At 62.0% G+C, this 55,842-nt stretch carries 55 protein-coding genes and 1 tRNA gene (1 of these 56 only partly in view); 24 read left to right on the top strand and 32 right to left on the bottom strand.

All coding sequences use genetic code 11. The features are described from left to right. From G502_RS20400 to G502_RS20385, 13 genes are all read right to left on the bottom strand, one after another. A protein-coding gene (locus tag G502_RS20400) for an NAD(P)/FAD-dependent oxidoreductase (protein WP_022729358.1) crosses the window boundary here: on the bottom strand, nucleotides 1-1,184 show its 5' portion. The gene continues 139 nt to the left of window position 1, outside the view; only the first 1,184 of its 1,323 coding nucleotides appear in the window; it begins with the start codon at nucleotides 1,182-1,184; its stop codon lies beyond the left edge, outside the window. Continuing rightward, the gene (locus G502_RS20395) at nucleotides 1,184-2,551 is read right to left on the bottom strand and encodes an NAD(P)/FAD-dependent oxidoreductase (RefSeq protein WP_022729357.1); all 1,368 of its coding nucleotides are present in this window, start codon (nucleotides 2,549-2,551) and stop codon (nucleotides 1,184-1,186) included. Before G502_RS20395 ends, G502_RS20400 begins: the two co-directional genes overlap by 1 nt. Then, nucleotides 2,548-4,329, bottom strand: a complete 1,782-nt coding sequence (locus G502_RS0114265; RefSeq protein ID WP_211217844.1) for an ABC transporter permease subunit — start codon at nucleotides 4,327-4,329, stop codon at nucleotides 2,548-2,550. Before G502_RS0114265 ends, G502_RS20395 begins: the two co-directional genes overlap by 4 nt. Before the next feature lie 14 nt (nucleotides 4,330-4,343). Then, on the bottom strand, nucleotides 4,344-5,435 hold the full coding sequence (locus G502_RS20390; RefSeq protein WP_022729355.1) for an ABC transporter ATP-binding protein: 1,092 nt from the start codon (nucleotides 5,433-5,435) through the stop codon (nucleotides 4,344-4,346). A 122-nt stretch (nucleotides 5,436-5,557) separates the two neighbouring features. Next, the gene (locus tag G502_RS0114255; protein ID WP_022729354.1) at nucleotides 5,558-6,634 is read right to left on the bottom strand and encodes an ABC transporter substrate-binding protein; all 1,077 of its coding nucleotides are present in this window, start codon (nucleotides 6,632-6,634) and stop codon (nucleotides 5,558-5,560) included. A gap of 42 nt (nucleotides 6,635-6,676) precedes the next feature. Then, nucleotides 6,677-7,558, bottom strand: coding sequence for a succinate--CoA ligase subunit alpha (locus tag G502_RS0114250; RefSeq protein ID WP_022729353.1), 882 nt, complete (start codon nucleotides 7,556-7,558; stop codon nucleotides 6,677-6,679). Next, nucleotides 7,558-8,679 carry an ATP-grasp domain-containing protein gene (locus G502_RS0114245; RefSeq protein WP_022729352.1) on the bottom strand — a complete coding sequence of 374 codons (1,122 nt, stop codon included), beginning with the start codon at nucleotides 8,677-8,679 and terminating at the stop codon, nucleotides 7,558-7,560. Before G502_RS0114245 ends, G502_RS0114250 begins: the two co-directional genes overlap by 1 nt. 16 nt (nucleotides 8,680-8,695) lie before the next feature. After that, nucleotides 8,696-9,472: an enoyl-CoA hydratase/isomerase family protein gene (locus G502_RS0114240; protein ID WP_022729351.1), complete on the bottom strand. Its 777-nt coding sequence runs from the start codon at nucleotides 9,470-9,472 to the stop codon at nucleotides 8,696-8,698. Nucleotides 9,473-9,509: 37 nt separating this feature from the next. Beyond that, nucleotides 9,510-10,262 (bottom strand): enoyl-CoA hydratase/isomerase family protein, encoded by a 753-nt coding sequence (locus G502_RS0114235; RefSeq protein WP_022729350.1) that lies wholly within the window; start codon nucleotides 10,260-10,262, stop codon nucleotides 9,510-9,512. Between the two features lie 625 nt (nucleotides 10,263-10,887). Next, nucleotides 10,888-12,309, bottom strand: a complete 1,422-nt coding sequence (locus G502_RS0114230) for an amidase (protein WP_022729349.1) — start codon at nucleotides 12,307-12,309, stop codon at nucleotides 10,888-10,890. 14 nt (nucleotides 12,310-12,323) lie between these two features. Continuing rightward, the gene (locus G502_RS0114225; RefSeq protein WP_022729348.1) at nucleotides 12,324-12,851 is read right to left on the bottom strand and encodes an amino acid synthesis family protein; all 528 of its coding nucleotides are present in this window, start codon (nucleotides 12,849-12,851) and stop codon (nucleotides 12,324-12,326) included. A gap of 92 nt (nucleotides 12,852-12,943) precedes the next feature. Beyond that, nucleotides 12,944-14,155 (bottom strand): ABC transporter substrate-binding protein, encoded by a 1,212-nt coding sequence (locus tag G502_RS0114220; protein WP_081649822.1) that lies wholly within the window; start codon nucleotides 14,153-14,155, stop codon nucleotides 12,944-12,946. Between the two features lie 52 nt (nucleotides 14,156-14,207). Beyond that, nucleotides 14,208-14,990, bottom strand: coding sequence for a FadR/GntR family transcriptional regulator (locus G502_RS20385; protein ID WP_162140987.1), 783 nt, complete (start codon nucleotides 14,988-14,990; stop codon nucleotides 14,208-14,210). A 190-nt stretch (nucleotides 14,991-15,180) separates the two neighbouring features. Here G502_RS20385 and G502_RS0114210 point away from each other — a divergent pair, with 190 nt between their 5' ends. The 4 genes from G502_RS0114210 to G502_RS20375 all read left to right on the top strand — a co-directional run bounded on the left by G502_RS0114210 (nucleotide 15,181) and on the right by G502_RS20375 (nucleotide 18,586). Continuing rightward, the gene (locus G502_RS0114210; protein ID WP_022729345.1) at nucleotides 15,181-16,143 is read left to right on the top strand and encodes a dihydrodipicolinate synthase family protein; all 963 of its coding nucleotides are present in this window, start codon (nucleotides 15,181-15,183) and stop codon (nucleotides 16,141-16,143) included. A 32-nt stretch (nucleotides 16,144-16,175) separates the two neighbouring features. Next, entirely contained in the window at nucleotides 16,176-17,042 is an 867-nt protein-coding gene (locus G502_RS0114205; protein ID WP_022729344.1) for a branched-chain amino acid ABC transporter permease, read from the top strand. A 132-nt stretch (nucleotides 17,043-17,174) separates the two neighbouring features. Next, nucleotides 17,175-18,032 (top strand): branched-chain amino acid ABC transporter permease, encoded by an 858-nt coding sequence (locus tag G502_RS20380; RefSeq protein WP_162140986.1) that lies wholly within the window; start codon nucleotides 17,175-17,177, stop codon nucleotides 18,030-18,032. Further along, nucleotides 18,032-18,586, top strand: a complete 555-nt coding sequence (locus G502_RS20375) for an ABC transporter ATP-binding protein (protein ID WP_022729342.1) — start codon at nucleotides 18,032-18,034, stop codon at nucleotides 18,584-18,586. The genes G502_RS20380 and G502_RS20375 overlap by 1 nt, the downstream gene beginning before the upstream one ends. A 6-nt stretch (nucleotides 18,587-18,592) precedes the next feature. Here the strand turns inward: G502_RS20375 and G502_RS0114190 are convergent. The 4 genes from G502_RS0114190 to G502_RS0114175 all read right to left on the bottom strand — a co-directional run bounded on the left by G502_RS0114190 (nucleotide 18,593) and on the right by G502_RS0114175 (nucleotide 23,564). After that, nucleotides 18,593-18,668, bottom strand: a tRNA-Ile gene (locus G502_RS0114190). An 83-nt stretch (nucleotides 18,669-18,751) separates the two neighbouring features. Further along, on the bottom strand, nucleotides 18,752-20,863 hold the full coding sequence (gene rpoD / locus G502_RS0114185; protein ID WP_022729341.1) for an RNA polymerase sigma factor RpoD: 2,112 nt from the start codon (nucleotides 20,861-20,863) through the stop codon (nucleotides 18,752-18,754). Nucleotides 20,864-20,924: 61 nt separating this feature from the next. After that, complete coding sequence (gene dnaG, locus G502_RS20370) at nucleotides 20,925-22,850, bottom strand: DNA primase (RefSeq protein ID WP_022729340.1); 1,926 nt, start codon at nucleotides 22,848-22,850, stop codon at nucleotides 20,925-20,927. Between the two features lie 258 nt (nucleotides 22,851-23,108). Continuing rightward, nucleotides 23,109-23,564 (bottom strand): GatB/YqeY domain-containing protein, encoded by a 456-nt coding sequence (locus G502_RS0114175; protein WP_022729339.1) that lies wholly within the window; start codon nucleotides 23,562-23,564, stop codon nucleotides 23,109-23,111. A 336-nt stretch (nucleotides 23,565-23,900) separates the two neighbouring features. On the opposite strand from G502_RS0114175, the gene carA reads away from it, so the two are divergent. After that, nucleotides 23,901-25,118 carry a glutamine-hydrolyzing carbamoyl-phosphate synthase small subunit gene (gene carA / locus G502_RS20365; RefSeq protein ID WP_022729338.1) on the top strand — a complete coding sequence of 406 codons (1,218 nt, stop codon included), beginning with the start codon at nucleotides 23,901-23,903 and terminating at the stop codon, nucleotides 25,116-25,118. 87 nt (nucleotides 25,119-25,205) lie between these two features. Further along, nucleotides 25,206-25,664 (top strand): DUF302 domain-containing protein, encoded by a 459-nt coding sequence (locus G502_RS0114165; protein ID WP_026989509.1) that lies wholly within the window; start codon nucleotides 25,206-25,208, stop codon nucleotides 25,662-25,664. A gap of 135 nt (nucleotides 25,665-25,799) precedes the next feature. Here G502_RS0114165 and G502_RS0114160 read toward each other — a convergent pair whose 3' ends face one another. Both G502_RS0114160 and ettA read right to left on the bottom strand, forming a co-directional pair. Continuing rightward, nucleotides 25,800-26,282: a PAS domain-containing protein gene (locus G502_RS0114160; protein ID WP_022729336.1), complete on the bottom strand. Its 483-nt coding sequence runs from the start codon at nucleotides 26,280-26,282 to the stop codon at nucleotides 25,800-25,802. A gap of 119 nt (nucleotides 26,283-26,401) precedes the next feature. Further along, entirely contained in the window at nucleotides 26,402-28,075 is a 1,674-nt protein-coding gene (ettA, locus tag G502_RS0114155) for an energy-dependent translational throttle protein EttA (RefSeq protein WP_022729335.1), read from the bottom strand. A 251-nt stretch (nucleotides 28,076-28,326) separates the two neighbouring features. Here ettA and cuyA point away from each other — a divergent pair, with 251 nt between their 5' ends. Then, entirely contained in the window at nucleotides 28,327-29,340 is a 1,014-nt protein-coding gene (gene cuyA / locus G502_RS0114150; RefSeq protein WP_022729334.1) for a D-cysteate sulfo-lyase, read from the top strand. Then, a complete protein-coding gene (gene cuyB / locus G502_RS0114145; protein WP_022729333.1) occupies nucleotides 29,337-30,074 on the top strand; it encodes a cysteate racemase in 738 nt (245 codons plus the stop codon). The genes cuyA and cuyB overlap by 4 nt, the downstream gene beginning before the upstream one ends. Before the next feature lie 143 nt (nucleotides 30,075-30,217). Here the strand turns inward: cuyB and G502_RS0114140 are convergent, their stop codons facing one another. The 6 genes from G502_RS0114140 to G502_RS0114115 form a co-directional block, all read right to left on the bottom strand. Continuing rightward, nucleotides 30,218-30,586 (bottom strand): hypothetical protein, encoded by a 369-nt coding sequence (locus G502_RS0114140; RefSeq protein WP_022729332.1) that lies wholly within the window; start codon nucleotides 30,584-30,586, stop codon nucleotides 30,218-30,220. A gap of 116 nt (nucleotides 30,587-30,702) precedes the next feature. Continuing rightward, a complete protein-coding gene (locus G502_RS0114135) occupies nucleotides 30,703-31,071 on the bottom strand; it encodes a hypothetical protein (RefSeq protein ID WP_022729331.1) in 369 nt (122 codons plus the stop codon). Nucleotides 31,072-31,344: 273 nt separating this feature from the next. Further along, complete coding sequence (locus G502_RS0114130) at nucleotides 31,345-34,095, bottom strand: sensor histidine kinase (protein ID WP_022729330.1); 2,751 nt, start codon at nucleotides 34,093-34,095, stop codon at nucleotides 31,345-31,347. Further along, entirely contained in the window at nucleotides 34,096-34,464 is a 369-nt protein-coding gene (locus G502_RS22550; protein ID WP_211217843.1) for a hypothetical protein, read from the bottom strand. It abuts the gene before it with no gap. A gap of 46 nt (nucleotides 34,465-34,510) precedes the next feature. Then, the gene (locus G502_RS0114120) at nucleotides 34,511-34,888 is read right to left on the bottom strand and encodes a response regulator transcription factor (protein WP_022729328.1); all 378 of its coding nucleotides are present in this window, start codon (nucleotides 34,886-34,888) and stop codon (nucleotides 34,511-34,513) included. A 162-nt stretch (nucleotides 34,889-35,050) separates the two neighbouring features. After that, nucleotides 35,051-35,602: a queuosine precursor transporter gene (locus G502_RS0114115; RefSeq protein ID WP_022729327.1), complete on the bottom strand. Its 552-nt coding sequence runs from the start codon at nucleotides 35,600-35,602 to the stop codon at nucleotides 35,051-35,053. 224 nt (nucleotides 35,603-35,826) lie between these two features. Here G502_RS0114115 and G502_RS22065 point away from each other — a divergent pair, with 224 nt between their 5' ends. From G502_RS22065 to G502_RS0114090, 5 genes are all read left to right on the top strand, one after another. Next, a complete protein-coding gene (locus G502_RS22065; RefSeq protein WP_022729326.1) occupies nucleotides 35,827-36,255 on the top strand; it encodes a type II toxin-antitoxin system PemK/MazF family toxin in 429 nt (142 codons plus the stop codon). Between the two features lie 570 nt (nucleotides 36,256-36,825). Further along, nucleotides 36,826-37,563 (top strand): GcrA family cell cycle regulator, encoded by a 738-nt coding sequence (locus tag G502_RS21590; RefSeq protein WP_022729325.1) that lies wholly within the window; start codon nucleotides 36,826-36,828, stop codon nucleotides 37,561-37,563. 139 nt (nucleotides 37,564-37,702) lie between these two features. Further along, nucleotides 37,703-38,314 (top strand): LysE family translocator, encoded by a 612-nt coding sequence (locus G502_RS0114100; protein WP_022729324.1) that lies wholly within the window; start codon nucleotides 37,703-37,705, stop codon nucleotides 38,312-38,314. Nucleotides 38,315-38,407: 93 nt separating this feature from the next. Continuing rightward, a complete protein-coding gene (locus G502_RS0114095) occupies nucleotides 38,408-38,785 on the top strand; it encodes a hypothetical protein (protein WP_022729323.1) in 378 nt (125 codons plus the stop codon). Beyond that, nucleotides 38,782-40,029 (top strand): amidase, encoded by a 1,248-nt coding sequence (locus tag G502_RS0114090; RefSeq protein WP_022729322.1) that lies wholly within the window; start codon nucleotides 38,782-38,784, stop codon nucleotides 40,027-40,029. Before G502_RS0114095 ends, G502_RS0114090 begins: the two co-directional genes overlap by 4 nt. A 60-nt stretch (nucleotides 40,030-40,089) precedes the next feature. Here the strand turns inward: G502_RS0114090 and G502_RS21585 are convergent, their stop codons facing one another. The 3 genes from G502_RS21585 to G502_RS0114075 all read right to left on the bottom strand — a co-directional run bounded on the left by G502_RS21585 (nucleotide 40,090) and on the right by G502_RS0114075 (nucleotide 44,627). Continuing rightward, nucleotides 40,090-42,936 carry a PAS-domain containing protein gene (locus G502_RS21585; RefSeq protein ID WP_022729321.1) on the bottom strand — a complete coding sequence of 949 codons (2,847 nt, stop codon included), beginning with the start codon at nucleotides 42,934-42,936 and terminating at the stop codon, nucleotides 40,090-40,092. Between the two features lie 210 nt (nucleotides 42,937-43,146). Next, nucleotides 43,147-43,662, bottom strand: a complete 516-nt coding sequence (locus G502_RS0114080; RefSeq protein ID WP_022729320.1) for an adenine phosphoribosyltransferase — start codon at nucleotides 43,660-43,662, stop codon at nucleotides 43,147-43,149. Nucleotides 43,663-43,748: 86 nt separating this feature from the next. After that, a complete protein-coding gene (locus tag G502_RS0114075; RefSeq protein ID WP_022729319.1) occupies nucleotides 43,749-44,627 on the bottom strand; it encodes a substrate-binding domain-containing protein in 879 nt (292 codons plus the stop codon). 90 nt (nucleotides 44,628-44,717) lie between these two features. Here G502_RS0114075 and G502_RS0114070 point away from each other — a divergent pair, with 90 nt between their 5' ends. From G502_RS0114070 to G502_RS20345, 6 genes are all read left to right on the top strand, one after another. Continuing rightward, nucleotides 44,718-45,419 (top strand): ABC transporter permease, encoded by a 702-nt coding sequence (locus G502_RS0114070; protein WP_022729318.1) that lies wholly within the window; start codon nucleotides 44,718-44,720, stop codon nucleotides 45,417-45,419. A 3-nt stretch (nucleotides 45,420-45,422) separates the two neighbouring features. Beyond that, entirely contained in the window at nucleotides 45,423-46,148 is a 726-nt protein-coding gene (locus tag G502_RS0114065; protein WP_022729317.1) for an energy-coupling factor ABC transporter ATP-binding protein, read from the top strand. A gap of 35 nt (nucleotides 46,149-46,183) precedes the next feature. Continuing rightward, nucleotides 46,184-47,002, top strand: coding sequence for an ABC transporter substrate-binding protein (locus G502_RS0114060; RefSeq protein ID WP_026989503.1), 819 nt, complete (start codon nucleotides 46,184-46,186; stop codon nucleotides 47,000-47,002). Nucleotides 47,003-47,020: 18 nt separating this feature from the next. Then, entirely contained in the window at nucleotides 47,021-47,803 is a 783-nt protein-coding gene (locus G502_RS0114055; RefSeq protein ID WP_022729315.1) for a molybdate ABC transporter substrate-binding protein, read from the top strand. Between the two features lie 19 nt (nucleotides 47,804-47,822). Next, nucleotides 47,823-48,035, top strand: coding sequence for a TOBE domain-containing protein (locus G502_RS0114050; RefSeq protein ID WP_022729314.1), 213 nt, complete (start codon nucleotides 47,823-47,825; stop codon nucleotides 48,033-48,035). 212 nt (nucleotides 48,036-48,247) lie between these two features. Continuing rightward, a complete protein-coding gene (locus G502_RS20345) occupies nucleotides 48,248-49,384 on the top strand; it encodes a putative sulfate/molybdate transporter (protein WP_022729313.1) in 1,137 nt (378 codons plus the stop codon). Between the two features lie 11 nt (nucleotides 49,385-49,395). Here G502_RS20345 and G502_RS0114040 read toward each other — a convergent pair whose 3' ends face one another. The 3 genes from G502_RS0114040 to G502_RS0114030 form a co-directional block, all read right to left on the bottom strand. After that, on the bottom strand, nucleotides 49,396-50,340 hold the full coding sequence (locus tag G502_RS0114040) for a glutathione S-transferase family protein (RefSeq protein WP_022729312.1): 945 nt from the start codon (nucleotides 50,338-50,340) through the stop codon (nucleotides 49,396-49,398). A 189-nt stretch (nucleotides 50,341-50,529) separates the two neighbouring features. Continuing rightward, nucleotides 50,530-50,970, bottom strand: a complete 441-nt coding sequence (locus G502_RS0114035; RefSeq protein WP_022729311.1) for a DoxX family protein — start codon at nucleotides 50,968-50,970, stop codon at nucleotides 50,530-50,532. Between the two features lie 118 nt (nucleotides 50,971-51,088). After that, nucleotides 51,089-52,000, bottom strand: coding sequence for a LysR family transcriptional regulator (locus G502_RS0114030; protein WP_022729310.1), 912 nt, complete (start codon nucleotides 51,998-52,000; stop codon nucleotides 51,089-51,091). A gap of 220 nt (nucleotides 52,001-52,220) precedes the next feature. Here G502_RS0114030 and G502_RS0114020 point away from each other — a divergent pair, with 220 nt between their 5' ends. The 4 genes from G502_RS0114020 to G502_RS0114005 all read left to right on the top strand — a co-directional run bounded on the left by G502_RS0114020 (nucleotide 52,221) and on the right by G502_RS0114005 (nucleotide 54,262). Continuing rightward, nucleotides 52,221-52,562, top strand: a complete 342-nt coding sequence (locus G502_RS0114020; protein WP_022729308.1) for an SHOCT domain-containing protein — start codon at nucleotides 52,221-52,223, stop codon at nucleotides 52,560-52,562. Between the two features lie 27 nt (nucleotides 52,563-52,589). Next, nucleotides 52,590-53,051: a DUF411 domain-containing protein gene (locus G502_RS0114015; RefSeq protein ID WP_022729307.1), complete on the top strand. Its 462-nt coding sequence runs from the start codon at nucleotides 52,590-52,592 to the stop codon at nucleotides 53,049-53,051. Between the two features lie 122 nt (nucleotides 53,052-53,173). Continuing rightward, nucleotides 53,174-53,641, top strand: a complete 468-nt coding sequence (locus tag G502_RS0114010; RefSeq protein ID WP_022729306.1) for a hypothetical protein — start codon at nucleotides 53,174-53,176, stop codon at nucleotides 53,639-53,641. A gap of 318 nt (nucleotides 53,642-53,959) precedes the next feature. Next, on the top strand, nucleotides 53,960-54,262 hold the full coding sequence (locus G502_RS0114005; RefSeq protein WP_022729305.1) for a hypothetical protein: 303 nt from the start codon (nucleotides 53,960-53,962) through the stop codon (nucleotides 54,260-54,262). Nucleotides 54,263-54,372: 110 nt separating this feature from the next. Here the strand turns inward: G502_RS0114005 and G502_RS20340 are convergent, their stop codons facing one another. Then, a complete protein-coding gene (locus tag G502_RS20340) occupies nucleotides 54,373-55,413 on the bottom strand; it encodes a winged helix-turn-helix domain-containing protein (protein ID WP_322098924.1) in 1,041 nt (346 codons plus the stop codon). A gap of 203 nt (nucleotides 55,414-55,616) precedes the next feature. Between G502_RS20340 and G502_RS0113995 the strand changes: the two genes are divergently transcribed. Then, on the top strand, nucleotides 55,617-55,842 hold a 226-nt coding region (locus G502_RS0113995), incomplete at its 3' end, for a hypothetical protein (RefSeq protein ID WP_026989499.1).

The raw sequence follows: 55,842 nt of genomic DNA, 5'->3' as shown, positions 1-55,842 counted from the left end.
ATCCGCCCGGTCGTAGCACTTGCCGTCAGGCCTGTATGACCATGCCCGAAAGCCAGGAGAACATCCGGGTGCAGATGCGAACGGCCGATTACCGGTAGGGTGTCCGGCAAACTTGGTCTGGGTCCCATCCAGGAGGTCTGTTGGCCGGGATTCAAACCTGAAAGGCACTCGGATGCCAAACGCTTCAGCATTTCAATTCGCTTCGCCTTGGCCGGGCGCTTTATTCCGGCAAACTCAGCCGTACCCGCAACTCGTAATCCGGCATTCATGCTATTTGCCACGAACTTTGACTCGGCGAACATCACAGGACGATTCAAGCTGACGCCCGGTTCGCGAAACATGACATGATAGCCTCGCTCCGCGACCAGGGGAAAATCGTGTCCGATTACCTTTGCCAGCTGTGCGGACCAAGCACCCGCTGCCAGAACCAGCGTATCAAACTGTAATTCCTCTCCCCCGGCCATCACGCTCACGCCACGCGGATCACCTGGTCTGATATTGCCTACTTCTGCCTGAATGTATCGTCCCTGCCGGCTCATAAAGTCACTCGCAAGCGCCTTGACCAAACCGCCAGGGTCCAGTGCCGCTCCATGTCCATCCAGCAGCACACCACACGCATAACCTTCCGATAATGCCGGCTCCAGCTCCTGCAATTCCTGCGCGCCCACTTCACGCATCGGAATGCCAAGATCCCGGCGCAACTGCCAACCAGACCGATCCGCTCGATATGCAGCAGTCGTCCTATAGACATGCAGATACTCGCAGCGGCGAAGCAGGTGATCACATCCTGCCTCCGTCGCCTGATCCAGATGATCGGTGAGTGCCGGCGCATGAAGTCGGTGCAACGCCTTGGCAGCAGCATGAACGCCGTCAGAGGTCGCCATGCGCTGGGCCTGGAGAAACCAGCTGGCCAAGCGCGGCACATCGCGAAGATCGATCGCCAGGGGCCCATCCGGGTCCAGGAGCCATTTCGGAACGTTCCGCCAGGTTCCAGGCATGACTAGAGGAATGCAGGAACTCGTCGCAATTACTCCGGCATTGCCAAAGGAACAGGCGTCGCCTGGCTGCAGCCGATCAATCAGAGTGACCTGGAACCCTCGCTTCTGGAGTTGCCATGCACAGGAAACGCCAACAATCCCGGCGCCCACTACGGCAATCCGTCGCTCCGGAGGTTTGCTCTCCATCAAAGTCCCCTCTCGTCCTTGCGCGCGAACCAGGACATTGCGATGGCCTGTCCGACACGGCGAAATGCAGCAAAAGGATATTTCGGAAGACCTCTCGACATTGGTACGGGAAGCTCTTGCCGCCCTCCAGAAATATGCTCCGCCAGCCGGCGTCCGGCATGAATACTGCAGGAGACACCACTGCCTATATATCCCATGGCGTAGTGTAACGTTCTGTCGTCTTCGGCAGTGGAGACATGCGGAATAGAATCAAAGGTAAGAGCCACCCAGCCACCCCAGAAGTAGTCGGCGCAAGGGTTCTTCATGAAGGGGAATTTCCTGCTAATTGCAGCCAGCAGAGCGTCTCTGTGACGCGCCATGGCGGCGGGGCCGGGGCGCACCGGCCCCTTCCCTCCAAGCATGATCCGATCATCGGGGAGACGCCGATAGTAATACAGCATCTTGCGGGTATCACTGATGCAGTCCGTGGTGTGAAAATTCCCTTCGGCCTTTTCCTCGGCTGTCAGGGGTTGCGTTACGACGACGTTTGACAGAACGGGCAAGAGTCGATTGCGCAGCGGAGTGAACAGCTTCTCAACGGAATAGCCGTTTGTCGCGATGATCACACGGCGCGCCCGCACTTCACCAGCCGGGGTGGTCAGGCGGTGATACGCCCCCTCCTTGGACAGCCCGATAACGGGTGTTCCGCTATGGACACTGGCGCCCGCCTCGCGCGCCGCGTTCACGAGCCCATAGGCCAATTTTACAGGATGCATGGCAAAGGAAACCGGCCACCGCAAAGCTGCATAAGCCTCTCCACCACGAACATGCTCCGCCGCCAGGCGCTCACCGTCCAGATAATCGACATCGAGACCAAAGCGTTCTTGGAGCAGCGCTCTTTCCGCCTGTAGAGCAGAAACCTTTTCTGGCCTGTGAGCAACTTTCAGCCAGCCCTCCGGCATGGCTTCGCAATCAATAGCAGCCTCGGATATGATTTCGCGGACGGATTGCAAGGCCGCCAGGGCTTCTGAGAACATTGCATCCGCCGTGTCGCTGCCCCAACGACGGTCCCACTCTTCATAGGGAATACGCCCTATGGCAGGGCGGGCAAAACTGCCGTTGCGCCCACTGCAGCCCCAGCCAGGGCGATTGGCCTCCAGGACCGCAACAGGTCCGATTCCCAATCGCGCCAGCTGATAGGCAGAGGACAGGCCGGTATATCCGCCCCCGATAACGGCAACTTCGCAGGTCAGATCCTGCGTGAGCACACCATCGTCGTACGGGGCCGTTCCCGCTGTCGCATGCCAATAGGTTTTCGGGGCCTCTTCGCCATGAACGGGAAGCCGCAGAGCCAACGGGTCCGTATAAGTCGAAGCCTGGTCGCTCACGTCCTCTCTCCCCGGCGACGCATGTACTCGGAGATGAGAATGATTGCGGTCATGAACAGTAGGACCAACGCAGCCACGGCAGCGAGCGTGGGAGAGACCTGCAGAAGGGCATTGTCCCACATCTGCCTGGGCAGTGTAGTCATCTGTCCGCCGGCGAGGAACAGGGCGATCGTCAATTCATCAAAGGAGATGACGAAGGCGAACATGAAGGCTGCGATCAAACCTGACTTGAGCAGAGGAAAAGTGACATACCGGAACGTCTTCGCCTTGTTGGCCCCAAGGGTATAGGCAGCCTGGTCGAGACGTTCATCATACTGCTTGAGAATGGCAACGACCGTCACGACGACATAGGGGACGGCCAGCACGGTATGACCAATGGCCAGCCCGATGGTCGTACCGACAAGGCCTATGCCTGCAAACAGATAAAACAGCGACACCGCAATGATGATATTCGGCATGATGATGGGTGAGACCAGGAAGCCGATCAGTGCCGTCTTGTAGCGCGAGCGCCTGACGATGTGGAATGCTGCAGGCACTCCGAGCAGCAGCCCCATGGTTCCGGCGAGCAGAGCGACAATCAGTGACCGCGCGGCTGCCTCGATCCAGAGGGGATCCTGGAATACGGAATCATACCATTTCAGCGAGAAACCCTCGGGCGGCCAGCCCAGGAAGTTCCCTTCGGTAAAGCTGACCGGTATGATGAAGAAAGCCGGCCCGGCCAGGAAAAAGAGGATCAGGCCAGCAGCAACCCACAGAACCCGCCGCCCAGACGGCGCCCTCGGCCGGTCTGGACGGGTTGGCCGCAGCATCTCCAGGCCACGGCCTATGCTCTCGCAAACAAAGGCCAGGACCTCGATTATCAAGGCGCCAAGCTTGCGCCCGCCCCACCCGATCGGATTGCGCCAAGGCCTGTCATCCGCGCGCATGGCTCCGCCCGACAAGGTGGAAAGCCCCACGAGGCGATCATAGAAGAAGAACACGACCAGAGCCACGACGAGCAGCATAACGGCGATTGCACCTGCAAACCCCCAGTTCAGCAAGTCCTTGATCTGGAAGATGATCAACTGGACGATCACGGTCTCTCTTTCACCACCCAGCAATGCAGGCGTGATGAAGAAACCAAGCGCGGTGATGAAGACCAGCAATCCGCCAGCTGCCATCCCCGGAATGGACAGCGGTAAGTAGATACGCAGAAAGGCCTGGGAGGGGCGTGCCCCGAGTGTGCTGGCCGCGCGTGTCAGATTCTGGTCGATGCCCTCCATGACGGACAGCATGGTCAGAACGCACAAGGGCATCAGTGCATGCACCATGCCGATCATTACGCCAGTAAAATTATAGAGCATACTCGGCATTTCCGGCAGGCCGAGAGCCGCGGCGAACTGGTTGATGGCACCATTGCGGCCAAGCAGCACGATCCACGCGAAGGTCCGGACTAGAAAACTGGTCCAGAACGGCATCAGCACCCAGATGATGAGGAAATTGCGCCGGTCCTTGCCCACCGTGGAAAGCAGGAACGCAACTGGATAGGCAGCCAGCACCGAGAATACCGCCGTCCAGCCGGCAATCTTGAAGGTTGTTGCCAGGACCTGCCCAACGACAAAGGATTCCCGCAGCTTAAGGTAGTGGTCTAGCGTAAATCCTCCCTGCTCTCCGCTGACGCTCTGGCTGAGCAGCAGAACGACAGGGTAGACAAAAGCAGATGCAAGAAAGAGCAGGGCGGGCAAAAGCGGCCACGGCAACCGCCCACGGGAACTTTTTGAGACTATTGACCCCATCATCTTCCCATTCCTGCTCATTCGTCCGGAAGAACGACGGCACGCTCTGACGCCCATCCCAGACGCAGGGAGTCACCGTTCGCCACAGACGCTCCTGTCTGGGTCAAGGACTTGGTAAAGAGTTGCTGCTCGGATCCTATGGTGAAGAAGCTTTGCGTCGTACTGCCACTCATGACTTCTTCACTGAAGCGGGCTTCCAGCACATTCTCCGCGTTTTCTCCCTGGGCGAGCACCCCTATCGTTTCCGGCCGGACCATCATGCGCACGTCCTGACCGATGGTAAGAGCATGGTCACTCACCCCGCGTACTCGGGTTCCGTCTACAAGATCGACCAAAACGATCCCGTTGTCCTGTCCGGCCACGCGACCGCTCAGCAAGTTGGCCTCTCCAAGGAAATCGGCTGCAAACACAGAGCGAGGTCGAAAATACAGCTCCGAAGGCGTGCCAAGCTGCTCAATGCGCCCATCACGCATCAAACAGATACGATCGGACATGACCAGGGCTTCTTCCTGGTCATGTGTGACGTAGAGCACTGCGATGTTGAGCTCCTTGTGCAGGCGCTTGATTTCGAGCTGCAGTTGCTCGCGAAGCTTTTTGTCGAGCGCACCAAGAGGCTCGTCCATCAGGATGACAGAGGGTTCGTAAACCATGGCACGTGCGAGTGCGATGCGCTGTTGCTGCCCGCCCGACAGCTGACGCGGATATCGCGTTGCCACGTGAGGGAGCTGAACAATCTCCAGCACGCGCTCCACTGCTTCCCTGATTTGGTCTTTCGGCCACTTACGCATTTTCAATGCAAAGCCGATGTTGTCGAAGATCGTCATATGCGGGAACAGGGCATAGTTCTGGAAAACCATCCCGATGTCCCGCTTGAAAGGCGGCAGGAAGGTCGCCACTTCCCCATCGATCTGAATCTCGCCGCTGTCAGGCTCGTTCAAGCCGGCAATTGCCAGGAGCAAGGTCGTCTTGCCGGAACCGGAAGGCCCCAGGAGAGTGAGAAACTCACCGTCCGCGAGGTCCAGATCGGCCCCTTCCAAGGCAACAAGGTCACCGAATGTTTTACGAAGTTGTCGAACTTGAAGTTTCTTCTGCACCTGTGAGGTGGTCATTTATACATCCCCGTCGCGGGTAGGGCCGCAGCGAAGCTGGGACAGCCTGAAAAACAATCGCAACGCAGGGACGATGCCGGAGACTTGCCGGCATCGTCCCGGAAACTATGAAATGCTGGGCGTCACGAAAGGAGCCATTCGTTGAAACGGCTCTCCGCTTCTTCCTTATGCTCGCCCCACCAACCCTGGTTGGCCAGTGTCATGCGCTCCAGGTTGTCAGGCGCTGTGGGAAGGAACTGCGCACGTTCCTCTGATATGAAATCATAGGCTTTCGGGTTGGTCGGCCCATAGGCGAGCTTGTCGGTAAAGGCCGCCTGCCGTTCCGGATCAGCGCAGAACTTGATGAACTCACGGCCCAGATCTGCCTTGGGGTTCCCTTTCGGGATAGCCCAACCTTCGATGGAATAAAGCCCCTGATTCCACTGTATCGCCACTGGGCCACCATCGTCGATCACGGTCTGAGCACGACCATTCCAGGTCGGCAGCATATCAACTTCTCCGCTCTGCAGGAGTTGACTGGTCTGCGCACCACCGGTCCACCACACATCGACATGCTCACGGATTTCATCCAGCTTTGCCAATGCCCGGTCGATATCAAGAGGATACAAATCCTCCATGGCAACGCCGTCCGCCATCAGTGCGATCTCAAGCGTATCGATGGGGCTGCGGCGCAGGGCCCGCCGCCCAGGGAAATTCTCCACATCCCAGAAATCGGCCCAGGATTCAGGAGCCTTATCCGTAAAGGCGTCACTGCGATAGGCCAGAATCGTGGCGTAGACATCCGTGCCCATCCAGACATCGGTCCGGGCATCGGACATGATGTTGTCCATGTGTTCTCCGGACCAATCCAGTTCCTCAAGCAGGTCGCGACCGCCCAACAGGACCTGATCAGCTTGCGTAACTGTCACCACGTCCCAACTGTAGGAACCTGTTTCCACAATGGATTGTACTTGGCTTGTCGGTTGGTGTTCACGAGCCGTATTCGCAACCGTATGGCCCGTTGCCTCTTCGAAAGGACGATAGAAGGCTTCACCGAACGCGGCCTCAAACGGCCCGCCAGGATCGGCAACCGTCAGACGATCCTGAGCCAGTGCACTGAAGGGCAGCCCCATGGAACCGACAGCCACACCGGCCCCTGTCGTGAGAAGCATTTCCCGCCGTGTCAGCGAAAATTTCTTGTGATGTTTTGTCCTAGACATGATTGTACTCCCAATCCTTTGTTATACTTGTGGAATCGATGTTCAGCCTGCCCCTGCTGGGGCCATGACGCGCCGCAAGACCTCACCGATTCCCATTACATCATTGACTACGCTTGCACCCGCAGTCTCCAACGCGGCGCGTTTTCCAGGTACATTCTCCTCGGGTGACCCAAGCATGGCCCCCGCATGGCCCATGCGCTTGCCGGGCGGCGCATGCAGCCCGGCAATATAAGCAACAACAGGCTTGCGCATCCGGACCACCAAATCGGCGGCATCGAGTTCACTGCGCCCGCCGATCTCGCCAATTAGAACGACAGCCTCTGTATCGGGATCATCCTCGAACAGTTCCAGCACCTCGCCATGGCTCATGCCGACCACGGGATCACCTCCGAGACAGGCAACGGTACTCTGTCCCAATCCATGGGCATTCAGTGTCTCAATGACTTCATAGGTCAGCGTACCGCTCTTCGAGACAATCCCGATCGGCCCGCGTCGCAGCAGCGCTGCATTCAGGTCCGACAGGTTCGCAAGGCCCGGGCTGATACAGCCCGCCGCGTTTGGTCCCAGAACCCGCACGCCGCGGCTTCGCGCATATGCCGATATGCGGATCGCATCCATGATCGGGACCCCCTCGGTATAGACAACCAGGGTGGATATCCCTGCATCGATGGCTTCAAGCGCCGCCTCGCACGCCAGGGGCGCTGGAACGGACACGAAACTGCAGTTCGCCCCGGTTGCCGCCACAGCCTCGTAGCAGGAGGCGAACACAGGGACTTCACTGACCACTTCACCGGCTCGTTTGGGTGAGACACCACCCACAAGCGGGCTCTCTTCGGAGCGCATCTTCTGGGCCAGGTTGCGTCCGGTATGACCCGTGATGCCCTGGATGAGGATCCGGCTGTTTCCGTCAATGAGAATCGCCATCAGACAAGCTCCCTGGCTTGTGTCAGCGTCTCGATGGCAGGGCCCAGGTCCTCAAAGACATCGAATCCCTGATCCGACAGAAGGGACCTCCCGACATCACTGTTCCTGCCCTTGAGCCGCACGAGAACACGCCCTTCGAGAGGAGCAATATCCTGCGCCTCGATCATCATTCTCGCCAGTTCGTCGCACAGGGCGGTGTGCATATAGGCATTCAGGAAGGTTGCTCGTGGCCCCGCAGCGACGACGGCCTGGAAGACTTTCCCCAGCACCTCGCCACCGGCAAGAACAGAGCCGCCCAGGTCAACCACCGCCCTGACGTGGAGTTTGGCTTCGCAGAGGATATCCAGCGTTGCCATCATCAGCCCTGCACCACTGACGACGGCAATGATATCCCCATCTGGATCGATCTCGATCCCCACTGCGCCGGCTTCCGCCACTGCCTGTTCAAACGACGAGGGTCGAGAGGCCGAGGACTCACTCGCCCCTTCCACGGGAAGGCGGCGAAAGGCGGCATTGTCGTCCAGGCTGACTTTGGCATCTGCAGCCACGACGTTTCCGTCAGCGGACACCACAAGCGGATTGATCTCCACCAGTTCCGCGTCCTCTGAAAGCATCAGCGAATAGAGCGCCTTGACCACCTCTGCCAGCTGCTCACCCGTCTGACCCTCGACACCCAGCCAGCGTGCAACGGCGGCAATATGAAAGCCGCGAAGGCCAAGAAAGGAATCTATCGGCAGGCGCAGCAAGGAGTCTGCAGGGGCCTCCTCGATATCGATGCCACCTTCGGCAGACGCGAGCAGAACCGGACAGCGGCGATCGCGATCGATTGCAAGAGCGAGGTAGATTTCGCGGTCTATATCGAGGCACTGCTCCACATAGACTGCGGCAGCCGTCTCGCCCTCGAAAGACAGGGATTCCATCTCCTGGACTGTCTGTCCGGCTGCCCCTCGATCATCGGCGAAACGGATCCCTCCGCGCTTGCCGCGCTTGCCTGTGGCGACCTGCGCCTTCAGCACGAACGGGCCGGCACACTCCGGAACCTCAGGCCAGAGAGCCCCCTTCGGAATCGGAATTCCGTATCGAGCGAAGAGCTTCTTTCCTTGGTATTCAAGCAGATCCACGGCGCGATGCCTCCTATCAGGCGTTCTGCTTGCGCTTTTCGCGCTCGGCGAAGAATTGCTCCATCATACGCTGCGGCTCGCCACTGGCATACGCCTCCTTCTGGTTCCGGCTGCCGGCTGCAAGGGCATCCTCGAATCCGGGCTGGGTCATCTCCGCAAAGCGACGCTTGTTCAGTGCCATTGCGACCGGGGGCTTCTCAGCCAGTTCGCCAGCCACTTCCATCGCCTTGGCATGAACCTGGTCGGCGGCGACGAGGTGATGTATGAGGCCGATATGATGGCACTCCTCCCCGTCCATCATGCGTCCCGTCAATGTGAGTTCTATGGTGCGCGACAGCCCCAGCATCTCCTTCATCAGCCAGGGTCCCAATGTGCTGGCGATTCCCGAATTGATCTCGGGCTGCCCCATCTTGCTGCCCGCATGGCCGACACGGATGTCGCACTGCAGGGCCACCTGGAATGCAGAACCTGCGGCCACGCCGTTCAGAGCGGCAATCAACGGCTTCGTCATGCCGCGTATGGCGCTGTAGAGGGCACGCCACTCCTCGACCCACTCGCGCGCACGCTCGGTATCGAACGACTTGGTCTCGTTCAGGTCCTGTCCGGCGGAGAAGGCCCGATCTCCAGCCCCGGTCATGATCACGGCGCGAACCTCTTCATCCGCATTCATCGCCTCGAGGGCCGCCGCCAGCTCCCGGCGCATCGGTGAATGCCAGGCGTTCAGCACATCCGGACGGTTCAAGGTTATGGTCCCCACCTTTCCGTCTGTACTCACCTTCAGGAACTCATACATTCTTTGCCTCCTAGGGGTTTAGTGTGTCGTCTTCGCTTTATCGCCGCGCTTCGAAGAAACGCGCCATCTGGGCCTGCGGTTCCCCGGTGGCGATGGCTTCCGATTGATAAGAGACGGCAGCCGTTTCGGCCTCGGACAGGCCGCGGCGCATCATTCCTCTCAGCATTTCAAGTGTCAGTCGCATCGCGACCGGAGGTTTTTCAGCGAGATGGAGGGCCATGGCCTCAGCGCGCTCCATCAATTGATCAGGTGGCCTGGTCTCCTGCACGAGCCCCCATTCACTGGCTTCTTCTGCAGTAAAGACGCGGCCGGTGAGCACCAGTTCGCGCATCCGGGCCTGGCCAAGATGGGTCTGCAACAGATAGCTTCCGGCAATCGCGGGCAGGCCCACATTGATCTCCGCCATCAAAAACCGGGCCGTTGGCACGGCCACGCGCAGGTCCGCCATCAGGGCAAGCTGCAGTCCTGCGCCCGCGGCCGTGCCGTTGACCGCCGCAACGATGGGCTTGCGGCATTGACTGACAGCGGCAAAGAAGCGTTGCCAGGTGTCCATCCAGGCGTCGCCACCATCGGGAGAGAGCTGGCGGCTTTCATTCAGGTCCTGCCCGGCACAGAACGCGCGCGCGCCCTTGCCAGTCAGAACGACTGCCCTGACCTCATCATCCTCGGAAGCAGCATTGAGTGCCTCCACGATGGCCGTTCGCATATCCGTGTCCAACGCATTCAGCCGTTCTTCACGGTTCAGCGTTAAAAGCAAAAGCGAGCCAGTGCGCTTAACCTCGACTCCCATCAAAGCCTCATTATTGAATAGCAATAATTATTATTGTTCTTCAATTACTATGACGTGGCTTGTCTTTCGCTGTCAATCCATTGAAATGATTTCGCGTCAGACTGTAAGCGCCTCGGTTTCCACCACCACATGCCGCTGAGCATGCCCGTCATAAGGCAGACCAGTGAAGGCCGCAGCATACAGCACGAACTAGCCATCCCCGACCTGGTCGTTGTGGGAAAGGGGTGAGGGTGGCGATGGAGAGCTTTCAGCCAAACTCATAGGGCTTGTGAGCTTTCGCTCCTGTGCTCGTCGAAGAGTCCTATGCAGACCACCTCGGGCGCCCATCAGGAATAGAGTTTAGGCCGGCGCTGCTGCTGTTTCTTGTGACGGATACGAATAGCCTTGGAAAGTGATGGTGCGAAAGCCGCCTGAAGTTCCGGCCGATTCTCCAGCTTTCGTTGATGTCGCGGATTAGACAAGCCAGTCGGCTGCGCAGGAAACGCCGTTCCCGATTGCAATGCTTGAACTGTTTAGCATGGACATAGCGCCCGGCCATCAGGGGGCGCACTTGGCTACCTTGAGATAGGATTGCCGCAATGGCAGACCCTCGGCTTTGGCCTAACGGACCAACTGCCGGATGACATCATTTCCTACTTAGAACAAATTCGATGTCAGGATAACTCGCGGGAAATGCATGCTCGATGATCTGGGCCACCTTGAGCGCAATACGATCATTAAAACGCTGTGCCACGATCTGCACACCAACCGGCAGACCTGACTCATCATATCCACAGGGAACCGAGATGGCCGGTTGCTGGGTCAGGTTGAAGGGGTGGCAATAATTCGCCCAGGTAAGCCAATCATCCGATTCCCAATTGTCCGGGACGTTCTTGCCAACTTCCAGTCCGGTAAAGGGCAGAGTGGGGGTAATGAGCACATCCCATTTGCGATGAAACTCCGTCATCTTTTCATATAACGAGATCCGGTGATTTGTTGCTTCAATGTAGTCGCGGGCAGATATGCGCGTGCCCTTATTGGCTATTTTGATCAATCCAGGATCCAGAAATTCCCGTTTGTCTTCCGGTAATTTATCAACTGCCCCAGCGGCCCCTGCATACCAAAGCGTCCGAATACAATCGGTGGGATCTGGGAATCCGGGGTCAAGCTGCTCAACCTTGGCACCAAGTTCCTGAAAGAGGCGTACGCAGTCTTCGACCCTTTTGAGAACTTGCCTAGAGGGGTGCGCATATCCAAGCGTTGGGCTGTAGGCGATACTCAGTTCCGCGATATCCGGGGCATTTTCATCGTAGGATGCCCAAGACCTCTCACGCGGCTCCAGGGAATGGAAATCCCGGATATCGCCCTGCCCAATGATGTCCATCATGAGCGCTGCATCTTCGACCTTACGAGTAATTGGCCCCAAGTGAGACAGCGTCCCCATGGCACTGGCAGGCCATTGCGGCACATAACCGAAAGTCGGTTTCATCCCGAACACACCTGTGAACGCACCAGGTATGCGTACAGACCCCCCGGCATCACTGCCTATATGCAGCACTCCAAGCCCAAGTGCCGCGGCCACTGCAGCGCCTCCGCTAGAGCCACCGGGGGTGAGAGAGGGGTTCCATGGATTGCGTGTTATACCTGTCAGGGGGCTGTCCGCCACACCCTTCCAGCCGAACTCAGAAGTGGTCGTCTTGCCGAGTATAACCCCTCCTGCCTTGCGCAGGGCCTCAACGACAGGCGCATCAACTTCCCAAGGACCTGAATGAGGCGTTGACCTCGACCCTTTGCGGGTAGGCATGTCCTTGGTCAGGACCAAGTCCTTTATGGTGCAGGGGACACCGTCCAGAATCCCCAAAGGCTCTCCGCCTTTCCAGCGTGATTCAGATAGCCTCGCCTGTTCCAGAGCACCTTCTTCATCCACGTAGAAAAATGCGTTCAGCCTTGGGTTGATTTTGGAAATAGTGGAAAGAATACAGTTTACAACCTCTACAGGAGATATCTCTCTTTTTTCATATAGAAATGAGAGTAAATTCACGCCTTTATTTAGTATTAATGAGTCCATAGTCACAGTCTTTATTATATTTTACTTCTGGATCCCGTGCCAAAGGCAACCATGACCACGATTTCATCCTCTCTCGGAGATTCGGGGATCGAGACGGTTACTGTGTCCAGGTGATCAAAGGACCAGGCATCATCCTTGTGGGCCAGCGGCAGGTCGATCGAGTCACCAGGATTGGCAATCTTGATATTGGAGGGAATGACAGCCTCGCCTCCTCCCAGCACTCGACGGATCGGCTTCCCCAACGAGGGGTGAAGCAGGACAGCGCCATGCTTGTGACTACCGGAGGTGCCGACCAATGCCGCCTTTCCATATGTGTAGGCAGGCTCCGACAATGCGGACACCACCCTGGGAGCCAGCAACTCGCCGATCTGGCCACCGAGATGATAATGCCTTGAAAGGTCACGGGACTCCTCTCCCAGGAAAGGATTTGCGATCACCAGCACCCCGACCGCTCTTTGCAGATCCCTGCCCTCGTTCTCGACACAAGCCTGTGGCAGGGTTTCGCTCATCACGAGCGATCGCCTGATCTCTATATCCGACATGCCGGTCCTCCCAATGTTTGAGCAGAACAAACCCCGAATCCCCCTGATGTTGGCCGAGGCCCATCAGGGAGATCCGGGGCAGACTCCTCAGATCATTCCTGCCAGGGAAGAACCTGGAACTCTTCCGTTTTAATGCTCTCGGGCCAGACCACGGCTCTCTCGCCGCCTTCCTGCCACTGGGTCATCCCCATGACGCGATAGTCCGGACCAAACAGTGGATCGTGGTTCTCGTCGAAGACCCAGCGCCCTGCCACACCGGTGTGATCCGTCGCTTCCATCGCCTCCACAAATGCGTCCGGATCGGTCGAGCCGGCCTCTTCGATGGCGGCCTTCACGATGTGCATCGCATCGTAGGTATAGCCTGTGGTGTAGTCAGGAGACACTTCGTAGGCCTCGACATAACGGTCGAACCATTCGATCGTATTCGGGGTAAGGTCCACGCGATAGCCACCCTGGATCAGATCGGCATGTCCAAGCGCTCCACCTTCCGTGTCTTCCCAGAATCTTGACGAGGTGCCCGAGGCATTCAGGCCACCCATGATCGGGCCTTCCAACTGTCCCCACTGACGAACATAAGTGGAACCGTCAACATGGGACGAGAAGTCCAGTATGAATTCAGCGCCCGCATCCTCGATCCGGGAGATGATCGGCCTGTAGTCACGTGTATCCAGATCGAAATATTCTTCCGCAACGACCTCAATGTCCGCCTCGTCAAGATGTCCCTTGATGCGTGGAAGCAAGCCATCCGTCCAGAGTGCGTTCTCAGCCAGGATCGCTGCCTTGTTCAGGCCCAGCTCTGCATTCAGGAAGTTGACAGCCCAATCGCCAACGGAGTCCGCGATATTATTGGTCGTGTGCATGACACGGAACCAGTATTTATAGCGATCATAGTCGTCCGCGACCTTTTCCGACAGCTGCAAACTGGCAGCACCTGTCGAGATGAATGGCACCTTATAGCGCGCCATATGGTCTGTTATGGCCATGGACACACCACTGGAAGCCGTTCCGATGACGACGTCCACCTCATCCCGCAAAGCCAGGCGCTGATAGGCGCTCACACCAACATCAGCCTCATATTCATCATTCCGGATGATCAGCTCGACTTCACGGCCATCAATGCCCCCTTCCGCATTGATATCCTCTGCCGCCATCTCTGCCGCATTGATCAGGCCCTCCCCAGGAGGCGTATCAAACGGCGCAATCACGCCAATCTTGATGGGATCCTGCGCCAGGGCGCCAGATGAAAGCGCGGTCATTGCAGCCAGTGCAAAGGCGCCAGACAATCCTGCATGTTTCAAAGTCATTATAGCCTCCAACTCCTAAGTTCTTATTGGTGTAGCCACGAACGCCGCCCTGCTAGCCCGCACGCTTGTGCGACATTCCTCCACCTGCCACATAGGCTGCGGCAGCCTCATCCCCTCCCGTGCGGGTGCGAAGGAGGAGAAATTCGGGTTTAATGGTTTGCTCTCTCGATGAAACAATGCAGCGGGCGTCATGCATGTGGTCGGCCATCAGGCTGCGCACCGCCTTCACATCTCCATCTTCATAAGCTTGCAGCAGTTTCTTGTGATACCTCAACGCCGCCTCCGCGAACGTTGAGGACTCGATCTCGATCTCGTTCTTGTATTCCGTGAAATCCCGCAGCAGGTCGTTGATGAACCCTGCAAGAAAACTGAGCAGAGGGTCGGGGCAGGAACGCGCCAGTATGGAATGAAACTCCAGTTCAGCTGTTCTGTGCTGATCCGCCGGAATTTCTCCCGCGAGCCCTGATTCGCAAATGGCGAGCGTTTCCCTTAGAGCCTGAAGCTCGGCATCACCCAATACGCCCACAACGGATTCGGCGACCAGTGGCTCCAGCTGCTCACGGATCCGATACACGCCGTCCCAAGTAAGGTCCTGGAAATAGAAATAATTCCTCAGGAACTCATTGGCATAGTTATACGAAATCCTGGCAATCCTCGTGCCGCCCCCAGCGCCGGGCGTGATCTCTACAAGGCCCTGGTATTCCAATATTTTCAGCGCCTCACGGATCGTGCCGCGGCTGCATTTGAGGATGCTGATGAGATCCCGCTCGCGCGGCAGGCGGTCCCCCACCTTCAGGTTATGCTGGACCACCCACCTCTTGATCATCTCGACCACTTGATCAGTTCGCCGAAGCCTCGGAATTCCATAATCGGGCATTGTCGAGCGACCCCATCTCGTTGCGCGCTGTTGTCAGTATGGCATTAACATCCTTAGGATACAAATATTATAATATTTAGCATATTATGAAATCCTATGATAAGCTCCCCGGGATAATGAACAAGAAAACGACGGGAGACTGGGACGGATGCAGCAAGTGGCGCAGAGGCCGCCGGCTACGGAGTGCTGGCTGCAGGGAATATGGGCCTCGATCCCCACGCCTTTTCACGATGATGGACGCCTCGACGAAGCCGCTGTCCGGCATAACGCGGTGCACTTCTCCGATGCGCTGGGGCTGGCCGGTGTATTCTGCAATGGGGTGATGGGGGAGGGCTGGTCCCTTACCGTCGAAGAGCGCAAGGACGTTGTGCGCCTGACCCTATCTGCATCGCAAGGGCGATTGAAGGTGGCGCCGGTCGTTACGGCCGGCTCCCTGCGGGACTCGATTTCCCTGGCACAGCACGCCGAGACAGCAGGGGCACATCATATTGTCCTCGCGCCTCCGCCCGGCCTTTATGACGAAGCCGAGCTCCTCCGCTACATCGACCGGATAGCAAAGTCCGTCAGCCTTCCGATCATGCTGCTTGAAGCGACTTCAGGGGGATTCGGTGCGCGTTTTCTGGAACGAGCTGCCGCAGAGTGTGACTCAATATCCGGAATAAAGATCGGCAGCGGCAACAGAACCGCCTTGGATTTTCACAACAGCTTTGGCGACAGCCTGACGATAACCGATCCCATCGAGGAAAACTGGCTGTCAAACCTCCAGCACGGACTCATGCAGACACTCTATGCCGATCCCGAGCCCTATCTGTTCCAAAGCGGCAAACGCCGCCCCATAGAGGAATACTTCCAGGCACATCAAAGCGGATTGGAGGAGCGAGCCTCTGCGATCAGTGCCGAACTCTCCGGATTGCGCGCCCTCTATTCCCGAACAATCATCGGGCCAATGCAGGGGGGGAAGAACCCAGTTCCTGCGCTTAAGACCTGGTGCGAATTCACCGACCTGATCGTTGGGCCGCCGCGACTGCCGCTGAAAAGGCTAGATGATGGCGCCCAGGAAGACATTGGAAGGCGCATTTCAAGTCTTCATAAAGAAACAGGAATAACCTAATCGATGAAGAAGCCAATTCTAGGACTGAATAAATGATGGACATACTTGTATTCGGCGCAACACGAGGAAGCGTTTACGCGCTCGTAGCTGTTGGATTTGTACTTGTATTCTCAGTTGGTGGAATTCTTAATCTGGCACACGGTGCCCTGTTCATGCTTGGTGCATATTTCACATTCATCATATTCAGTCAGTTATTCTCTGAAGCAGGTACATTTTCCCTTATCATTTCAATGATATTGGCTACGGCTTGTGTCTCTATATTTTCTCTATTTGTCTACAGATTCATATATTTGAGGGCAATCAACTCGATCTCGTATATTATGGTCATTTCCCTGGCCATTTCTTTGTTTGTATCCGAGATCATGGCCCTTTTGTACGGCGTAACAGGGACGTCCGTAAGTCCGATAATTGGCGGAAACCAGAACCTGCTGGGCGCCAGAATTCTCAACCAGGAACTCATCATCCTAGCCGTCAGCTTCGTCGTTCTCAGCGCACTCTGGTACTTCCTTCACTCTACGCGCTGGGGGAAGGCCATAACAGCGGTTGCGCAGAATTCAGAAGGCGCGCGCCTGATCGGCATCGATTCAAAAACCATACTGGCCATCACGATTGTCCTGTCGGCGGCCTTGGCCGGCCTCGCCGGAACCCTCGTGTCATCGCTCATAACAGTGGTGCCTGGTATGTGGGAGTTCTGGCTCGTCAAAGCCTTCGCCATTGCAATTGTGGGGGGGCTGGGAAGTATCCCTGGCGCGATCGTGGCATCGTTTGTCGTCAGCTTTGCCGAAGTGATCGCATTCTCCCTCTCGAACGAGCAGTATTCTGACCTAGTAGCTCTTATTATTATTGTAACAATACTCGTATTTCGCCCTCAGGGAATTATGGGAACAAGAAAAATATAGGGAGAGGGAGAAATCATGGCAATTCATATGATTAAGCATCTTATAAACACAATAACCGGACTTTCACCACTGGTGTATGCATTTTTCGCATTCACTTTCCTGGCTCCTTATTTCACGTCAGATTTCTACTTCATGGAGCTAATGGTATTGTCCCTGCTGTTCGCCCTCTTTGCCGCCAGCTGGGATATACTCAGTGGCTTCACCGACCAGCCCAATTTCGGACATGCCCTTTTCATAGGCGGGGCGGGTTATTCATCCGCCATCATGAACAGGTCATTTGACCTTCCCCTCTGGTTTTCGATTCCCCTCTCCGCCTTGTGCGTTGCCGCCGTCGGTGCGGTCATAGGCGCGCTGACATTGAGGTTGCGGGGGCCTTATTTTGCCCTCTCGACAATCGCCTTCTCAGCAGTGTTCTACAAAATGCTGTATATCATGCGCCCCATCACGGGCGGAGACGAAGGAATCACCGGCCTCGATACCTTTACCTTGACCGTCGAGGGCGATCTGCAGATCACCGCCGTCATCTTCCTGGTGTCCATCGTGCTCCTGACTGCGTTCGCACGCTCGCACTATGGCCTTATCCTGAGAACGACCCGGCATAACGAGGAAGCGGCCCAGGCCTCCGGGATCAATACCTCCTACTATAAAGTCATCGGCTTTGCTGTCAGTGCCTTCTTCGCCGGCATTGCCGGCGGTGTGCAGGCGCACACCAACATGCAGGTCACGCCCGAAATGGCCTCTGCATCCCTCTCGGTCATGATCGTTCTCATGGCGACAATAGGCGGCGCCGGCACACTGGTCGGACCCCTCCTGGTTGCCGCCCTTCTGGCCTGGTTCGATCAGTGGTTACGGATCTGGGAACACTACAGGATCATCATCTATATGGGCACGCTTGTCCTGCTCATTTACATCAATCCAAAGGGAATCGGGAATTCCAGGTGGATTAAGTCCTCGCCCATGGTTCGCCGTCTTGTACTCGGGAGAGAGTGATGGATAGCCCCATTCTCAGTGTAAAGAATCTTGAAAAGCGCTTTGGCGGGCTCGTCGCAACGAAAGACTGCAGCTTCGATGTTCACCATGGCGAGATGTTTGGAATTATCGGCCCGAATGGCGCCGGCAAGACAACCCTGTTCAACATACTGACAGGTTTCCTCAATGCCGATGCCGGAGAGATCAATTTCCAGGGCCGGAACATTCGCAACATGAAGCCCTACGATATCGTCAATCTTGGTGCGGCCAGAACCTTCCAGGTGATGAAGCCCTATTATGACATGACGGTCATGGAAACGCTTCAAGTGTCCAGATGCTGCAAACGCGCACGCGAAAAATTCAGCACCCAAGCTGAGATGGAAGACAGCAACCGCAGCATAATGGACACCCTTTCACTTACCGGGAAAGAGCGGACCTATGTCGACGAACTCACGCAAGGCGAGATGAGGCTGTTGGATATAGGACGCGCCCTGGCAACCGAGCCCGAGATACTCTTCCTTGACGAACCCTTTTCAGGTTTGGGCGCGGAGTACTCCGACAAGAACGGACCCTAAGTGGAGTGGTGGGCCCGGCAGGATTCGAACCTGCGACAACACCGTTATGAGCGGCGCGTTCTGACCACTGAACTACGGGCCCGTGGGAGCGGCATTTTGCCGTTTCCGCCAGAGGGTTCAAGAGATTTCCGGCCGCCCCGGGGTCCAGGGCGGCCGATTTGTTGATCAGGTATCCAGGAAGGAGCGCAGCTTGCGGCTGCGGCTGGGGTGCTTCAGCTTGCGCAAGGCCTTGGCCTCGATCTGACGGATGCGCTCGCGGGTCACCGAGAACTGCTGGCCCACCTCCTCCAGCGTGTGGTCGGTGTTCATGCCGATGCCGAAGCGCATGCGCAGCACGCGCTCTTCACGCGGGGTCAGGCTGGAGAGCACCCGCGTCGTGGTCTCGCGCAGGTTCGACTGCACCGCCGAATCCACCGGGATGATGGCGTTCTTGTCCTCAATGAAATCGCCCAGGTAGCTGTCCTCCTCGTCGCCGATCGGTGTCTCCAGGGAAACCGGCTCCTTGGCGATCTTGAGCACCTTGCGCACCTTGTCCAGCGGCATCACCAGGCGTTCGGCCAGCTCCTCCGGCGTCGGCTCGCGGCCGATCTCGTGCAGCATCTGCCGGCTGGTGCGCACCAGCTTGTTGATGGTCTCTATCATGTGCACCGGGATGCGGATGGTGCGCGCCTGGTCGGCGATGGAGCGCGTGATCGCCTGGCGGATCCACCAGGTGGCATAGGTCGAGAACTTGTAGCCGCGCCGGTACTCGAACTTGTCCACCGCCTTCATCAGGCCGATGTTCCCCTCCTGGATCAGGTCCAGGAACTGCAGCCCGCGGTTGGTGTACTTCTTGGCGATCGAGATCACCAGGCGCAGGTTCGCCTCGACCATCTCGGTCTTGGCCTTGGTGGCTTCCTTCTCGCCCTGCTTCACCGTGGTGACGATGCGGCGAAATTCGCTGACCGGCAGGCCGACTTCGGCCGAGATGTCACCGATCTGCTCGCGCAGCTGGGCCACCTCGTCGGCCTCGCGCTCGGCAAACTTCTTCCAGTTCTTGTTGATCTCGGACACGCGGGACAGCCAGTTCGGGTCCAGCTCGTGACCGTAGTACTGCTTCAGGAAGTCGCCGCGATCGACCTTGTTCTTCTCGGCCAGGCGCAGCAGACGCCCTTCCAGCGTCACCAGCTTCTTGTTGTGCTCATATAGGTTCTCGACCAGCTGCTCGATCCGGGCATTGTTGAAATGCACCTTCTCCATGTGCTCGACCAGCTGATGGCGCAGCTGGGTATAGCGCTTCTCGGCCTTGGCGGGCACGGCCTCGCCGGCCTGCATGTACTTCAGGCGCTCTTCCTGGGCACGCGACAGCTTGACGAAGGTGTCCGAGATGGAATCAAGGGTCTCCAGCACCTGCGGGAAGAGCTGCTGTTCCATGGCGGAAAGCGAGATGGAGCTTTCCTCTTCCTCCTCGTCCTCTTCCTCGGACTCGCCTTCACTGGTCTCGTCTTCGGACTCCTCGCCGTCCTCGGCGGCCTTCTTCTTGGGGGCGTCCTTCTGGGCCTCGCCCTCGCCCGTCTTGGCCTCCTCGCCCGTCTTGGCCTCCTCGCCCGCCTTGGACTCCTCGTCCGTCTTGGACACCTCAGGCGCCGGCTCCTGCACCGTCTCTTCGGCCTTGGCCACCGTCTCCAGCGCCGCTTCGGCCTGCGGGTCGCCGGCCTCGGCCGCACCGGGATCGGCGCCATAGGTGGCATCCAGGTCGATGATGTCGCGCAGCAGGATATCGCCCTCGACCAGCGCGTCGCGCCAGGAGATCAGGGCCCGGATGGTCAGCGGACTTTCGCAGATGCCGCCGATCATCTTCTCGCGGCCGGCCTCGATCCGCTTGGCAATGGCAATCTCGCCCTCGCGGCTCAACAGCTCGACGGAGCCCATCTCGCGCAGGTACATGCGTACGGGATCGTCGGTGCGCGCCGCGTCGGCATCGTTGATGTTGCCGCTGGCGGCCTCGCCTTCCTCGCTTTCCTCGACGGCCTTGGGCTCGGCTTCCTCGCTTTCCTCGTCCTCGATCACGCTGATTCCGCTTTCGGACAGCGTGGCCATGACGTCCTCGATCTGCTCCGAGGACACCTGGTCGGGCGGCAGGATCTGGTTCAGCTCGTCATAGGTGACATAGCCGCGCTCCTTCGCGCGCGCCAGCATGCGTTTGACGGCCGCCGTGACCTTGTCGCCGAGGGCGCCTTCGCCGCCTTCCTCGGTGGCTTCCGTATCTTCGCTGTTTTCCTTCGTCTTGGTCGCCATTTACACCCTCACCAGGAAACCATACAGGCGGCTATACCGGCCCGGACACGGGCCGCCCCTGTCAGTCATCCGAGTCCTTCTTTTCAAAGCGATTTATGATGCGCGGATGCGCCGTCGAGTCTTCCGCCGCGGAAATCTCCGCTCGCATGCGTTCGAATTGCCCTTCCGTCTTGCCTTCGACACCGTTGCCACTGGCCCCATCGTCCTCGGCCAGGCTGTGCTGAGCCCGTCTCCGGATTTCCTCGCTCTCCTGCGCGCCCCGCACGGCTTCACCCGTGCGTTTCAGCCAGTACTCCATCCTGCGCTGCACCTCGACGGAAGAGACCTCTTCCGTCAGGAAAGGTTCATGCAATACGACAGAGGCCTCCGAAAGCCCTTCGAGAAGCCCGGAAAAACCCTGTTCGCGTAGGTGGCACTGAATCTGTGAAGAGTCAAGGTCCACGGGCTCGGCCAGAAGGTCCAGCAGGGCCCGGCGCAGGCCGTCCAGATCCGCTGCCCCCAGGTCCGCCATGGCCAATTCCTCGGCCCGCGCCAGGGCCGCCTGGGGATAGGCCAGCGCCAGGGCGAGCAACACCTGGGCCGGACGACGGCGCAAGGCCGCCTGTGGCGACGGCAGGGGCCGGCTGCGCGCCACCGGCGGCCCCCAGTGCGAACCGCGGCCCTTCTGCCACTGGCCACGGGGGCGGTTTCCGGCACGCGCGGCATGGCCGTTCCTCTGCGGCGCAAACAGGGCATCCAGCCGCTCAAAAACATCGCGGCGATAGGCGGAGCGCACGGCCGGATCCTGGATGGCATCCACCTGGTTGAGTGCATCATGGCGCAGGGCGGCGCGGCGTTCGGGTGTGTCCAGCTTTCGTCCGGCCAGCTGGAAGGACCAGAGCAGTTCGGCAAGCGGCTTCGCCTGGTCCAGCAGCGCCTTCAGGGCAGCCGCCCCGCCCGACTGCACCAGGCTGTCCGGGTCCTCGCCGGGCGGCAGGGTCACGAAGCGCAGGCTGTGCCCCGGCTTCAGAAGCGGCAATGCGCGTTCCGACACACGCCGGGCCGCACGCTGGCCCGCCTCGTCTCCATCCAGGCAAATCACAGGCTCCGGCGCCATGCGCCACAGCTCGGACAACTGCGCCTCGGTCAGCGCGGTGCCCAGCGGGGCCACTGCGGCGGGAAAACCGGCCTGGGCCATGGCGATCACGTCCATGTAGCCTTCGGCCACGATCAGGTCCGCGCCGTCCCGGGCAGCCTGGCGAGCCTGGTGCAGGTTATAGAGCACCTGACCCTTGTGGAACAGCTCGGTGTCCGGCGAATTCAGGTACTTGGCCTTGGCATCCGGCGCCATGGCTCGACCGCCGAAAGCAATGACCCGGCCGCGCCGGTCGGTAATGGGAAAGATGATTCGGTCGAAGAAATAGTCGCGCGCCGCACCACCCTCCTCGGGCTGCTTCAGCAAGCCGGCGGCGATCAGCAGGCTGTCATCCATGCCGCGCGCATTCAGGGCCTGGCGCAGCGCACCGCGCCGGTTGGGCGCGAAGCCCAGGCGGAAGCGCTCCAGCGTTGCCGGCTCCAGCCCACGTCCCTGAAGATAGGCGCGCGCGTCCCCTCCTTCGGCAGAGGCCAACTGGGCTGCGAACCAGCGGCAGGCCTCTTCCAGCACATCCTGGATGCCCGCACGCCGCTTCTCGCGGACTTGGTCCTCCGGACGCGTGCGCGGCACCTCGAGGCCGGCCAGGGGCGCCAGTTTCTCGATCGCCTCGCGAAACTCCAGTCCCTCGGTTTCCATGACGAAGCGTATGACGTCCCCATGCGCGCCACAGCCAAAACAGTGATAGAACTGCTTGTCGTCATTGACGGTGAAAGAGGGTGTCTTCTCGTTGTGAAAGGGGCAGAGGCCGCTGTGTTCCCGGCCTCGACGGGTCAGGCGCACGCGCCGGCCCACCACCTCGGAAACAGGCAGATGGTCGCGCAGCCGCTCGAGAAAATCCGTGTCGAAAGCCATGGCCCCGTTTCACCGGTTGCGTCGAGAAGGAGCCTTTATGCCCCATCATCCGGGCAGTGGGAACACCCGCCCCAAAGAAATGGGGTGCCTGCAGCGCAAGCGGAAGCCCCATCTGCGACTTCTTTCATCCACCGCCAACGACACAGCTTGTGGGCAATCCTGTGGACAAGGTCTCGAAAAACCGCCCTCAAAGCCAGTCATTCCGGGCATCTTGGAGATTGTGGAAAACCGCTGTTCCCGGAACGCACGTTCCGGCCTTCAGGACAGCTGCTGCTTCACCAGCTGGCTGGCACGCGTGAAGTCCATGCGCCCGGCATGACGCTGCTTCAGCGCCCCCATGACCTTGCCCATGTCCTTGACGCTGTCGGCCTCCAGTTCGGAGATCGTCGCATCCACGGCGGCCTGGATTTCCGCCTCGCTCATGGGCTGGGGCAGAAAGCGCTCGATCACCTTGATCTCGGCCTTTTCCTTGTCGACCAGATCGCCGCGGCCGCCCTTCTCGTAGAAGTCCACGGACTCCCGGCGCTGCTTCACCATCTTCTGCAGCATCTCCAGGATCTGGTCCTCGTTCAGGCCGTCGCTGTTGCCCTCGGTCCGGGCCTGGATATCGCGGTCCTTGAGGGCGGCCAGGATCAGACGCACCGTCGACAGGGTCGTCTGGTCCTTGCTCTTCATCGCTTCCTTCAAGGCAGTGTTCAGATCCTCGCGCAACATGACCGCGCATCTCCTTGCATCATTGCATTCATACCGACCACGATGACCGGCATCTCGTCTCAACTACATGAGATTGAAAGAAAAATTCGCAACTACCTGGCGCTTGACCCTTACCGGTCCGTGGCGTAAAGACAGCGCCTGAGAGCTTGTGGCCACTGGCCTCTCAATGCCCTTGCTGCTGCCCCGGCCCGATCCTTATCGGTCCCATTCCGATCCCTATCGCTCAAGGGGGAAAGGCCCTATATAGTATAGCCGGGGGGCAACGCAACCGCTTTGCCACTTCGCCCATGGGGACGGCCCCACCGGGTTTCGACATGACACAGGACCGAACCGACCATGAATGACAGCCAGACTTCCAGCCGCCCCGCAGCCCAGGCCTTTCCAACCGGGGCCGGACAGCGACCGGACGGCGCAACCGCGGCTGTCATCCTGGCCGATGGAACGGTTTTCTGGGGCAAGGGCATCGGTGCTGCGACCCACAAGGTGGGCGAGATCTGCTTCAACACCTCCATGACCGGCTACCAGGAGGTGCTGACCGATCCCTCCTACGCCGGCCAGATCATCACCTTCACCTTTCCGCACGTGGGCAATGTGGGCGCCAACCCCGAGGATGTGGAGACCACCACCGCCGCGGCCCGCGGACTGATCCTGCGCGCACCGGTGACCGAGCCCTCGAACTGGCGCGCGGCCCAACATCTGGACGCCTGGCTGAAATCCCAGGACCTGCCCGGCATCACCGGCGTGGACACGCGCACCATGACCCGGCGCATCCGCGACCTGGGCGCGCCCCACGGCGTGATCGTCCATGCGCCGGACGGCAAGATCGACCTGGAGGCCCTGCAGAAACTGGCCGCCGACTGGCCGGGGCTGGAAGGCATGGACCTGGCCGCCGAGGTGACCTGCCGCCAGACCTACAGCTGGGACCAGACCACCTGGACCCTGGATCATGGCTACGGCCGCATGACCCAGCCGCGCTATCACGTGGTGGCCGTGGACTACGGCGCCAAGCACAATATCCTGCGCTGCCTGGCCGCACTCGGCTGCCGCGTCACGGTGGTGCCGGCCCAGGCCACGGCCGAAGAGATCCTGCGCCACGAGCCGGACGGGGTCTTCCTGTCGAACGGGCCCGGCGACCCGGCGGCCACCGGCGCATACGCCGTGCCCACGCTGCAGCGCCTGATGGAAAACCCGAAGCTGCCGATCTTCGGCATCTGCCTGGGGCACCAGCTGCTAGCCCGGGCCCTGGGTGTCGAGACCGAGAAGATGCACCTGGGCCACCGCGGCGGGAATCATCCCGTGAAGGATCTGGCCACCGGCAAGGTGGAGATCACCAGCCAGAACCACGGCTTCGTGGTCAAGGACGACAGCCTGCCGGCCAATGTCGAGGTCAGCCACGTCAGCCTGTTCGACGGCACGAACGAGGGCCTGCGCGTCAAGGACCGGCCGATCTTCTCGGTGCAATACCATCCCGAGGCCTCGCCCGGCCCTCAGGACAGCCACTACCTGTTCGAGCGCTTCTTCGCATTGATGGATAACGCGCTCACGAAAGCGTGAATCGCCGCTTTTGCGGACACCTCTTGTCTCAAGGCGCCGCAACCCAACCTCTTGGACATGACATTCATGAAACGGGAGGTTCTCTCAATGCTCAAGCGTACCCTGGCCCTTGCCTGCGGTCTGGCCCTCGTCAGTGCTCCGGCCCTTGCTGAAAATGACGATCTGGTCATCAAGAGCAGCCCTCACGGCGTCACCGAAACCCTCGACCGGCTGAGCGATGTCGTCGAGGAGAACGGCGCCACGGTCTTTGCCCGCATCGACCACGCCGCCGGCGCCTCGGCCATCGACGAGGACCTAGCCCCCATGGAGGTCCTGATCTTCGGCAATCCGCAGATGGGAACGCCGTTGATCCAGGAGAACCCTGAAGTGGGGCTGGACCTGCCCGTGCGCGTGCTTGCCTGGGAAGACAGCTCCGGAAACACCCGCGTGGCCTATCTTGAGGCCGAGGAACTGGCCGACCGCTACGACATCGACGAGGACCTGGAAGCCGTGCAGAACATGGAGCAGGCGCTCGACAAGCTGACGGGCGCAGCGATCTCGGAATAACTGTCGGCTTACGATTCAGACTGGGACGTGCACTGCAGAGCCTGGGTGCACGTCCTTCACGTTATTCCCGAAAGACCCGCATTTCTGCCCGTCCCGCAACCTCGGCTCGGGCTATGACGCCCCGGAACCGCGTCCCTACGTGGATCGGGGCAGAGGAGCGCTTTTCCGCTCGAACTGGAAACAGGCCAGGATGAAGGCGATACGGCCGTCCGAGTCCGTCAGCGGCACGGCCAGGCGTTCATAGGTCACGTAGTCGCGGCCCAAATCGTAGAGGTTGCCTTGATAGAGATGGGGCTGGCCGGTCTTCACGATCTCGGCATAACCGTCGATCACCTCGCGGCTTTCGTGGCGGGCATGGTATTGCAGGACCGTTTCGCCGGTGAAATCCCGACCGATTTCCTCGGCAACCTTCGTCCCGACCAGGCGATAGCCGAAATCCTGTCCGCCCTCCAGGACGTCCAGCAGGATCAGGTGCCCCACCAGGTCAAGCGGCGCCTCGACGATGTCGAAGGCGCTGCGCTCCGCAACGGCTGCCCCGTTGCAGAGGTTCTTCCAATGTGCGTGGAAGTCGCGCAGGCGTTGCGCTGTAATCTGGTTCGCGTCCTGGACCGTGGACATAAGGGAACATTCTACTCGAATCTACTGACAATTCCCCTATCTAGCACGCACCCGGGAATAGTGAACCAAAAAAACCTGCAGAAGGCAGATCGCACGGTCTGCATGACGGCCGTGCGGCTTCAGCGCTCCAGTGGCTTGTACTTGATGCGGTGCGGCTGGTCGGCTTCCGCCCCCAGGCGCCGCTTCCTGTCCGCCTCGTAGTCCTGGTAGTTGCCCTCCAGCCAGACCACCTGGCTGTCGCCCTCGAAGGCCAGGATGTGGGTGGCGATGCGGTCCAGGAACCAGCGATCGTGGCTGATGACCATGGCGCAGCCGGCAAACTCCAGCAGCGCCTCTTCCAGGGAGCGCAGGGTGTCCACATCCAGATCGTTGGTCGGTTCGTCGAGCAGCAGGAAGTTGGCGCCCGACTTCAGCATCTTGGCCAGGTGCACGCGGTTGCGCTCGCCGCCCGACAGCTGCCCGACCCGCTTCTGCTGGTCCGGCCCCTTGAAGTTGAAGGCGCCCACATAGGCGCGCGAGGGCGTCTGCTTCTTGCCGATCTGGATCATGTCCAGGCCGTCCGAGACCTCTTCCCAGACCGTCTTGTCGGGGTTCAGGGAATCGCGGCTCTGGTCCACGTAGCCAAGCTCAACCGTCTCGCCCACGCGCAGCTCGCCGCCATCGGGCGTTTCCTGGCCGGTGATCATGCGGAACAGGGTCGTCTTGCCGGCGCCGTTGGGTCCGATGATGCCCACCAGGGCGCCCGGCGGCACCTTGAAGGACAAGTCCTCGATCAGCAGGTGGTTGCCGAAGCCCTTGCGCAGGTCGTTGGCCTCGACCACCAGGTCGCCCAGGCGCGGTCCGGCGGGGATAGTGATCTGGCCCGGCTCGGGCGCCTTCTCCTGGCCGGCGCGCAGCAGTTCGTCATAGGCGTTGATGCGTGCCTTGGACTTGGCCTGGCGCGCCTTGGGGCTCTGCTGGATCCACTCCATCTCGTGCGACAGAGTGCGCTCGCGCGCCGCCTCTTCGCGCGCCTCCTGCGCCAGGCGCTTGCGCTTCTGCTCCAGCCAGCCGGAGTAGTTGCCCTCGAAGGGGATGCACTGCCCGCGGTCGATCTCCAGTATCCAGCCGGCCACGTTGTCCAGGAAATAGCGGTCGTGGGTCACGGCCACGACAGTGCCCTTGTATTCCTCCAGGTAACGCTCCAGCCAGGCCACGGACTCGGCGTCCAGGTGGTTGGTCGGCTCATCCAGCAGCAGCACGTCTGGCTTCTGCAACAGCAAACGACAGAGCGCCACACGACGCCGCTCGCCCCCAGACAGGTTGGTGACGGGCGTATCGCCCGGCGGGCAGCGCAGGGCGTCCATGGCCACCTCGATCCGACGTTCCAAGTCCCAGGCGTCGGCGGCGTCGATCTTCTCCTGCAGCTCGGCCTGTTCGGCCAGCAGCGCGTCGAAGTCGGCATCCTCCTCGGCAAAGAGGGCACTGACCTCGTTGTAGCGGTCCACCAGCGCCTTCAGGTCAGCCAGCCCCTGCATGACGTTGCCGGCCACATCCTTGTCCTCGTCCAGGCGCGGCTCCTGCCGCAGGTAACCGACCTTGGCGCCCTTGGCTGCCCAGGCCTCGCCGTTGTACTCGGTGTCCTCGCCCGCCATGATGCGCAGCAGGGTGGACTTGCCGGCGCCGTTCAGGCCCAGCACGCCGATCTTGGCGCCGGGCAGGAAGTGAAGATGGACGTCCTTCAGGACCTGCCGCCCGCCGGGATAGGTCTTGTTCAGCCCCTGTAACGTGTAGATGTACTGATAACTCGCCATCTTGCCTGTACCTTCACTGCTGTCGGAAACGCTGCGCCGTGTCCTTCGCGCCGGCGCGCCCGATGTGTCGCACACCCCATGCCCAAGGTCCAGCCACCTTGCGCCCCGGCCATCTCTCTCAGCCCCCTCCCGGGATTGGAAGTGACGTGTCTTGTCCGGGCTGGGATGTTAGCTTTCGATCGGAAACCTGACGGGAGTGTTTCTTCCCGTCCTTCAATAAGATGAAAGCCCGATAACGGAGACGACCCGCGATGAATCTTGCCCGCTTTCCCCGCGTCCGCCTTGGCCACCTGCCGACCCCGCTCGAGCCCATGGAGCGCCTGACGAAGCATCTCGGCGGCCCAAAACTCTGGATCAAGCGCGATGACTGCACGGGCCTGGCCACCGGCGGCAACAAGACCCGCAAGCTGGAATTCCTGATGGCCGACGCCCTGGAACAGGGGGCGGACACCGTGATCACCCAGGGCGCCACCCAGTCGAACCATGCGCGCCAAACCGCGGCGGCGGCCGCGAAGCTGGGCCTGACCTGCCACATCCTGCTGGAGAACCGCACCGGCAGCGAGGATCCCAACTACGTTCACAACGGCAACGTCCTGCTCGACCAGTTGCACGGCGCCAGCATCGCCAAACGTCCGGCCGGCGCCGACATGCAGGCCGAGATGGAAAAGCTGGCCGAAGATCTGCGCGGCCAGGGCCGCAAGCCCTATGTCATTCCCGGCGGGGGCTCCAACCCCGTCGGTGCATTGGGCTATGTCAACGCCAGCCTGGAACTGTTGCACCAGGCCGTCGATCAGGACCTGCGCATTGATCACCTGGTGCATGCCACCGGCAGCGCCGGCACCCAGGCCGGCCTGGTCACCGGCCTGAAGGCATTGAACAGCCAGATCCCCGTGCTGGGCATCGGCGTGCGCGCACCCAAGGACAAGCAGGAAGAGAACGTATTCGTCCTGGCCGAGCGGACCTGCACCCATCTGGGCCTGGACGGAGTGGTGCGGCGCGAGGATGTGGTCGCCAACTGCGACTACGTGGGTGAAGGCTATGGCATTCCCACGGACAGCATGATCGAGGCGGTCAAGCTGCTGGCCCAACAGGAAGGAATCCTTCTGGACCCGGTCTATTCCGGCAAGGGTTTCGCCGGCCTGCTGGACCTGATCGGCAAGGGCCACTTCGACAAGAACGACAACGTCGTCTTCCTGCACACCGGTGGAGCGGTCGCCCTGTTCGGCTATCCAGACATCTACGGACTGCCCGGCTACCAGGCATGACGACGGCGCCCTCCCAGTCCGGACCCGGAAAGACGCTCGGCCTGCTGGGCGGCATGGGGCCGGAGGCCACCGTCGAGTTGATGCGCCGCGTCGTCGCCGCCACTCCGGCGCGCGACGACGCCGACCACATCCGCATGCTGGTGGACAACAATCCCCAGGTGCCCTCACGCATTGCCCATGTGATCGAGGGAACCGGCGAAGACCCAACGCCGGTGCTGGTCTCCATGGCCGAAGGCCTGAAGCAGGCCGGCGCCGACTTCCTGGCCATGCCCTGCAACACGGCCCACTGGTACCTGCCGGCCGTATGCAAGGCTGTCGATCTGCCCTTCCTGGACATGATCGACCTGTCGGTGCGCTATCTCCAGAACAGCCGACCGCCCCTGCAAAGGGTCGCCCTGCTGGCCTCGCCCGCCGTGCGCAAGGTGGGGCTGTTCGACCAGCGGCTCCAGGCGGCCGGCTTCACGCCGCTACATGCTGAGGGCAAGGAGGCGGAAGAGCTGCTGAAGGTCATTCGCGCCGTCAAGGCGAAGGGCTATGGCGAGACAGAACGCCGGGGCTACCAGGCCGCCACCGACGGCCTGCGCCAACGCGGCGCGCAAGCCTACCTGATCGCCTGCACCGAACTGTCGGTCATCGACCTGCCGGACACGGACGGCCTGCCCATTGCAGACACCCTGGACCTGCTGGTCGCCGAGATCCTGAAGACAGCTGGGGTTGACTCCTTGAACGTCTGACGCTCCAGGTCCTTCCACAAAAAAAAGACCGCACCAGAGGGGGTCTGGCGCGGTCGAGGATGAGGGAGGACTTAAATGAAAAGGTGCGGGAATGAAAAGGCGCGGGGGCGAACCCGTTGGACGCCCCCGGGTTTTGGCTTGGCTCAGCGGCCGTTGTAACGGACGCGCTGCTCCATCTCGGCGAAATCGTCGCGGGTCTGGCGGGCCTCGATGACGTCCGAAGCGACTTCGGGATTCGAGGCATACTGTGCACTTTCGACCGTCAGCGTCTCGAGGGCCGCATTGGCATTCAACGTACCATTTCCGCTATAGCCTTCGATGCTGGGATTGTTGGAAAGCTGCGTGCCGTTGGCATCGAAGGAGGGCACCACATCAGCCGTTCCGAAAGCGGTCTGGGCCTGCACGTGTCCGCCGGCGTAGCCCTCGTTGCTGGGGCTGGTCTGAGCCAGGGCCGGCATGGCCAGGGCGGTGGTCAGGGCGAAACCGATGGCGGGAATCATTGTCTTGGTCATTGTCTGTCTCCTAGGTGTTTGGATGAACCCGGGGGTGTTTGGATAGGCCCGGGGCCATTTTTACTGGAAGGCCCCGGGGATCATTGGGCTCGGGGATGATTGAGCTCGGGGTCGACTCAGCGGCCGCTGTAACGGACGCGTTGCTCCATCTCGGCAAAATCATCGCGGGTCTGGCGTGCTTCGATGACGTCAGAGGCGACGTCGGGGTTCGAAGCGTACTGCGAACGATCGACCGTCAGCGTCTCGAGAGCTGCATTGGCGTTCAGGGTGCGTTCGCCGCTATAGCCCTCGATGCCCGGGTTGCCGGAAAGCTGCGTGCCATTGGCATCGAAGGAAGGCACGACTTCGGCTGTGTCAAATGCGGTCTGGGCCTGGACGTGTCCGCCGGCGTAGCCCTCGTTGCTGGGGCTGGTCTGAGCCAGGGCCGGCATGGCCAGGGCGGTGGTGATTGCGAAACCGATGGCGGGAATCATTGTCTTGGTCATTGTCTGTCTCCTTCGATCTTGAAAGCAGCGGAGCACAGTCTGTGATCCGCCTTTGTCTGCGAGCCAGTCATTGGCTGTTGATGAAGGATTTAAGTCTTTCCCGCCGTCAGATTAGACGCCGTTCGGGCAAAAGATTGATGACTTGAAGTGAACGATTTATCATAACGCCCCACTCACGTTTCCGTGAGGAAACTGTGAAGCTTTTCTTTCAGGCGACATGATCCCTGTTCCAGGCGGCCTCACTCAGAGGAAAGAACCGCCCGGAAGGCAACCTCACTGCGCCGCCGAGTTCTCCCGTGCATCCTCGGCCGCGCTTGTGGGCAGGGCGAAGCGGAAGCAGGCGCCCTCACTGGGTGCACTCTCGACCCAGATGTGCCCACCAAAGCTCTCGATGATCTGCCGGCTGATGGGCAGGCCCAGGCCCGTGCCCTTGGGCTTGTCGGACAGCGTGCTGCCGGCCTGCAGGAAGCGCTCGAAGATGCGCTCGTGATCTTCGAGCGGGACTCCCGGTCCATTGTCGCGGATGGAGACCACGACGCTGTCCCCCTGATGGACGGCCTGCACCGAAACCTCGCCCTCCGGACTGCGGCAGAACTTCACCGCGTTGGACAGCAGGTTGACGATCACCTGCATCAGGCGGTCCCGGTCCACGCGCAGCAGGGGCAAGTCCTCGGGCACATCCACCTCAAGGGTGACCTCGCGCTCGTCGAACAGGCCGGCAGTTGCCGCCAGGGCGTCCATTACCACGGCGCGCGGTTCCACCTCGCTCATCTCCCAGTCCATGCGGCCGGCCTCCATGCGCGCCAGATCCAGGATCTGGTTGATCAGGCGCGTCAGACGCTCGCTCTCCTTGACGATGATGTCCAGGAAGCGCGCGCGCTGTTCGGCATCGGTGTCGGGATTGTCGGCCAGCAGCTCGCCAAAGGAACGAATGGCCGTCAGCGGCGTGCGCAGTTCGTGGCTGACCGTGGCCAGAAAGTCGTCCTTCAGACGGTCCAGTTCCTTCAGGCGCTCGTTGGCGGCGCGCAGCTCGGCGGTCAGCTCCTGCAGCTCCTGAGACTTCTGCTCCAGCTGTCGGCTGTAGGAGATGACATGCGAGGTTTCGTCCAGGATCTGCATGACCTCGTCGAAGCCGACCCGCTCGCCCTTCATGATGCTGCCCACCATCACGCGCGCCGACGCGCCGCCGATCACGCCGGCCAGTGCCCGCTCCGCCCGTGCCAGCATGGCGGGATCGGCGTCGGCATTGGCCGAGGGCACGCCGGGCCGGCGGCTGCCCGGCTCGGAGAGCACGCGCTGGGCCTGCGCGGGGCCCAGGAAGCGGCCCAGCAGGTCCTGCAGATCGCCCTGGGTTGCTGTCCCGCGCCAGGTTACCTCGCCCCCGGGCCCGGCGAAGACATCGACGAAGCGCACCGCCTGGATGCGCTCCAGGGCTCCTGGTCGGTCATAGGCCGAGACCACGACATAGCCCAGAACGTTGCCAAACATGCTCCAGATCAGGGAATGGGTCAGCTCGTCCAGCCCGGTCAGGCCAAACAGTGCATAGGGCTTCAGAAGCTCCAGCCCGAAGGGACCGGCCTCGATGAACTCCAGGGGCAGCCAGCCCGAGCGTGCGAAGGAGGGCAGCAGCAGGGTGTAACTCCAGAGGAAGAACCCCAGGATCAGGCCGGTCAGCGCACCGTTGCGCGTGCCGCCCTTCCAGAACAGGCCGCCGACGATGGCCGGGGCGAACTGCGCGGCGGCAGCGAAGGAAATCAGGCCGATTGTCACCAGGGTGTAGGAGCCGCCCAGGTTGCGTACATAGAGATAGGACAACAGCAGGATCAAGAGGATACTGCCCCGCCGGATGCCCAGCAGCAGGCGCGTCAGGTCCCCGCGTTCGTTGAGGCGCAGCGCCCGCCAGCGCAGCAGGACCGGCATGACAAGGTCGTTGCAGATCATGGTGCTCAGTGCCACGGTCTCGACGATGATCATGGCCGTGGCCGCGGACAGGCCACCAACGAAGGCCAGGAAAGCCAGGAAGGTCTGCCCCTCGGCCAGCGGAACCGCCAGCACGAAGGTGTCAGGGTTGACCCCGCCTTCCGGGAACATCAGCAGGCCGGCCAGCGCGATGGGCATGACGAAGAGGTTGATGGCCAGGAGGTAGAGCGGAAACAACCAGACCGCCTTCTTCAGGTGTCTCTCGTCCACGTTCTCCACCACCATCACCTGGAACTGGCGCGGCAGGCAGATGATCGCCGCCATGGACAGCAGCATCAGGGTGATCCACTGGAAGGGCGTGCCCATGGCGTCCAGCGACAAGACCGAGGCGATCTCCGGCACCGCCTGGGCCTGGCTGAACAGGTCGCCGAAGCCGTTGAACAGGCCGAAGGTGACGAAAATGCCGACCGCCAGGAAAGCCACCAGCTTGACCACGGACTCGAAGGCGACCGCTGTCACCATCCCCTCGTGATGCTCGCTGGCATCGATGTGCCGCGTGCCGAACAGAATGGCAAAGCCGGCCATCAGCAGGGTGATCAAGAGCGCATTGTCGATCCAGACCAGGCCATCCAGCGGCATCTGCAGTTCGGCATCCTGTGCGCCCTGCAGCATGACGATGAAGCTGCCGTAGACCGCTTTCAGCTGCAGCGCGATATAGGGCAGGATCGCCACCACGGCGATCACCGTCACCGCACCGCTGGTCACGGTGCTCTTGCCATAGCGCGAGGAGATGAAATCGGCGATAGAGGTGATGCGCTCGGCCTTGCCGATGCGCACCATCTTGCGCAGCAGCACCCACCACAGCGTGAACATCAGTGTCGGCCCCAGGTAGGTGGGCAGGAAGCTGAAACCGGTGGTCGCCGCCTGCCCCACAGAGCCATAAAAGGTCCAGGAGGTGCAGAAGACCGCGATCGACAAGGTGTAGATATAGGGGTTCAGCAGGCTGCGGCCCTGCTCGGCGCGCTTGTCCGCGAAATAGGCGACCGCGAACAGCAGGCTCAGATAGCCCACCGCCACCAGCAGGATGACACCATAGCCCTGCATTCAGTCCGCGTCCCGCCGGGACACACGGGCCACATGGTCAGGCCCCGGCGCAGCGCGGTCCTTGTCCGGAACCGGCACAGAGCCGTCATGCACAGGCCCTTCATAGGGACCCCCTTCCTGCAGGGCGGGCAGGTCCGGGGCCCGGCGTGTTCCCAGCCCGATCAGCAGGATGACCAGAGCCCAGCTGACGAAGAAATAGACGAACAGCAGCGGAAGGCCGAAGAACTGGACGGCCTGGTCAAAAACCAGCAACAGCGGCGGATTGAGCAGCAGAAGGGTCAGAAGGAACAGGGCGACGGAACGCGCCGGCGTGATACGCAGGCCCTGCAGCCCGCGCTGCTCCCCCATCTGTCTGTCTGGTTCCTTCATGCCCGCCGCCAATGGCCCCCATCTGCTGACCTGTCCGATCCTGTCGTCAGACCGTTGCGCTGTCCAGCAAGGTCTCGACCTGTTCCAGGATAAGGCGGTTCGAGAAGGGCTTGGTGATATAGGCATCCGCCCCCATGGCCAGCCCCTTCTCGCGCTCCTCGTCCCGGCCGCGCGCTGTGAGCATGATGATAGGCACCGCGCGCCAGGCAGCCTTCTCGCGCAGCAGGCGGCAGACATCGTAGCCATCGCGGCGCGGCAGCATGACGTCCAGAATGATCAGATCGGGCCTGTGGTCTTGGCAGGCCTGCAGCGCCGCCTCGCCATCCGGCGCCACGCGTACATGATAACCGGCGCCGCGCAGCAGCACCTCCAGAGACAGTACGATATTGGGTTCGTCATCGACCAGAAGGATCGACGGATTCATGAAGTCTCCCCAGGGAATGTGACAGGTCTTTCACGCCCGTTCTCTTGCGGGCCTTTAGCGCGCGCAGTCTAACGCCTGTATTGTTGAACGCCAAATTATCCGGCAACAGGCTGAAATAACAAGTTATTTGTGTGGATGCGCTTCCGAGGGTCGCCCGCGTGCTCAGGACCGCAGGGCCTGCCGGTCGGGGATCAGCGCGATCAGCGCCCGGAAGGGAACCAGCATAGCCAGCGCGATTGCCAGCTTCACTGCATAATCGCCCAGCGCCAGGGTGACCCAGGGCATCGTCGTGCCCCAGAAGGCGAGCGCGAAGAACAGCGCCGTGTCGATGGCCGAGGCCACGAAGGACGAGGTCAGCGGCGCCAGCCACCAGGCCGCACGGCGCAGGCGGTCGAAGATATAGACGTCCAACAGCTGCGCCGTCAGGAAGGCCGCCCCGGACGCCAGCGCGATGCGCGGTGTGGCCAGCCCCAGCGACAGCAGCACCGCCACCGCAAAACCGGCAAAGACCACGCGGCGTGCCTTCTGCGCACCCAAAGCACGCGTGCAGAGATCGGTCACCATGAAACAGACCGGATAGGTCAAGGCCCCGAAGGTCAGGAAGTCGTTGATGGGGTACTGCACCAGGATATTCGATGCCGTGACCAGCAGCGTCATGGCCACCAGCCCCATCAGGAATCCGCGCTGTATGTAGGCGCTGTCAAACGCGCGCATGTAACCCTTGCCTTTTCCTATGATCTCGCCGATTGGCGTGTCCTAACAGAAAGCCCCCCGGAAAGCCACTGCAGCTTCCATGGTGAATTCATAGCAGCATGTCCACCTGGCTACAGCTGTGCTGGATGCTGGAAGATGCCTTTTCCACGGATAACAATGCCCTTATAAAATTGCAGGCATGCATAACCCTTGATTGAATCTGCAACTGCGGACAAACTGCCTGGATGGGAATCCGAGAGCATCCGCCACAGGGCTGTGTCGTAACCGTTGATTATTCCAAAGGCAGCTTCAAGGAACCCGAAATGATGAAGCGACGACTTGCTGTGGTCCTGACGCCAAAGATCAAGGCACGGCCAAAACTCTGTACTGTGGTGCCGCTGAGTCTCTCTGAACCGGAGAGGATCATGCCGTATCACAGACGGATCAACATTCCCTTCGAATTGCCAAAGGAATGGGGGGCTGCTGATCGTTGGATCAAGGGTGACATGGTCAATGCTGTTGGATTTCACCGCGTCGATCTGCTGCGATTGGGCAAGGATCACACTGGAAAGCGCAAATACCAAATGGCTTGCCTGCCGGATGATCTGTTCAAGACTGTAAGGACCTGCACCCTTCACGGGCTTGGCCTTTCAAATTTGACAAAATACCTCTAGAAGCACATATATATAATTGTTAGCGGCTCTGCTCATGTCATCCGCGTCTAAGACCCTGCCAAGGGCCACTGGCTAAGCGAGCGAACGCAAGCTCTAAGCCAGTGTCGAGTTTTCAAAACCCCGCTTTTGCGGGGTTTTGTATTACAGGCCCAGGCGATTCTCCAACCTAGTACAAAATGAGGCGGCAGCTTTTTGCATAGCTCGGAAGCCCGTTGAAACCCCTATGCAAAGCCGGAAGAGCATCACATCCAGGCAACGAGCAACCTGGAACTAGATGTATATGCCCATTCAGCCGCGCCAATATTCTGGCCTGTGCCAAGACCTTTCGAGGTCCGCTCCTGCAAGCACCTCAAGGCGAGGGCTTTTTGCATTAAAATCAATGCTCTAAAATACTCATGGTGAGGCGGCCTCCGCAGGAGGCCCTCGAACCATCTGGCAGAGGCATGGCAGCCAGCCGCCAAAATCCCGGCTTATCCACAAGGGCGGGACTCAGTCCCGACTCGACAGAGCGGCCACTACACGATATCGTAGGGAGACTGTGGAAAATCGCAAGATATAGGGAATTGGGCGATGAGCTGGACACCCGAACGCATCGAAGAACTGACGCGCCTTTGGGACGAGGGGCAGTCCGCCTCTGCCATCGGCAAGCAGCTCGGGATATCCAAGAATGCCGTTGTGGGCAAGGCCCATCGGCTGAAGCTGGCGGCGCGTCCTTCGCCCATCCGCAAGCAGGAGGCCGGCAGCGCCGTGCCACAGCGCAAACGTAGTGACTCCCTGGCCATGCCGTCACGGGCCGAGGAGAGTGGAGAGACGGCCGGTAGCATCGATCAGGCGCCGGCCCAGGCCAAGCCACAGGACGCCACCGTAAAGCAGGCCGCCAAGTCCCCCTCCAAAGCGAAGGCAAGCACGGAACCCGAAACGCTGGCCAAACCCAAGGCCAAGGCGCAGCCAAAGGTGGCGCCAGTTGAGAACACGGGAGTGGACGACAGGGGGGTGGACGACACGGGAACGGCCAGCACGGGCCCTGCAGCCTTCGAACCGCTTGCCGAAGCGGGCGAAGCGCGCGCCAGTCGGCCAAAGCCGGCGCCACGCCCGCAGCCGGTCAGCCGCAAACCGAAGCAGGCCGAGAGCCCCGCCCCCTCCAACCGCAAATGCCAGTGGCCCATCGGCGACCCCTCGCAACCGGATTTCCACTTCTGTGAAAGCCCGGCCGCACCTGGCCGCCCCTACTGCGCCGAACACTGCGCCATGGCCTATATCACCCGTTCGAAGGACAGCTCCAAGGACAAGAGCTCGGAAGCTGCCTGATTTCGCCGCCCCTGATTTCACCACCAACGGTGCTGACCCGGCGGCAGGACAGCCATCCGCAAAGCGCATTTGACGCGCCAGGCCAGCCAAGCGCAATTCTTCGGGCCCGTCCCGCTGACATACTCGGAGTCCGTCGATCGTGCTTGAGTTGCTGCCTGCCCCGGAACTGATCCCGGTGATCGCGGCCTTCGCATTTGTCGCCACGATCACGCCGGGTCCCAACAATATCATGGTGACAGCCTCGGGCGTGAACCATGGCTATCGCGCCACCCTGCCGCACATGCTGGGCATTTCCATCGGTTTCCCGCTCATGGTTCTGGCGGTCGGCCTGGGGCTGGGCGGCCTGTTCCGCGCCTTTCCGCACCTGCACGACATCCTGAAATGGGCCGGCATCGCCTATCTGTTGTGGCTGGCCTGGCGCATCGCCACCACCCACACGCAGGGCGAGACCAGCCGTCGCCCGCCGCTGACCTTTCTGCAGGCCGCCGCCTTCCAGTGGGTCAACCCCAAGGCCTGGATGATGGCCACCGGGGCCGTCGCCGCCTATACCAGCGGCGGCGAAAGCGTCTTTGCCGAGGTACTGCTGATTACCGCGCTGTTTGCCCTGGTGGCCTTTCCCTGCGTGTCGGCCTGGACCCTGCTGGGCTCGGGCCTGGGCCGTTACCTGGCCACCGGCCGGCGCCTGCAGATCTTCAACATCGCCATGGCAACCCTGCTGGTGCTCTCGATCCTGCCCGTGGCTTTCGATTGAGACCTCTGGCCTGCGATTGAATCTCCGGCTCAAATCATCGGCAAACAGTATCGGCAGTGGAATCGGCCAAGCCTCTGTCCTAGACTTGGCGCCATGATGAAACACACCCCCATTCCAACGGCCCTGCGACTGCCCGCCCTGCTTCTTGCAGCCCTGCTGATGGCGGCCGCACCCGTGGCCGCCCAGGACAGCCCTGAAGAAAGTATACAGGACGAAGGCGCACAGGAAGGCACTCAGGAAGAAGACGGGAATGCCCTGCCGGAAGAAGCGCGCACCCTGATCCAGGAAATGCTGGCACGCCTGTCGGAAAGCATGGCCGGGCTGGTGGATATCCTGCCCCGCTATGGCATGCCCCGGATCAACGAGGAGGGGGACATCGTCATCCCCCGCCTGGACGAAGCGCCTCGGGAGGAACCCGACAGGAACGGCACCAACAATACGGAAGATACGGAAGGCGCACGCGAGATATGACAGAAACCCCCACACCCGACAGCACATTCGAAGACGACGGCCAGGCGGCGGGCCGCGATCCCCTGAACGCCTTCATGCCCGGCGAACGCCTGAAGCTGCCGCCCTCCGCGCCAGGCCCCCTGTCGGGCCTGGAGTTCGCGGTCAAGGATATCTATGACGTCGCCGGCCATGTCACCGGCTGCGGCAACCCCGACTACCGCCGTTCCCACGGCCCGGCCGAGGCCACGGCCTCCAGCGTCACACGCCTGCTGGATGCCGGCGCGGCCATGGTAGGCAAGGTGCTGACCGACGAGTTCGCCTACAGCCTAAGCGGTCAGAATCCGCACTACGGGGCTGCCGCCAACAGCAACGCGCCCGGCCGCTCCACCGGTGGCTCCTCCTGCGGCTCGGCCGCGGCGGTGGCCGGTGGCCTCTGCGACAGTGCGCTGGGCACGGACACCGGCGGCTCGGTACGTATCCCGGCCTCCTACTGCGGCCTCTACGGCCTGCGGCCCACCCATGGACGCATTCCCATCGACGGCGTGGCCCCGCTGGCGCCTTCCTTCGACACGGTGGGCTGGTTTGCCCGCGATCCCGAAACCTTCCGCGCGGTGGGCGAAGTGCTGCTGGGCGACGACGAGAGCCACTTCACCTTCGACCGGCTGCTTTATGCCAGCGAGGCCTTTGCCCGCCTGATCGCCGAGGTGGACACCAGACTGGAGGTCTTCGTCGAACGCCTGGAGATGCGCCTGGGCAAGCGCCAGCCGGTCAGCCCGGCCGAGGCGGAGGGCGGTCTGGACAGCTGGAGCGACTGCTTCCGGCACTTACAGGCGGCCGAGGCCTGGGACAGCTACGGCCCCTGGATCCGGGAGAGCAACCCGACACTGGGCCCCGAACTGCAGGCCCGCATGACCTGGGCCGAAGAAGTGGCCGGCATGGGCGACAAGCTGGCGCGATGCAGCGAATTGAAGGCGACCGTGCGTACGCGGCTGGACAGTCTGTTGGGACGCGATGCCCTGATGGTCCTGCCGACAGCGCCCGACATCGCCCCGCTGCTGGGCACCGACCCCGATACCCTGTTCCGGCAGCGCCTGGATGTCATGGCGCTCACCAGCTACGCCAATCTCTCCGGCCTGCCGCAGGTCAGCCTGCCCGTCACGACTCGGCAGGGTTGCCCCCTGGGCCTGTCCCTGATCGGACCGCGCGGCAGCGACCGGGCACTTGTCGACTTTGCGGAAAGCTTCGCACGCTCGGCCGGATTCTGACGCCCCCGGAGAGGCTCCGCTGTTCTATGGCTGAGCGGCCTGCTGCTGCAGGGCTACACCCTAGATTTCAGCCAGGCACGCGGGGGGCAGATGGATCGTCACCTGGGTGCCCTTGCCCGGCGTCGACTCCAGCGTCAGTTCTCCGCCGTGCAATTCCACCAGGGTGCGGCTGAGCGGCAGGCCCAGCCCCGTGCCCTCGTGACGGCGCCCCAATCCAGTGTCGAGCTGCGTAAAGGGCTCGAAGACGCGCTGGATATCCTCGCTGCCGATGCCGATGCCACTGTCCTGGATGGTTATCGTCACGCCGCTGTCCTGAACCTGCTTGACCTCAAGGTGAACCTGGCCCTCGGCCGGCGTGAACTTGATGGCATTGGACAGCAGGTTCAGCAGCACCTGTTTCAGGCGCCGCTGGTCGGCGTAAAGCTTCAAGTCCGGCGCCGCCATGGTGTAGTCCAGACTGACCCCGTTGTTCTCCGCCCGGTGCTGAACCAGGCGGGTCGAGGATTCGATGAGCTGTTGCAGGCCGAAGGACTCTCGATAGAGCTCCAGGCGCCCGGCCTCGGCCTTGGAAACCTCCAGGATGTCGTTGATGATCTGCAGCAGGTGCGTGCCGCTCTCGCGGATGTCGTGGCTGTAGGCGCGATAGCGTTCGTCGCCAAGGGGGCCCAGCATCTGATGTTCCATGATCTCGGCAAAACCGATGATGGCGTTCAGCGGCGTACGCAACTCGTGGCTCATGGTGGCCAGGAATTCACTCTTGGTGCGGTTGGCAATCTCGGTCGCCTGCATGGCCTGCAGCATCTCCGCTTCGGCGTTGCGGCGTTCGCTCACGTCCTGGACGGCCCCCAGGATGCGCTTCAACCGCCCGCTTTCGAAATCGCGCTCGGCGCGCGCCAGGATGCGGACCCAGACCGGCTTTTCTTCCGTGGCCCGCAGGCGCACCTCCTCCGAACAGTCCTCGCCACGGGCCAGTTGCAGCAGGCATTGGCGCAGCAGGGACCGATCCTCGTGGACCACCAGGCTTTCCCAGTCATCTGTCGTCTCAGGCATGCCGGGCAGGTCAAGATGCGACAACAGACTTCCGGCATGCCACTCCAGGCTCAGGCGCCCACGTGCATCCAGTCCGTATGAGAAGACCAGATCCGAAGCCAGATCCGAGATCAGGCGATAGCGATGTTCGCTCTCGCGCAGGCGCTCCTCGGCTTGCTTGCGGTCCGTGACGTCGATATAGGTCGCCACCACGCCCCCGTCGGGCAAGGGATTGGTCCGTATCTCCAGGCTGCGCCCATTGGGCCGCTGCTCCTCGGTGACACAGGGCCGCGGCAGGAACAGGCGGTCGATCCGCTGCTGCACCAGCTCCTCTGTATCGCCTTCGCCGTAATCCCCGCGCCGGGCACTCTGGCGAATGATTTCGCGGTAATCGCCGCGGGCCATCATCTCCGGCGATATATTGGCGACCTCCAGGAACCGCTTGTTGTAGGCCAGAATGTTCAGTTCCCTGTCGATGACCTTGATGCCCTCGGTCATGTGATCGAAGAAGATCTGCTGCATGCGCTCCTCCTCGGCCTCTCGGCGTTCCAGCTCGGTGGCCACCCAGCGGGCGATCAGGTTGACGATATCGCGGTGGCGCTCCTCCTCTCTGTCCGGCTGGTCGTGAACCGCAAAGATATGTCCGATCTTCTCGGCATTCTGACGGAAAAGCGCCTCGCCCACGAAGGCCTGACCGCCGAAGCGCACCAGCATCTCGTCTTTTGGAAAACGTTCGCTCGCCTGCCTGGCGAAATAACAGTGGCTTGAGTCCCGGTAGACCTCTGCACAGGGCGTTCCCTCCAGGTCATAGCTGAAGGTCTCTCCCGCCTGGCCGTCCTGCCAGCAGGAAAGCACATGTGCGCAATTCTGCTTCACATCCAATTGGGCAATGCCTGCGAAGCGATAGTCCAGCAGGACCGACAGGGCCTCGCAGGCCGTTTCCAGGAAATCGCGCCCCCGGGCCGGGCCGGTCACCAGAAGCGTCAGGGCGCTCTCGCGCCGCTTCATCTCGGTGATGTCTGTCCAGAGAATGACCTGCCCGCCCTCGGCGGTGCGATTGCCGGTAATCTCGATCGTGCGGTCCAGGTTGTAGCCCTGCTCGATGCGATAGGGCGGATGGCGATAAATTGCTAGGCGATGCTGAATCGCAGCCTCGTCGCTGGTATTCCACGGGCGATCCAACCGCTGCGACATAGCGGCCCGGGCCACCTCCTCGAACGTGATACCGTGCTTAAGGCCTGCGCCCTTGTCCAGGGTCGTGAAGCTGTCGCGATAGACCTTGTTGGCCACGATCAGACGCTCGCTGGCATCGAACAACGCCAGGCCCTGGGGCATGGAGTCCACCGCTTCCTGCAGGCGCCGCTGGGCCACGTCGGCCCGCTCGCCGGTGTTGGTGACCCCGGTGATGTCGCTGGCCACGCCGCGATAGCCCAGGAAAGTGCCGTCCGCATCGAAACGGGGTTGCCCCGATGTGCGGAAAACCCGCAGCGCGCCGTCAGGTCCCCGGCACATGTAGATCAGGTTGCGGAAAGGTCGGTGCGCCTCAAGATCGCGGCGATGCTGCTCCCAGTATCCCGGCTCCACCTCCAGGTTCATGAGCTCCCAGCGGGTCTTGCCGATATAGTTGGCGCCTGGATTGCAGGTCAGGTTCACATAGTTGTCCGAGAACCAGGTGAAGCGGTGGTCGGCATCGGTTTCCCACCGCCATTCCTCCGTGATCGCCTGCAGGGCTGCCTGCTCCTGCTCCAGCGCCTGCTTCCTGGCTTCCAGCGTCCGCTGCCGCCGGCGCGTGCTGTGCAGAGCCCAGCCCAGCCAGATGGCGGCACAGGCCGGAAGCCCCGCGGCCAGTGCCGCTGAGAGGAGCACTCCAGCTGACATCCACACTCCCCGTTCAAGACCAAGAATACCGCAGGCAACTGGCGCAGATCACCAGCACTTTGCGTGCATAAGTTACGATCTTGCCATGAAAGGTTCGTTAACAGCGAATAGATTCCACAAGATGACCGTATCGCGCAACAAGAGAGTAGCGCCTTGAACAACGCAATTATTGCGCAAGTGAGATCAAACAGACCTTCGCGTTGCTGCGATTCAGGACTCGTAGGCCACCAGGGCGTGCACCGGCACATCCACCTTGCCGCGTCCCTGCAGGAAGGACAGCTCGATGATGCAGGCCGCGGCGGCCACATCCGCACCGGCCTTGCGCAGCAGCTGCACCGAGGCATCCAGGGTCCCGCCCGTGGCCAGCAGGTCATCCATCACCACCACACGCTGGCCGGGCTTCACGGCATCGGCCTGAATCTCGATGGTGTCGCTGCCGTACTCCAGACCATAGTCGTACTCCAGCGTTTCACCGGGCAGCTTGCCTTTCTTGCGGACCATGAAAAAGCCGATCCCCATCTGATGCGCCAGGGGGGCCGCGGTCAGGAAGCCGCGGGATTCGATGCCCACCAGCATATCGGGCTTGTAGGGGGCGACCGCCTCGGACAGCCGGTGCACCGTTTCCTGCCACGCCTCGGCATGCATCAGGAGGGTCGAGATGTCATAAAACAGGATACCCGGCTTGGGAAAATCGGGAACCGAGCGGATGTGATCTTTCAGGTCCATGGGGTCAGCTAGTCTTTCCTGCAGTCGGCAAAACGGCGCACAAGCTAGTGCCTGACGGCGCGCAGTGCAACGGAGATCAGGGCTTGTCAGCCGTTATAGGTCACCTGTCCCTGCCGCGTCAGGTCATAGCCGCCGTGACTCTCGGCCCGGCGTCGAAAGGCCGCGCTGGCCAGCAGGGCCAGCAGCCTTTGGATCGGCGGCTCGAAGTAGTCCCGCCGGCGCATGACCAGATCGAAGGACTCCTGCACACCCAGGGGCACGAAATCCAGGCCGTGACGGCGCGCCGCGGCAGCGATGCCCAGGCCGCAATCCGCCTCGCCCTCAGCAATCAGCGTGGCCAGGTCGCCTTCGGTCTGCGCCTCGCCAGACAGCAGGTTCAGCTCTCCTGCATTCAGCCCCTGCGCCTCGGTCAGGGCATCGAACAGACTGCGGCTGCCCGTGCCCTCGGGCCGCAGCAGCAGGCGCGGCCGCCGCCGTGCCAGATCGTCAAGTTCGCCAATGCCGAGCGGATTGCCAGGTGCCACCAGCAGGCCCTGGGCCCGTTCGGCAAAGCGGATGGCCACCACATCGGGAAAGGGAATCTCCCGGCGTATGGTCTCGACATTATAGCCTTCGCCATTGGGGTCCTTCAGATGCAGTCCCGCCAACAGGGCCTCGCCGCGGGCCAGACGCTCCAGGCCATCCCGGCTGCCACTGGTCAGCAGGGCCAGGCCGCAGCCCGATTCCCGGAGCGCCCATTCCAGAAGCGGATCGCTGGAACCGGCATAGATGGGCGCCGCCGCCGCATCATAGCCCAGGGGCAGGTCGGTGCGCCCTTCCACCCAGCGTTCGATCAGCTTGCGCGAAAACAGCAGCTTGCCCGTGGCCCGCGTGCAGGGAATCTGCTGGCGCGAGGCCATTTCATAGACCGTGCGTTCCTTCAGGCGCAGGTAGTCGGCAACTTCGGCCGTGGTCATCAAGTCCATTGCAGTTTACCCCTGTTTGACTGCAGAATTTACATTCTTGTCGATAATTACGCTCCTGTCCATACTTCCCTGAAGTTACAGGGATTTACCATGGACAGCGACAGCGCCTTCCTGACCGCACTCCACCTCATCTTCAGTGGCGATCCGGCCCTGGCACAGATCGTCGGGCTGTCGCTGCGCGTGACCCTGAGCGCGGTGCTGGCCTCCTGCGTGATCGGCCTGCCCCTGGGCGCAGCCCTGTCCCTGGCGCGTTTTCCCGGACGCGGCGCAGTGATCGTGGTCTTCAATGCGCTCATGGGCCTCCCCCCCGTGGTGGCCGGACTGGTGGTCTACCTGCTACTGTCCAATACCGGCCCGCTGGGCTTCCTGTCGCTGCTCTTCACGCCGACAGCCATGATCCTTGCCCAGACCCTGCTGATCACGCCGATCATCATCTCGCTGACCCGCTCTGTGATCGACGACCTCTGGTCCGAATACGAGGAACAGCTGCGTTCGCTGGGCTCCTCGGCCCTGCGCGCCATCCCGACGCTGCTCTGGGACGGACGCTTCAGCCTGATCACCGTGGTCCTGGCCGGGCTCGGCCGCGCCATGGCCGAGGTGGGGGCCGTCCTGATCGTGGGCGGCAACATCGCCGGCTTCACCCGAACCATGACCACAGCAATTGCGCTCGAGACCGCCAAGGGCGACCTGGCCCTGGCCCTGGGGCTGGGCATCATCCTGCTGCTGCTCACCCTGGCCCTCAACGCCGGCGCCTTCATCTCGGGCCGCATCGCCCAGCGGCAGGCGGCCTGAGCCATGCATGGTACACTTTCCATACTGCCCCTCGAAGTTTCGAACCTGCGCTACGCCGTGCGCGGCAAGGAGCTTCTGCGCGGTCTGTCCTTCCAGCTGTGGGATGGTACACGGACCGTGATCATGGGCCCGAACGGGGCCGGCAAGTCGCTGACGCTGCGGCTCTGTCATGGCCTCCTCAAGCCCACGGGCGGCCGCATCCACTGGGCAGGACCGGCAGCAGGCAGCGCCGCCAGACGCCACGCCCTGGTCTTCCAGCGTCCGGTCATGCTGCGCCGCACGGCGCGCGCCAACCTGATCCATGCCCTTTCGGTGGCCGGTGTCGAGCGCAGCGACCGTCCCCGCCGCGCCGACGCGGCGCTGGATCACTTCGGCCTGGGCGAGCTGGCCGAACGGCCGGCGCGCACGCTTTCAGGCGGCGAGCAGCAGCGCCTGGCCATTGCGCGCGCCTGGGCCCTCAAGCCACAGGTGCTGTTCCTGGACGAACCCACTTCGGCCCTGGACCCGGCAGCCACGCGTTCCATCGAACAGATGATCCAGTCCATCCATGACGAAGGCGTGAAGATCATCATGACCACGCACGACATGGGCCAGGCCCGGCGGCTGGCTCAGGACGTCCTCTTTCTGCATCACGGCCAGCTGCTTGAACAGACAGCGGCAGAGACGTTCTTCACCGAACCGCAAACCAGGGAAGCGCGCGCCTTCGTCAAGGGCGAGTTGCTCTGGTGACTCTTCACCCACCATCAAAACCAGGGAGAGACCCCATGAACGCTTTCAAGACCCTCTTTTCCGCCGCGGCCCTGTCGGTTGCCGCCCTGACAGCCCTGCCGGCAGCGGCCCAGGACGACTCTGTCATCACCGTGGCCTCCACCACCTCGACCGAGAACTCCGGCCTGTTCGACCACATCCTGCCCATGTTCGAGGAGGAAACGGGCATAGAAGTACGCGTGATCGCCCAGGGCACCGGTCAGGCGCTGGAGACCGGCCGCCGCGGCGATGCCGACGTGGTCTTCGTGCACGCCAAGCCGGCCGAGGAGGAGTTCGTGGTCAACGGTTATGGCGTCGCGCGCGTCGAGGTCATGTACAACGACTTCATCATTGTCGGCCCCTCCGATGACCCGGCCGGCATCGCCGGCGGCGAGGATGCCGTCGAGGCCTTCACCGCCATTGCGGAAGGCGAGCAGGCCTTCGCCTCGCGCGGCGACGATTCCGGCACCAACAAGAAGGAGCTCGCCATCTGGGAGGAAGCGGGCATCGAACCGTCGGGCTCCTGGTATCGCGAACTGGGCCAGGGCATGGGGCCCACGCTGAACACCGCCGCCCAGATGCCGGCCTATGCGCTGGCCGACCGCGGCACCTGGATCAGCTTCGAAAACCGCGGCGATCTGGAGATCCTCGTCGAGGGGGATGACCGCCTGTTCAACCAGTACGGCGTGATCCTGGTGAATCCCGAGAAACACGAGAACGTGAATGCCGAGGACGGCCAGGCCTTCATCGACTGGCTTGTCTCCGAGGAGGGACAGCAGGCCATCGGCGACTACGAGCTGGGCGGCCAGCAGCTCTTCACACCGAACGCGCAGTAAACGGCGATGAAAGGACTCATGTCCCTGCTTGCGGCCATGGCCTTCGGCCTGGCCGCGACGCCGGCCGCAGCCGAGCCCGTCAAGCTGTTGGCGGCGGGCAGCCTGCGGGCGGCGCTCAGCGAAGCGAGCCAGACCTTCACCGCCGCCGAGGGCACGGAGGTGGCGAACGACTTCGCCCCCTCCGGCCTGCTGCGCGAACGGATCATGGAGGGCGAAGCGGTGGATGTCTTCGCCTCGGCCAACATGAAGCACCCCCAGGCCATCGCGGCCGAACGGGGTGGTGAGGTCGTCGCCTTCGCCCGCAACCGGCTCTGCGCCATCGCCCAGCCGGACCTGGAGGTCACCTCCGACAGCCTGCTGGAGGTCATGCTGCGCGAGGACGTCCGCGTCGGCACCTCCACGCCGAAGGCGGACCCCTCGGGCGACTATGCCTTCCAGCTTTTCGACAAGGCGGAGGCCTTTCAGGACGGGGCCGCTGAAAAGCTGAAGGAGAAATCCCTCCAGTTGACCGGCGGCCCGGACTCGCCTCAGCCGGATGAACCTCGTTCCGTTTACGGCTGGGTCATGGAGGAACGGCGTGCCGACCTCTTCCTGACCTACTGCACCAATGCCGTGCTGGCAGCGGAGGAAGTGCCGGAGCTCCGCATCATCGACATCCCCGAGAACCTGAATGTCGGGGCGACCTATGGCCTGCTCGTTCTGAGCGACAGCCAGGGGGCCCGGAGCCTGGCGGATTTCATTCTGTCCCCGACCGGCCAGTCGATCCTTCAGGACTATGGCTTCGCGCCGCCGCCGGCATAAGGCAAGGGAGATCTGAAACATGAAACTGAGTGCCCGCAATATCCTCGATGGCCGCGTCCTTGCGATCAACAAGGGCCAGACCACGGCCCATGTCCGCATCGAGGTGGCTCCCGACGTGGTGCTGACGGCCTCGATCACCAACGAGGCCGTGGATGACCTGGGCCTGCGCGAGGGCGAAAGCGCAAGTGCCGTCATCAAGGCCAGCGACGTGATGATCGGCAAGGCCAACTGAGGGCCAGATCCCGGCCGGCAGCAGGCTGACCAATGACGAGAAGGACGTGCCGCGCCTTTTCAGGGCTGCAGTGCTGCCGGCCTTTCCGGGAAGGATAAAGTGGGTATGCTCCGCTTCTCGGGAGTCCATCTCCCCCTCTTTTTGGCCAGGGCTGGCTTTCTGGGCAGGGCTGGCTTTCCGGGTAGAACTGGCTCTCTGGGCAGGACAGGACGATGAGACGAGGCCAGCGCATCGCAGGCGAGATCAGCGGCGCCTTCGGGGACCTGGGCATGTTCCTGCCCCATGTCCTGGGGGCCATCACCGTGGCCGGCCTGGCGCCGCTGGGCGTGCTCTTCGGCTTCGGCCTCTTCCTGGTGGCCAGCGGCCTGTTTTACGCCATTCCCATGGCGGTGCAGCCCATGAAGGCGGTCTCCGCCATCTTGCTGACCGGACAGCTGGATCCGGCTTCCATCGCCGCCACTGGCCTGCTGCTGGGCCTGGTCTTCCTGATCCTGGGGCTGACCGGTTGGATCGACCGCCTGGCCCGCCTGATCCCGCAGTCGGTTACGGCGGGGCTGCAGCTGGGCCTGGGGCTCTCACTGGCGCTCCTGGGCCTCGACCTGGTCATGGACACTCCCTGGCTTGGCCTGCTTGTCCTGGCCCTGCTGCTCGGACTCTGGGGGCTCAGGCTCCTGGCCGCCATGCCGTTGGTCCTGCTGGGTGCGGTCGGACTGGGCGTCCTGGCCGGCGCCACGGAGCTGCCGGGGACGGTTACCCTGGGGGCCAGCCTGCCGTCCGTCATCCTGCCCGGCTGGGACGACCTGTTGCTGGCGCTGGAGCTCACCGTCCTGCCCCAGCTGGCGCTCACCCTCACCAATGCCGTGATCGTCGCCGCGGCCCTGGCGCGCCATCTCTACCCCCAGGCCGCCGGACGCGCCACGGAACGCAACCTGTCGCTGACCACCGGACTGGCCAACCTGCTGCTCGCGCCCCTGGGCGCCCTGCCCATGTGCCACGGGGCCGGCGGGCTGCAGGCCCAGTATCGCTTCGGCGCCCGCACGGGCACGGCACCCGTCCTCTTCGGCAGCCTGTTGCTGCTCTGCGCCGTCTTTTTCTCTCAGGATGCGGCGGCCCTCCTGGGCGCCATTCCCCTGGCCGCCGTGGGCGCTCTTCTGGTGATTGCCGGGGGCGACCTGGCCTTTTCACGCCGCCTGCTGGATGCCCGCCCCAACTGCTGGCCGGCCATGACCACGGCGGCGGCGCTCACCCTGCTGGTCAATCCGGCGCTGGGCCTGCTGGCCGGCTGCGCCGTCGAGGGCGTGCGCAGCCTGGTCCGGAACAGGACCGCAGAACGCAGACGCGATGGATGACGGATCTGGGCTCAGGCTGCCCACGCCAGCTTCGGCCCCCTGGGCACGACACCACCGGGGTTGAGTGCCTTGATGGAGTAGTAGCCGCGCTTGATATGGTCCAGGTTGACCGTTTCGCGGACACCCGGAATGACAAGAATCCGTTCCAGATAGGCGCTCAGCGCAGGGTAATCGGCAATACGCCGCAGGTTGCACTTGAACAGCCCGTGATAGGCCGCATCGAAGCGAACCAGCGTCACGAAGAGACGCACATCCGCCTCGGTAAAGCGCGTGCCGAACAGATAGGCCCGGCCATCGCGGAAGCGGGCCTCCAGTTCGTCCAGCATGGTGAAGACCTGGTCGAAAGCCTCTTCATAGGCCTCCTGCGTGGTCGCGAAGCCGGCGCGATAGACACCGTTGTTGAGGGTGCTGTAAAGGCGCGCATTCAGGCCGTCGATGTCCTGCTGCAAGTCTTCGGGATAGAGGTCCGTGTCCCGCTTGGCCAGATCACCGAACCCTGTGTTCATCATGCGCAGGATGTCGGCGGATTCATTGTTCACGATGGTGTCCTGCAGCTTGTCCCACAGCACCGGAACCGTGGCACGGCCGGAGACCGCCGGATCGGCGCGTGTGTAGAGTTCATGCAGGTAGGTGGCCCCCTGGACGGGGTCACCTTCGGCGCCGAACCGCCAGCCCTGCGCGCTCAGTTCTGGCTCGACCACGCTCACCGATATCACCTCCTCGAGCCCCTTCAGCCTGCGACCAATCAGTGCCCGGGACGCCCAGGGGCAGATCAACGCCACATAGAGGTGATAGCGGCCGTGCTCTGCCTTGAAGCCGCCGTTTCCACTCGGCCCGGCACTGCCGTCGGGTGTGACCCAGTTCCGGAAAGCCGAGGTCTGGCGCACGAAACCGCCTTTCTCGTCCTTGGCCTGCACCGGCTGCCAGTCTTCCATCCATTGTCCATTCACGAGCATGGTCGTCTCCTCATGCAACCAGTGTGAGCTTCGTGCCCCAGGGATCACGCAAGCTTGCAGGGTCCGTCAGGCTTGCCGACTCACTTTGAGCCGGGGCCTCCGACCGGACTCCTACCCCAGGGTCACCTGCCCCCTGGACTCGGTCAGGACCGGCGGCGCGAACGGGTTTGGCCGCCGGTCCCGAGACTCTCAGCTGCGCGGACGGCGCAGGGCATAGGCCCCATTACCGAGCAGGGCCTGCACGATCAGGGCAATGGCCCAGAACGCAGGGAATTCCCAACCGCCACCTTCGTTCGAGAAGAAGAAACCGGCTGCGCCGTGCGGGGCATAGATCGAACCCAGCAGCACCGGAACCAGCGCCAGCGAAACCCAGCGGGTCCAGACACCCAGAATCAGGGCAATGCCGCCCAGCAACTCGGCTGCAATCACGAGATAGGCTAGAAATCCGGGGAAGCCGAGACTTTCGAAGAAGCCGACCGTGCCGGCCGGTGTGAAGATGACAAGCTTGAGCCAGGCGTGTGCCAGGAAGAGCACACCCATTGTCACGCGCAGGATCAGCGCTGCGAACTCGCTGTTCGTGGCATTTCCGGCACGCTGCGCCCGGTCGGGGGAAGAGGTTTGGTAGGTCATGTGCTTTCTCCTTGAGGGGAATTTGTCTGTGGTCCTGATGTGCCTGGAACATGCCTCCAAACAGTCCGGATGATAATCCCCTCAAAAAGAATATTATTACTTCCATAATGGAAGTAATTTACCAGCCCTCCTCCCAGCTGGGCTTACCGCGATAGCGTTCGGCCAGGAAATCGACCAGGACCCGGACCTTGCCGGCCAGGTGGCGGCTATGCGGATAAAGCGCGTGCACACCAAAAGGCATCGTCTCGAAGGGCTTCAGCACTTGGCGCACGCGTCCCGCCCGCAGGGCCTCGCCCGCTACGAAGCTCGGCACGCAGGCCAGACCCAGACCCACCTCGGCAGCGTCCAGACAGGCGTGGGCGTTCGAATAGCAAATGCGACCCTGGACCGGGACCGAGACCGCTGCCCCCTCTGCAGTGCGGAAGGGCCATCGTCCCGCCTCGCGAAAATTCGTGTCGATGATGCAGTCATGCCCCGACAGGTCGTCCGGCACCTGGGGCGCCCCCTGTCTGTTTAGATAGTCAGGCGCGGCCACGACCACGATGCGCACGTCACAGAGCTTGCGGGCGACCATGCTGGAATCCTCCGGCCGACCGACACGGATGGCCATGTCGAAGCCTTCATCCACCAGGTTCACCACGCGATCGGAGAAGTTCACGACCAGTTCGATCCCGGAATACTGCTTGGCAAAGGCATTCAGGGCCGGCGCCAGTTCCAGACTGCCGAAGGTCATGGGCACGCTCAGGTGCAGACGTCCGCGCGGCGCGCTGGAAGAATCACGGACCAGGGTATCCAGGTTGTCGAACTCATCGAGCAGCGGCCGCAGCCGGTCGAAATAGGCGCGCCCCACTTCCGTTGCAGAGACTGCCCGCGTGGTGCGGTTCAGAAGCCGCACCCCCAGCGTGCTTTCCAGCCGTGACACCAGCTTCGATGCCTGCCCCGAGCTCGTGCCCATGCGCGCGGCCGCGGCGGTAAAGCTGCCGGTCTCCATGACGGCAATGAACATTCTGTCGCACTCGAGACGATCCACCCGTTCCCCCGAAGATATCGTGGCGCCTGCAGATCGCCATTATGCCCAGGAACAGCGCGCGATGGCCATGGCTCTTTGCGCCGGATCATGGCTGCCCGGCGCCGGACCGGACCTGACCGGAAAGCTGCGCGTCAGAGGCCTTGACCTTCCCCCTGCTGGAAGCCTCAATCTGCCTGCCTGAACGCTGCCATTGGTCTCAAGTAAGACGGAATTCCCCTCCATGCTCAAAGCGCCTTTTGCCTTCACCCTTTCGCTGGCCTTGGCCGGTACGGCCGCAAGCACGGCCCTGGCCCAGTCGGGAAATTCCCCGGGCAACTCCTATGGCTATCACATGATGGACGGCTGGGGCGGCTGGTTCATGGGCCCGATCATGATGCTGCTGGTCTTCGGCCTCTTGATCCTGGGCGTGGTGCTGGTTCTGCGTGCCCTGGGCATTGGGGACAGCACTCACAGCAGAGGCAGCAGCCAGGACCGCGCCCTGGAGATCCTCAAGGAACGCTTCGCCCGCGGCGAGATCGACGAAGAGGAATTCCAGAACCGCAAGAAGCACCTGCGGGACTGACTCCCGCACACACAAGGATTTACAGGCATGACCCTACAATTCCGCCGCCTCACGGTTCTGTTCCTCGCCGGCAGCCTGCTCCTGGCCTTGCTGCAGCTCTCTCTGCCGGCCCTGGCCGCGGAAAAGCTCCAGGTCTACAAGTCGCCCTATTGTGGCTGTTGCGAAGCCTGGGTGGATCATATGCGCGCGGCCGGCTTCGCCGTGGAAGTCCACGACGTGGAGGACCTGACCGAGATCAAGCAGAGCCATGGCATCACGCCGGACCTGGCCTCCTGCCACACCGCCGTGCTGGGCGACTACGTGATCGAGGGGCATGTCCCGGCCCAGGATGTGGCCCGCCTGCTCGAGGCCACGCCCCAGGCGAAGGGCCTGGCCGTTCCGGGCATGCCGCTGGGCTCGCCCGGCATGGAACAGGGCGAGCGCAGCCAACCCTACGATGTCATCGTCTTCACGGACTCGGGGCGCCAGGCGGTTTTCGCCCGCCACTGAGGGGCCGCGTCGTCCGGTTCGTTCCGCACAAGGGCAACGGCTTTCCCCAATGAGGTTTGTGTCCCGTCTGGTAAAGGCTGTAAACTGGGCGAATTGCGTCGTATTTCGGCCGGCGCACATCAATGACCACAGCCGCGGAGACCCCCATGCGTTTCTGGATCCTCCTTGGTCTGCTTCCACTGGCCCTGACAGAAACCGTCCAGGCAGCCTCCCAGGACTGGACGGCCAGCAGCACCACCGCCATGGCGATCACCGGCGACATCTCGCTTGCGGATGACCGCGTCGTTTTCCAGAACGGCACGTCCCTGGAACTCCAGGCCCTGGGGCACGACAGGCCGGGCCTCTATCGCGTCACGCCGGAACAGAACCCCGAACTCCTGAACGGCAACCGCCTCTGCGGCAAGCAGCCGCCCACCTTCATCGTTCTGGCCCACAGTGCCGACAGAGCCAGTCTGGCGGAGTCACAAAGCCTGCATCTGAAGGTCTTCAACGGCCCCGAGGCCCCGCCGGCGGCCGCGACGGTGGGCATGGACACGTCTGCCCCCGGGTTCTGTGCCCTGTTCAACTATGAACGGGCGGGGGCACGCTGAAGCATTCAGCGGACGATGCAGGCGTCCAGACTGGCGTCGCGCATGGCCACCTGTCCGACGCAGCGGCCGTTTCCAGAAGGTACAGATCTTTTTGCAAAGGCACTTTGGCACACGGCTGGGACAGGAGCTGAGGCTACCGCCACATCAAGCCGTCGCCACATCAAGTGCATGAACTTGTAGGAGGTGGTGCGCAGGTGAGCGGCGCTCCAACACTACAGCGATCTTGAATAGATCGATTGCTTATCCCACTTCCCTGTTTTCGACCGTCTTACCGGCTGGCAAAGTTGCGCGCGACGCCGGATACACTCGGAGTATTCCTTGCAAGAAATCATAGCAGCTCTGATCTCGTTTTTTCTCATAGAGCCCGTACAGGCGAAGATCGCCGAGCACTACACAGCTGAAGGCTATTCAGCCCAGGAAGCAAATCAGGTGGCGTCCTGTTTCTCCGACGCCACGCCCAGCATTCTGGATCGCGCTGGCAACAATCCGGCATGGGCGGTCGGGCATGCCGTTGGCTACTGGACTGGCACAGCGACAGTAAGCTCCATACTGGCTGACGCCGCACCGGATTGCGTTGAAACACTCGACAAGCAGCAGGAGACGACGACTAGCGCGCTTTGACCGGTGAAGCGCCGTCACGGCGATCCTCCACGCCGGGATGGAGAACATTCCAGAGGTCAGAACAGACGACTACTGGGTCTGGACTTTGGGACAAGGAAGAGACAACGCGATTATGCTGAGCAGCCTGCCGCGACTGCCCTAAGTGCTGGTGCCAGGTCGCCCCTTTCGCACAGCTCCACGCTTTCAAGGCCAAGCCAGGCGGCCATTGAGGTCAGCGCCCTGAACAGCTCGGTGGCCGTTTCCGGCGGTGCGTGCTTTTCCGCGAAGGCACTCTGTACCCGCAGTGCAGACGCCTGGCGGTCGGCCTTCAGGTCGACGCGGGCGACGATCCGCTCGCCCAGCAGGAAGGGGAAGACGTAATAGCCGTAGACACGTTTCTCGGCGGGGGTATAGATCTCGATCCGGTAATGGAAGTCGAACAGGCGCTCGGCGCGGGAACGCGCCCAAATCAACGGGTCAAAGGGGGCCAGCAAGGCGCGGGCCTCGACCTTGCGCGGGCGCCGGGCGTCGCGGTGAAGATAGGCCTGCTGCCTCCAGCCTTTCACCGTGACCGGTTCCAGCACACCCTCTTCCACAAGTTCCTCGATCCGCGGATGCGCATCGCCGGGGGCAAGGCGGAAGTAATCACGCAGATCGTGCGCCGTGGCCACGCCATGGGCCCTTGCCGCGATCGCCATCAGGGCGCGCTGGGCCTCGGCGGCTGTAGGCGTCGGACGCACCGTGATCTGCGACGGCAGCACGCGCTCGGGCAGGTCATAGAGCCGCTCGAAGTTGGGACCGCGCGACTGAGTGGTCACCAGCCCGCCCCAGAACAGCCACTCCAGTGCCCGCTTGGGTTCGCTCCATTCCCACCAGCCGCTGGCGCCGCGGTGGCCATCGAGGTCGGCGGCGGTCAGCGGGCCGTTCCACTCAACCTCCCGCAGAACATGATCGATGACGGTACGGCGCTCGCGGCCGAAGGCGGCGAGACCGCTGTAGATGCCGCGTCCCGCCCGCGCGCGTTCCATGCGCCAGCGCAGCAGCGGTTCCAGCTCCACCGGCAGCAGCGAGGCCTCATGGGCCCAGTACTCGAACAACGCCCGCGGCCGCCGCGCCTGGGCGCGGTCGAGGATGGCGGTATCGTAGGCGCCCAGACGGGAGAAGGCGGGCATGTACTGGGCCCGCTGCACGACATTGACGGAATCGATCTGGAACAGGCCGATGCGATCGAGAAGCCGCAGCAGATGGCGCCGTTCGACGCGTGAGGCCGGCTTGCGTCCGGTGAACCGTAAGCGGTCCGAGTGCCCCATAGGGTTTTCCGTTGACGGGTGCATGTGTTCTTGATTGTCCTTCTGCTGATTGCAGGGGAAAGGGCATGAGCACAGACAGCGCGGCATTACGCGCAAAGCTATCGAAACTGGAGGCTTTGTTCGCGGCGGCCGGTACGGCTGGCGAGCGTGCGGCCGCCGGGGCGGCAATGGAGCGGGTGCAGGCCCGCCTCGATGCGACGCCGGAGCCGGAGGTGGAACTGAAGTTCTCCTTTCCCGACAGCTGGACGGTGCGCCTGTTCGTGGCGATCTGCCGCAAGCACGGGCTGCGCC

This window comes from Fodinicurvata sediminis DSM 21159 (genome assembly GCF_000420625.1).
In the GTDB taxonomy this organism is placed as follows: Bacteria; Pseudomonadota; Alphaproteobacteria; order Kiloniellales; family DSM-21159; genus Fodinicurvata; species Fodinicurvata sediminis.
This window is presented reverse-complemented; position numbering and strand designations above follow the sequence as displayed.

What these genes read in the sequence shown, in the direction of transcription:
- G502_RS0114255 (WP_022729354.1), bottom strand. Translation starts at nt 6,634, where the DNA reads ATGTCTAGGACAAAACATCACAAGAAATTTTCGCTGACACGGCGGGAA.
- G502_RS0114090 (WP_022729322.1), top strand. Translation starts at nt 38,782, where the DNA reads ATGACAGAAACCCCCACACCCGACAGCACATTCGAAGACGACGGCCAG.
- G502_RS20380 (WP_162140986.1), top strand. Translation starts at nt 17,175, where the DNA reads ATGGAGCTAATGGTATTGTCCCTGCTGTTCGCCCTCTTTGCCGCCAGC.
- G502_RS0114035 (WP_022729311.1), bottom strand. Translation starts at nt 50,970, where the DNA reads ATGACCTACCAAACCTCTTCCCCCGACCGGGCGCAGCGTGCCGGAAAT.
- G502_RS0114065 (WP_022729317.1), top strand. Translation starts at nt 45,423, where the DNA reads ATGCATGGTACACTTTCCATACTGCCCCTCGAAGTTTCGAACCTGCGC.
- ettA (WP_022729335.1), bottom strand. Translation starts at nt 28,075, where the DNA reads ATGGCGAGTTATCAGTACATCTACACGTTACAGGGGCTGAACAAGACC.
- carA (WP_022729338.1), top strand. Translation starts at nt 23,901, where the DNA reads ATGAATGACAGCCAGACTTCCAGCCGCCCCGCAGCCCAGGCCTTTCCA.
- G502_RS0114230 (WP_022729349.1), bottom strand. Translation starts at nt 12,309, where the DNA reads ATGGACTCATTAATACTAAATAAAGGCGTGAATTTACTCTCATTTCTA.
- G502_RS20390 (WP_022729355.1), bottom strand. Translation starts at nt 5,435, where the DNA reads ATGACCACCTCACAGGTGCAGAAGAAACTTCAAGTTCGACAACTTCGT.
- cuyB (WP_022729333.1), top strand. Translation starts at nt 29,337, where the DNA reads ATGACGACGGCGCCCTCCCAGTCCGGACCCGGAAAGACGCTCGGCCTG.
- G502_RS21585 (WP_022729321.1), bottom strand. Translation starts at nt 42,936, where the DNA reads ATGTCAGCTGGAGTGCTCCTCTCAGCGGCACTGGCCGCGGGGCTTCCG.
- G502_RS0114240 (WP_022729351.1), bottom strand. Translation starts at nt 9,472, where the DNA reads ATGTATGAGTTCCTGAAGGTGAGTACAGACGGAAAGGTGGGGACCATA.
- rpoD (WP_022729341.1), bottom strand. Translation starts at nt 20,863, where the DNA reads ATGGCGACCAAGACGAAGGAAAACAGCGAAGATACGGAAGCCACCGAG.
- G502_RS0114040 (WP_022729312.1), bottom strand. Translation starts at nt 50,340, where the DNA reads ATGCTCGTGAATGGACAATGGATGGAAGACTGGCAGCCGGTGCAGGCC.
- G502_RS0114070 (WP_022729318.1), top strand. Translation starts at nt 44,718, where the DNA reads ATGGACAGCGACAGCGCCTTCCTGACCGCACTCCACCTCATCTTCAGT.
- G502_RS0114055 (WP_022729315.1), top strand. Translation starts at nt 47,021, where the DNA reads ATGTCCCTGCTTGCGGCCATGGCCTTCGGCCTGGCCGCGACGCCGGCC.
- G502_RS0114165 (WP_026989509.1), top strand. Translation starts at nt 25,206, where the DNA reads ATGCTCAAGCGTACCCTGGCCCTTGCCTGCGGTCTGGCCCTCGTCAGT.
- G502_RS0114235 (WP_022729350.1), bottom strand. Translation starts at nt 10,262, where the DNA reads ATGGGAGTCGAGGTTAAGCGCACTGGCTCGCTTTTGCTTTTAACGCTG.
- G502_RS0114160 (WP_022729336.1), bottom strand. Translation starts at nt 26,282, where the DNA reads ATGTCCACGGTCCAGGACGCGAACCAGATTACAGCGCAACGCCTGCGC.
- G502_RS20375 (WP_022729342.1), top strand. Translation starts at nt 18,032, where the DNA reads ATGGATAGCCCCATTCTCAGTGTAAAGAATCTTGAAAAGCGCTTTGGC.
- G502_RS0114250 (WP_022729353.1), bottom strand. Translation starts at nt 7,558, where the DNA reads ATGGCGATTCTCATTGACGGAAACAGCCGGATCCTCATCCAGGGCATC.
- G502_RS0114205 (WP_022729344.1), top strand. Translation starts at nt 16,176, where the DNA reads ATGATGGACATACTTGTATTCGGCGCAACACGAGGAAGCGTTTACGCG.
- G502_RS0114220 (WP_081649822.1), bottom strand. Translation starts at nt 14,155, where the DNA reads ATGACTTTGAAACATGCAGGATTGTCTGGCGCCTTTGCACTGGCTGCA.
- G502_RS0114015 (WP_022729307.1), top strand. Translation starts at nt 52,590, where the DNA reads ATGACCCTACAATTCCGCCGCCTCACGGTTCTGTTCCTCGCCGGCAGC.
- G502_RS0114080 (WP_022729320.1), bottom strand. Translation starts at nt 43,662, where the DNA reads ATGGACCTGAAAGATCACATCCGCTCGGTTCCCGATTTTCCCAAGCCG.
- G502_RS22550 (WP_211217843.1), bottom strand. Translation starts at nt 34,464, where the DNA reads ATGAAGGAACCAGACAGACAGATGGGGGAGCAGCGCGGGCTGCAGGGC.
- G502_RS21590 (WP_022729325.1), top strand. Translation starts at nt 36,826, where the DNA reads ATGAGCTGGACACCCGAACGCATCGAAGAACTGACGCGCCTTTGGGAC.
- G502_RS0114175 (WP_022729339.1), bottom strand. Translation starts at nt 23,564, where the DNA reads ATGTTGCGCGAGGATCTGAACACTGCCTTGAAGGAAGCGATGAAGAGC.
- G502_RS0114060 (WP_026989503.1), top strand. Translation starts at nt 46,184, where the DNA reads ATGAACGCTTTCAAGACCCTCTTTTCCGCCGCGGCCCTGTCGGTTGCC.
- G502_RS22065 (WP_022729326.1), top strand. Translation starts at nt 35,827, where the DNA reads ATGGGAATCCGAGAGCATCCGCCACAGGGCTGTGTCGTAACCGTTGAT.
- dnaG (WP_022729340.1), bottom strand. Translation starts at nt 22,850, where the DNA reads ATGGCTTTCGACACGGATTTTCTCGAGCGGCTGCGCGACCATCTGCCT.
- G502_RS0114225 (WP_022729348.1), bottom strand. Translation starts at nt 12,851, where the DNA reads ATGTCGGATATAGAGATCAGGCGATCGCTCGTGATGAGCGAAACCCTG.
- G502_RS0114020 (WP_022729308.1), top strand. Translation starts at nt 52,221, where the DNA reads ATGCTCAAAGCGCCTTTTGCCTTCACCCTTTCGCTGGCCTTGGCCGGT.
- G502_RS0114115 (WP_022729327.1), bottom strand. Translation starts at nt 35,602, where the DNA reads ATGCGCGCGTTTGACAGCGCCTACATACAGCGCGGATTCCTGATGGGG.
- cuyA (WP_022729334.1), top strand. Translation starts at nt 28,327, where the DNA reads ATGAATCTTGCCCGCTTTCCCCGCGTCCGCCTTGGCCACCTGCCGACC.
- G502_RS0114050 (WP_022729314.1), top strand. Translation starts at nt 47,823, where the DNA reads ATGAAACTGAGTGCCCGCAATATCCTCGATGGCCGCGTCCTTGCGATC.
- G502_RS0114120 (WP_022729328.1), bottom strand. Translation starts at nt 34,888, where the DNA reads ATGAATCCGTCGATCCTTCTGGTCGATGACGAACCCAATATCGTACTG.
- G502_RS0114130 (WP_022729330.1), bottom strand. Translation starts at nt 34,095, where the DNA reads ATGCAGGGCTATGGTGTCATCCTGCTGGTGGCGGTGGGCTATCTGAGC.
- G502_RS0114210 (WP_022729345.1), top strand. Translation starts at nt 15,181, where the DNA reads ATGCAGCAAGTGGCGCAGAGGCCGCCGGCTACGGAGTGCTGGCTGCAG.
- G502_RS0114075 (WP_022729319.1), bottom strand. Translation starts at nt 44,627, where the DNA reads ATGGACTTGATGACCACGGCCGAAGTTGCCGACTACCTGCGCCTGAAG.
- G502_RS0114140 (WP_022729332.1), bottom strand. Translation starts at nt 30,586, where the DNA reads ATGACCAAGACAATGATTCCCGCCATCGGTTTCGCCCTGACCACCGCC.
- G502_RS0114135 (WP_022729331.1), bottom strand. Translation starts at nt 31,071, where the DNA reads ATGACCAAGACAATGATTCCCGCCATCGGTTTCGCAATCACCACCGCC.
- G502_RS20345 (WP_022729313.1), top strand. Translation starts at nt 48,248, where the DNA reads ATGAGACGAGGCCAGCGCATCGCAGGCGAGATCAGCGGCGCCTTCGGG.
- G502_RS0114095 (WP_022729323.1), top strand. Translation starts at nt 38,408, where the DNA reads ATGATGAAACACACCCCCATTCCAACGGCCCTGCGACTGCCCGCCCTG.
- G502_RS20340 (WP_322098924.1), bottom strand. Translation starts at nt 55,413, where the DNA reads ATGCCCGCCTTCTCCCGTCTGGGCGCCTACGATACCGCCATCCTCGAC.
- G502_RS0114265 (WP_211217844.1), bottom strand. Translation starts at nt 4,329, where the DNA reads ATGATGGGGTCAATAGTCTCAAAAAGTTCCCGTGGGCGGTTGCCGTGG.
- G502_RS0114010 (WP_022729306.1), top strand. Translation starts at nt 53,174, where the DNA reads ATGACCACAGCCGCGGAGACCCCCATGCGTTTCTGGATCCTCCTTGGT.